The following is a 41,264-nucleotide window of genomic DNA, read 5'->3' as shown; positions in this document are numbered from 1 at the left end:
GGTTGGCATCGTCGGCAGCGTCAGATGTGGAGAAGAGACAGGGCGTGCGCCCGGCCGCGGCCGGTGCCTCAGCCCCCGAGGAGCCCGTCGACGAACTGCTCCGGGTCGAACGGGGCGAGGTCGTCGGGCCCCTCCCCCAGGCCAACGAGCTTGACGGGCACGCCCAGCTCGCGCTGGACCGCGACGACGATGCCGCCGCGCGCGGTGCCGTCGAGCTTCGTCAGCACGATGCCCGTGACGCCGGCGACCTCGCCGAAGACGCGCGCCTGGTTGAGGCCGTTCTGGCCCGTCGTCGCGTCGAGCACGAGGAGCACCTCCGACAGCGGGGCCTCCTTCGTGATGACGCGCCGGATCTTGCCCAGCTCGTCCATGAGGCCCTGCTTGTTCTGCAGGCGCCCGGCGGTGTCGACGAGCACGACGTCCGCGCCCTCGGTGCGGCCGCGCCGCACGGCGTCGAACGCGACCGCCGCCGGGTCCGCGCCGTCGCGGTCGGACCGGACGGTCGGGACCCCGACGCGCGAGCCCCACGTCTCGAGCTGGTCGGCGGCCGCGGCGCGGAACGTGTCCGCCGCGCCCAGCACCACGCTGCGGTCCTCGGCGACGAGCACGCGCGCGAGCTTGCCGACGGTCGTCGTCTTGCCGGTGCCGTTCACGCCGACGACGAGCACCACGGCCGGCACCGTCGACCCGTCCTCGGCGGTGCGCGGGGAGGTCGCGAGCGAGCGGTCGAGCGTCGGGTCGACGAGCGCCACGAGCTCGGTGCGCAGGAGGTCGCGCACGCTCGCGGCGTCGCGCACCCCGAGGACGCGGACCTTCGTGCGCAGCGCGTCGATGAGCTCGCCGGCCGGCCCGGCGCCGACGTCCGCGAGGAGCAGGGTCTCCTCGAGCTCGTCCCAGTCGTCCTCGGTGAGGTGGTCCCGGGAGAGGACGGAGAGCAGGCGCGCCCCGAGCGGCGAGCCGGAGCGCGCGAGGCGCTCGCGCAGGCGGACGAGCCGACCACCGACGGGCTCCGGGCGCTCGAGCGCGGGCGGAGCGGCGACGTCCGGCTCCGGCGGCGCCTCGGTGGTCGCCGTGCCGGGCGGTGCCTCGACGGCGTCGGGGGCCGTCGCGGGAGGCGCGGCGGGGGCCGTGGGCGGGGGCTCGACGAGGTCGCGGCGACCGCGGCGACGGACCGACACGGTCCCGGCGGTGACGAGGCCGACGACCAGGAGGACGCCGAGGACGATCCAGAGCGGGAGGAGGTCGTTCACCCCGGAAGTCTCTCAGACCGGCGCGGTGCTCACGCCTCGGGAGGACGCTCCCCCGGGTGCAGCGGGCGCACGCGCTCGCGCGCGCGGTGCAGGACGTCGGTGAGCTCCTCTGCGTCGACGTACGCGTTGGACGTCACCTGCGTGGCGGTGAAGAAGTCGTCGATGCTCGTGTCCACGGGCCGCGGCATGCGCACGGTCGCGACGTGCTGGCCCGGGTTGTCGCCACGGCGGCGACGCCGCCGCAGCCCCGAGCGGAAGTCGCGCCAGAAGGCGCGCATCCCCTGCTCGCCGTCCCGTCGGTCACCCGTCGCACCGGTCGACTGCGCCTCGGCGCGCGCGACGACGCTCGCGAACAGGAACACGACCGCGGCGACGCCGAGCGTGAGTCCCAGCCACACGAACATCCAGACCATGCCCTCCAGTATCCGGGCGCCGGAACCTGTCGCGACCGCAGCCACGCCGGGGCTCGTCGATCAGCACCACATCTTCACAAGGCCCGGAATTGCAACGATCCTGGAGGTTCCGCCCAGGTCCGGACGAGGCGGACGGACCACCCCGCGACGGTCAGGCGAGGACCCCCTCGCGGGCCTCGGACATGCGCTGGCTGATCACCGTGGTGACGCCGTCGCCGCGCATCGTCACCCCGTAGAGCGCGTCGGCGATCTCCATGGTGCGCTTCTGGTGCGTGATGACGATGAGCTGCGAGTCCTCCTGGAGCTCGCGGAAGATCTCGAGCAGACGGCCGAGGTTCACGTCGTCCAGGGCGGCCTCGACCTCGTCCATGACGTAGAACGGCGAGGGCCGGGCCTTGAAGATCGCGACGAGGAGCGCGACGGCCGTGAGCGAGCGCTCGCCACCCGACAGCAGCGACAGGCGCTTGACCTTCTTCCCCGCGGGGCGGGCCTCGACCTCGATGCCGGTGGTCAGCATGTCGTCCGGGTCGGTGAGCACCAGGCGGCCCTCGCCACCCGGGAACATGCGCGCGAACACGCGCTCGAACTGCTCGGCGGTGTCGCGGTACGCGTCCGAGAACACCCGCTCGACGCGCTCGTCGATCTCCTTGACGATCTCCAGCAGGTCGGCGCGCGACTTCTTGAGGTCGGCCAGCTGGTCGGCGAGGAACTTGTGCCGCTCCTCCAGCGCGGCGAACTCCTCCAGCGCGAGCGGGTTCACCTTGCCGAGCCGGCCGAGGTCGCGCTCCGCGGCGCGCAGCCGCTTCTCCTGCTGGGCCCGGTCGTACGGGACCGTGCGCGGCTCGTCGTCGTCGGAGGGGACGGGGACCTCGCGGTGCGGGCCGAGCTCCTCGACCAGGACGGCCGGGTCGAGCCCCAGCTCGTCGACGCTGCGCGCCTGGAGCTGCTCGATGCGCAGCTGCTGCTGCGCGCGCGCCACCTCGTCGCGGTGCGCGACGTCGGTCAGCTCCCGCAGGCGCGACGCCAGGTCGTCGACCTCCCGACGCGCAGCCGTCACCGCGGTGTCACGCTCGGCCCGTGCCGCCTCCGCGGCGTCCCGCTCCGCGCCCGCCCGGGCCAGGGACCGGTCGATCGCGGCGAGGGCGAGCGTCGCGCCGTCGCGCACCGCGGACGCGCGCCCCGCCTGCCGCACCCGCGCCGCCTCGCGCCGGGCGGCCCGCTCGCGCGCGTCGCGCTCCGCGGCGGCCGCCCGCGCGAGCGACTGCGCCCGGCCGGCCACCGCGCGCGAGCGCTCCTCGCTCGTGCGCAGGGCGAGCCGCGCCTCGGTCTCGGCCGTGCGCGCGGCCGAGGCGCGCGCGAGAAGACGGTCGCGCTCGGCGCTCGCCTCCGCCACCGCGTCCTCGGACTGCTCCGGCGCCGCCTCCGCGACCTCGAGCCGCTCGACGAGCCCTGCGAGCGTCTCGCGCGCGTCGTCGAGGCCCTGGGACGCCCGCTCCAGCGACGCGCGCACGCGCTCCGCCTCCGCGGCGGCCGAGCGCGCCGTCGCCCCGAGGTGCCCGAGCTGCTCCGCGACCGCGGCGAGCTGCGCGTCGGACTCGTTGAGCCGGTCGAGCGTGTCCTCGTACCGGGCGCGCGCCTCCTGCGCCGCCTCGCGCGCGCCCACGAGGGCGAACCGGGCGCGCTCGGCGCGGGCCGTCGCGTCGGCGTGCGCGGTGCGCGCCTCGTCGAGCGCCGACTGCAGGTGCAGCACGCTCGGCGCCGACGCCGACCCGCCCCACGCGCGCGTCGTCGCGAGGAGGTCCCCGCCCCGCGTCACGACGGCGACGTCCGGGTGCCGCGCCACGAGCGCCCGCGCCTGGCCCAGGTCGTCCACGACGGCCACGCCCGCGAGCAGCGACCGCACCGCCTCGCCGACTCCCCCGGCCGCGGTGACGACGTCGACGGCCCAGCGCGCGCCGTCGGGCAGGTCGACGGCGGCGGGGCCGGGTCCGGTCTCCCCGGTCGCCACGACGAGGCCCGCGCGCCCGGCGTCCTCGGTGCGCAGGTACCGCAGCGCGTCGACCGCGGCGTCGACCGACTCGACCGCGACGGCGTCCGCGGCCGGGCCCAGGGCCGCGGCGACCGCGTCCTCGTAGCCCGCCTCGACGCCGAGCAGCGCGGCGAGCGACCCCACGACGCCGACGCCGTCCGCCGCGAGGAGCGCGCCCGCGCCGTCCTTGCGGTCGAGGCTCAGCTCGAGCGCCTCGATGCGCGCGCTCCACGTCGCGCGCTCCTGGTCCGCGGCGGACGCGTCCGCCTCCAGGCCCCTCACGGCGGCGGTCGTGCGCTCGACCGCGTCCGCCGCCGCCTCGTGCTCGGCGTCCAGGCCCTCCTCGCCCTCCTCGGCGCCGACGACCTGGGTCTCGAGCACCGCGAACTCGGTGCGCGCCTGCGTGCCCCGGTGCTCGGCCTCCGCGAGCGACTCGCGCAGCCGCCCGATCTCGGCCTCCGCGGCCTCGACGCGCGTGCGCTGCGCCGCGACCTGCCCCGCGAGCCGCGCGAGACCCTCGCGGCGGTCCGCGGCACCGCGCAGCAGCGTCGCGACGGCTCGCTCGGCCTCGCCCGCAGCCTGCTCGGCGTCCTCCCGGTCCGTGACCGCGGCGGCGAGCGCGTCCCGCGCGCGGGCGACCTCCGCCTCGAGCTCCGCCTCCGTCGCGCGCACGCGCTCCGCCTGCGCCTCGAGCTCGTCCGGGTCCTGCCCGCGGGGCGCCGCCTCGGGGCGCCCGAGGAGGCGCACGCGCTCCTCGGCGAGCGTCCGCGTGCCGCGCAGCCGCTCGCGCAGCGACGACAGCCGGAACCAGACGTCGGTCGCGGCCCCGAGCGCGGGCGCGGCCTCCGCGGCCTCGCGCTCGAGCCGCCCGAGCGTGTCGCGCGCCGTCGCGAGCGCGCGCTCGACCTCCGCCTGCTGCGCACGCAGGGCCGCCTCGTCGGCGATCTCCTGCTCGAGCGTCGCGGTGAGCTGGGCGAGGTCGTCGGCGAGCAGGCGGGCCCGCGCGTCGCGCAGGTCGGCCTGGATCGTGGCGGCCTTGCGCGCGATCTCCGCCTGCCGCCCCAGCGGGCCGAGCTGGCGCCGGATCTCCGTGGTGAGGTCGGCGAGCCGCGTGAGGTTGGCCTGCATCGCGTCGAGCTTGCGGAGCGCCTTCTCCTTGCGCTTGCGGTGCTTGAGGACGCCCGCGGCCTCCTCGACGAAGCCGCGGCGGTCCTCGGGCGTCGCGCGCAGGACGGCGTCGAGCTGCCCCTGCCCGACGATCACGTGCATCTCGCGGCCGAGGCCCGAGTCGGAGAGGAGGTCCTGGATGTCGAGCAGGCGGCACGCGCTGCCGTTGATCGCGTACTCGGACCCGCCGCTGCGGAACAGCGTGCGGGAGATCGTCACCTCGGTGTAGTCGATCGGCAGGGCGCCGTCGGTGTTGTCGATCGTCAGGGACACCTCGGCGCGCCCGAGCGGGGGCCGGCCGGACGTCCCGGCGAAGATGACGTCCTCCATCTTGCCGCCGCGCAGGGTCTTCGCGCCCTGCTCCCCCATCACCCACGCGAGCGCGTCGACCACGTTCGACTTGCCCGACCCGTTCGGCCCGACGACGCACGTCACGCCGGGCTCGAAGCTCAGCGTCGTCGCGGACGCGAACGACTTGAAGCCGCGCAGCGTCAGGGTCTTGAGGTGCACGGACCCGAGCCTAGTGCGGTGCTCCCACGATCCTGCGGACGTCCGGGACCGGTCGTGGCGGACCGCGGTCACCGCTGCCGGGACGCGAACGCCCCGCCCCGGAGGACCGGGACGGGGCGGGAGCGGACGTGCGGGTCAGCCGAGCTCGGGGAACCAGAGCGCGATCTCGCGCGCGGCGGACTCGGGCGAGTCCGACCCGTGCACGAGGTTCTGCTGGACCTTGAGGCCCCAGTCGCGGCCGAGGTCGCCGCGGATCGTGCCGGGCAGCGCCTCGGTCGGGTTGGTCGCGCCGGCGAGCGAGCGGAAGCCGGGGATGACGCCCTGGCCCTCGGCCACGACCGCGAGGACCTTGCCCGAGAGCATGAAGTCGACGAGCGGCTGGAAGAACGGCTTGCCCTCGTGCTCGGCGTAGTGGGCGGCGAGCAGCTCGGGCGTCGCGTCGAGCAGGCGCACGGCGGTGAGCGTGTAGCCCTTGGCCTCGACGCGCCGGAGGATCTCGCCGGACAGGCCGCGGCGGACGCCGTCGGGCTTGACGAGGATGAGGGTGCGCTCGATGGTCTCGGTCAGTGCGGGTGCGACGTCGGTCATGGTCGCCGAGCCTACCGGCCGCCGGGACGTGGGCCGCGCCCGGCGGCCGCCCGTCCGGCCGCGTGCGCGCCGTGCGGGTCAGCCGGCGTTGGGCGCGGTCTCGGGGTGCTCGGCGTCGTAGGCCGCGCGCTCGCGGTCGATGCGCCCGCCGAGGCGGATCGAGACGATCCACAGGACGACGAAGAGGCCGCCCACGAGGAACATCATCGGCACGACCAGCCCGAGCGCGAGCACGGGCACCTGGACCACGGACCCGGCGACGTACCCGCCGGGGGTCCCCACCATGCGCGACAGCACGACGAGCACGACGGCGAGCACCCCGCCCACGATCCAGATCGACGACGCGGAGGGCAGCTCGAGCGGGCCGCGCGAGTACGGGACGTCGCGCAGGCCGTAGGCCACGAGCGTCGCGAACACGACGAGGAACGCCTCGAGCAGGAGCGTGGTCGACGCGAACTGGACCTTCGCGGGCTTCTTGGGCTTGATGCGGTCGCCCGGGGACGGGCGCACCGGGCCCGCCGCGCGGCCGTGGCGGGACGGCTGCGCGGCGGGTTGCGACGGCGAGGTGCTCACCCGGTCAGGATACCGGCGCGTCGTCGCGCTCCCGGCTCCCGGGGCGCTCGTCGTCCGGTCCCCGGCCGCCCGCGGGCACGACGACCGCGGCGCCCTCGGCGTCGCCCGTCGCGGGGGCGTCCTCGCGCAGGTCGCCGTGGTCGGCGACGGCCTCGCCGCGCGCGACCATCCCGGCGACGTCGGAGAGCTTGACCTCGCGCAGGAACAGCGCGAGCACGAACCCGACGAGGACGAGCGGGACCAGGTACCAGAACGCGGGGGCGAGCGCGTCGGTGAACGCGTCGACGACGCCGGTGTGGACCGGCTCGGGGAGCTGCTGGACCATCTCGGGCGTGAGCGACGAACCCTCGGCGCCGGCCGGGGCACCCCCCGGCACGCCCCCGAAGACGCCCTCGAGGTTGTCGGCGAGCCGCGACGTGAAGATGGTGCTGAACAGCGCCGTCCCGACGGCCGCGCCGATCTCGCGGAAGAAGTTGTTCGCGCTCGTGGCGGTCCCGATCTCGTGCGGGTCGACCGAGTTCTGCACGGCGAGCACGATCGTCTGCATGACGAGGCCCATGCCGGCGCCCATGACGAAGATCATCGCGCCGAAGAGCCACATCGACATGTCGCCCGTGATCCGCGTGAGCCAGACCATCCCGGCCGCGGTGATCGCGAGACCGACCACGGGGTAGATCTTGTACCGCCCGGTCTTCGTGATCGCGACACCGGACCCGATCGCCGTGATCATGACGCCGACCATCATCGGGAGCATGAGGAACCCGGACTCGGTGACCCCCGCGCCCGTGGACATCTGGAGGAACGTCGGCAGGAACGCGAGCGCCGAGAACATGCCCATGCCGAGCACGAGGCCGATGAGCGTCGCGATGGTGAAGGTCCGGTTCTTGAACAGGTGCAGCGGGAGCAGCGGCTCCTCGGCGCGGTTCTCGACGAGGACGAACGCGGCGACCGACACCACGACGGCCGCGACGAGGCCGAGCAGCCACGGGTCGGACCAGTCGTAGCCCGACGACGTCGTGAGCGACTCCCAGCTCGTCACCAGGACGATGCCGGACGTCGCCACGACGAGGAAGAAGATGCCCGCGACGTCGATCTTGCGGCCCGAGCGGTGCGACGGGAGCTTGAGCGCGACCCAGGCGACGACGAACGCGGCGACGCCGATGGGGACGTTGATCCAGAAGGCCCAGCGCCAGCCCGGGCCCTCGGTGAACCAGCCGCCCAGGAGCGGGCCGATGACCGCGGCGATGCCGAAGAGCGCGCCCATGGGGCCCATGTACTTGCCGCGGTCCTTGGCGGGCACGATGTCGGCGATGATCGCCTGCGACAGGATCATCAGGCCGCCGCCGCCGAGGCCCTGCACGCCGCGCCAGGCGACGAGCTCGGGGAACGACTGCGCGAACCCGGCACCGGCCGACGCGACCGTGAAGAGGCCGATCGCGACGAGGAACGGCCAGCGGCGGCCCCAGAGGTCGCCGAACTTGCCGTAGAGCGGCATGACGATCGCGATCGCCAGGATGTAGGCCGTGATGACCCAGCCCTGGTGCTCGACGCCGTGGAGCTCGCCGACGATCGTCGGCATCGCCGTGCCGACGATGGACTGGTCGAGCGAGGACAGGAACATCGACGCCATGAGCGCGCCGAAGATCACCCACACGGTGCGCGGGGTGAGCACGACGAGCGGCTTGCCGCCGTCGACGGGTGGTGCTGCGGTGGAGGAGGCCATGAGGATCCGGTTCGGTCGGGACGGACGGGCGCACGCCGACGGGCGCGGCCCGTCGTCGGGTGGGGGCTGGTGAGGTGCGGGAGGTCGGGTGGGAGACCCGAGCGGTGGTGTCCCCGGACGGGGCGAGGGGCTGCGGTCAGGTGCCCGCGGGATCGGGGGCGCGCGTGTCGTGGAGCAGCGCGCGGAGCTGGTCGACGACGCCGGGCAGGTGGTCCACGGGCTCGTCCTCGCAGCCGTGCTGCTGCCACTCGACCGTGCTCGCCCGCAGGAGGCTCATGACGACGAGCGCCAGGAGCTCGGGGTCGGGGACGAACGGGCGGACCGCGCGTCGTGCGACGAACATCTCGACGAGCTCGGCGCGGTGGCCCTCGACCCACGCGACGTGGCGGGCGACGAGGTGCGGCTCGCGCTGCACGAGCTCGAGCGTGCGCGCCATGCGCTGCGGGGTGACGACCTCGTGCGCGAGCACGTCGGCCACGACGACCTCGAGGTCGTCGAGGAGCGCGCCCGTCGGACCGCCCGCGACGAAGGCCGCGACGACCTCCGGGCGGACCGAGAAGTCCTCGAGGCCGAGCACGGCGTCGTCCTTGGCGGGGAAGTAGTTGAAGAACGTGCGCGGCGAGACGCCGACGGCAGCGCAGATGTCCTCGACCGTCACGGCGTCGAGGCCGCGCTCGAGGACGAGGGTCTGCGCGGCGCCGACGAGGGCCTCGCGGCGCGCGCGCTTCTTGCGCTCCCGGAGCCCGCCGGACGACGGCGCGAGGCATGCCGCGGCCCGCTCGGCCACCGAGGGGCGAGCGGGCACGTCAGGCAGGGTCGTCGGCACGAGGACCATTCTTGCATCCTCTGCAATTTTGCATCAACTGCAATGTCGGGTGACGGAGGTCACACCGCACCGGGTCAGACCTCGCCGAACCCGCCCTCCACGGCCTCGACGACCGCGCGCACGGCGTCCGCGGCCTGCGGCCCCGCCCCCGTGACCGTGAGCTCCTGCCCCCCGGTCGCGCCGAGCTTCATGAGCTCGAGGACGCTCGCCCCGTTGACGCCGTCGATCGCGACGCTCGCGTCGAACCCCGCGACCAGGCGGGCGAGCACGGCGGCGGGGCGGGCGTGCAGGCCGAGCGGGTTGCGCAGCGTCACGACGGCGCGGGCCTCCCCCGCCGGTGCGGTGCCGTCCGCCGCGGGCTCCTCCCCGGGCTCCGGCGCGGCGGCGGGGACGGCGAACGTGCCGCCCGCGTGCTCCGCGGACGCGAGGACCTCCGCGACGTCGCCGCCGCCGTGCGCGGTGACGGCCGCCGCGACGGCACCCTCGACGAACGGCGCGTCCGCGAGCAGCACCCGGCCGTCGAAGCCGTCCTCCAGGTCCAGCACGGACTCGACCGTCATCACGGCCGACCCCAGGTCCGCGAGCACGACGACGCCGTCCGCGACGCGCAGCGCCTCCTCGATCGCCCCGGAGACGCGGTCGTAGCTCGTGCCGAGCCCGCCGTCGTCCGTCCCGCCCGCCGCGAGCAGCAGGACCCCGGGGGCCATCTGCGCGGACAGCTCGACGGCTCCCTGCGCGAGGCGCTGCGAGTGCGAGACGAGGACGAGCGCGACCCGGGCCCGGGTGCCGACCGGTCCGGCCACGCCGCTCACGCCGCCGCCGCGTCGCGCGCGGCCTCGAGCAGGATCGCGGTCGACGTCGCGCCCGGGTCCTGGTGGCCCGCGCTGCGCTCGCCGAGATAGCTCGCCCGGCCCTTCGTCGCGACGAGCGGCGCGGTCGCCTCGGCGCCCTCGCGCGCGGCCCGGGCGGCGGCGGCGAGGACGTCGGCCGTCGAGCCGCCGGCGTCGGCCGCGGCCTCCGCCGCGTCGACCGCGGGCTGCCAGGCGTCGACCATCGTCTTCTCGCCGACCTGCGCCTTGCCGCGCGCGGAGATGCCCTCGAGCGCGCCCTCGAGCAGCGCGACGACGCCGTGCGCGTCGAGCTCCGCGAGGCCGGTCACCTTCGCGGCGCGCAGGTACGCGGTCCCGTAGAGCGGACCCGAGGCGCCGCCGACCGACGACATGAGCGTCGTGGCCACGAGCTTGAGCACGTCGCCGATCTGGCCGGGCGGCTGCTCCCCGGCGGCCGCCCCGTCGAGCTTGGCGACCACCGCGCGGAACCCCCGGTCGAGGTTCTCGCCGTGGTCACCGTCACCGATCTGGCGGTCCAGCTCCGTCAGCTCGTCCCGTGCCGCCGCGATCCGCTCCGCGCTCAGCCGGGTCCATCGCTCGGCCCAGGCCACGTCCAGCGTCATGCCCCACCTCTCCTCGCCGTCGAGCCGGCGGTGCGCCGGCTCCCGGAGACTGCACGAAAGGGCACCCGCTCACCAGCGCAGCGCAGCCGTGTGGACGGGAGCGTCCCACAGGGCGGTGAGCTCGTCGTCCAGGCGCAGCACGGTGACCGACGCACCCTGCATCTCCAGCGACGTGACGTAGTTGCCGACGAGCGAGCGCGTCACGCGTACGCCGCGCCCTTCGAGCAGCCTCCTCGCCTGACGATAGACGACGTACAGCTCGGACAGCGGGGTACCGCCCATTCCGTTAACGAACAGCAACACGTCCTCGCCGTCGGCGAGGGCCAGGTCGTCCGCCACGGGGTCGACCAGCCGCTGCGTGATCTCGTCCGCCGACGCGAGCGGGATCCGGTGCCGCCCGGGCTCGCCGTGGATCCCGATGCCGATCTCCACCTCGTCGTCGGCGAGGTCGAAGCTCGGCCTGCCCACGTGCGGCACCGTGCACGCGGTGAGCGCGACGCCCATCGAGCGCACGTTCGCCACGACGCGCCCGGCGATCTCCGTCACGGTGCCGAGGTCGTCGCCGCGCTCGGCCGCCGCGCCCGCGATCTTCTCGACCGCGACCGTCCCGGCGACGCCGCGCCGGCCCGCGGTGTAGAGCGAGTCCTCGACCGCGACGTCGTCGTTGACGAGGATGCTCGTGACCTGCGTGCCCTCCGCCTCGACGAGCTCGACCGCCGTCTCGAAGTTCAGCACGTCGCCCGTGTAGTTCTTGACGATCGCGAGCACGCCGGCGCCCGAGTCGGCGCCGAGGATCGCCGGGACGATCTGGTCGGGCGTCGGCGAGGTGAACACCGCGCCCGGGACCGCGGCGTCGAGCATGCCCGGGCCGACGAAGCCCGCGTGCAGCGGCTCGTGGCCCGAGCCGCCGCCCGAGACCAGCCCGACCTTGCCGGCCACCGGACCGCCGACGCGCGACACGTACGGCGGCGCGAGGTGCACCTGCACGAGGTCGGCGTGCGCCTGGCCGAAGCCCTCGAGGGACTCCGTCACCGCGTCCTGGGGATCGTTGAGCAGCTTCTTCACCGGTCATCCCTCCATCGGTCCGTGCGCCCGGTGCTCCGGGCGCCGACAGCCCCCGCGACGCCGTCGGTCCCCGCCCGGCGTGCCGCCGCCGTCGCCGCCTCCATCAAACACCCGGCCGCCGCGCGCCGCGCGGCGTCCGGGCGTCAGCCGCGACCGAGCAGGACGCGCGCGTCGGCGACGGTCACGACGGAGCCCGTGACCAGGACGCCCGTGCCCGTGCCGACCCCCACGGCGTCGTCGCGCTCCACCAGGTCGACCGCCACCTGGAGCGCCTCGTCGAGACGCTCGGTGCTGTGCACGCGGTCCTCGCCGAAGACGTCGGCGGCGAGCTCGGCGAGCTCCGTCGGGTCGGCCGAGCGCTCCGAGCTGTTGCGCGTCACGACGATCTCCGCGAGCACCGGCTCGAGCGCCGCGAGCAGCGGCTCGGCGTCCTTGTCGGCCATGATCGCGACGACGCCGACGAGGTGGCGCAGGTCGAACGCCTCGCCGAGCGCGGTCGCGAGCGCCTCGGCCCCCGCGGCGTTGTGCGCCGCGTCGACGAGGACGGTCGGGCTCGACCGCACGACCTCGAGCCGGCCGGGCGACGTGACGTCCGCGAAGGCCGCCTCGACGAGCGGGCCGTCGAGCGCCCGGCCGCCGAGGAACGCCTCCACCGCGCCGAGCGCGAGCAGCGCGTTGTGCGCCTGGTGCTCGCCGTGCAGCGGGAGGAACACCTCGGTGTAGAGCGCCGCGGGCGTGCGCAGGTCGAGGAGCTGGCCGCCGACCGCGACCTGGCGCGCGGCCACGTCGAGGTCGACGCCCTCGCGCAGCAGGCGCGCGCCGACGCGCTCCGCCCGGGCGCGGAGCACCTCCTCGACCTCGGGGCGCTGCGCCGCGGAGACGACGGTCGCGCCCTCCTTGACGATGCCCGACTTGACCGTCGCGATCTCCTCGAGCGTGCTCCCGAGCCACCGCTCGTGGTCGAGCGCGACGGGCGTCACGACGGCGACCTCCGCGTCGACCACGTTGGTCGAGTCCCACTCGCCGCCCATGCCGACCTCGACGATCGCGACGTCGACGGGCGTGTCCGCGAACGCGGCGAACGCCACGGCCGTGAGGACCTCGAAGAAGCTGAGCTGCGACTGCCCGGTCTCCGCGAGCTCCGCGTCGACGACCTGCACGTACGGGTAGACGTCCTCCCACACCTCGACGAACCGTCGTGCCGAGAGGGGCTCGCCGTCGACGACGATCCGCTCGGTGACGCTCGTCAGGTGCGGGCTCGTGAACAGGCCGGTGCGCAGGCCGTGCTCGCGCACGAGGCGCTCCGCGACGCGCGCGGTGCTCGTCTTGCCGTTGGTGCCGGTGAGGTGGATCGTCCGGAACGCGTGCTGCGGGTCCCCCAGCAGCTCGAACAGACGCCGGACCCGGTCGATCGTCGGGTCGAAGTCGTGCTCGGGAGCACGCGACACGATGTGCTGGTAGACGCGTTCCAGGTCCGCCTGGGCGGCGGCGTCCTCCGCCGCCGCGCGGGCGTCCTTCGCGCTCTGCCGGCGCGCGGCGCCCGGGTCCTTGCGCGCGGCGCTCACAGGACCACCGCCGTGTCCGGAACGGTGTCGTCGGCCTTCTGGACGCGCACGGAGCGGACGTCGGTCGGCGACGTCTCGACGACGACCTCGACCGCGAGCGTCTCGCGCGCGACGAGGTCACGGTGCCCCTCGACCGCCGCGAGCCACTCGCCCGGCACGTCGAGCCAGAGCCGGATGCGGTCCGCGACGTCGAGCCCGGCGGCCTTGCGTGCGTCCTGCACGTCACGGATCACGTCGCGCGCGTAGCCCTCGGCGAGCAGCGCGTCGTCGAGCGCGAGGTCGAGGACGGCGAACCCGCCGCTCGCGAGCACCGCGGCGGCGACGCTCGGCGCCTCGCCCGCAGCGACGCCGCGGTCGGCGACCACCGTCGTCAGCTCGTACTCCGCGGGCAGGAGCGCGACGTCGCCGTCGTCCGTCGTCACGACGACCTCCCCGGCGTCGTCCACGCGCCACGCGCCGGCCTTCGCGGCCTTGATGACGGCCTGGACGCCGCGGCCCAGGCGCGGGCCCGCGGCGCGCGCGTTGACCGCGAGGCGCTGCGTGATGCCGAAGCGTTCCGCGGCGTCCGAGTCGGTCGACTCGAGCTCGACGGCTTTGACGTTGAGCTCGCGCGCCAGCAGGTCCGTGTACGGCGCGAGCGCCTCCGGGTCGTCCACGACGACCGTGAGCCGCGCGAGCGGCTGGCGCACCCGGAGCTGGTGCGCCTTGCGCAGGCCGAGCGCGGCCGACGCGACGGCGCGGACCTCGTCCATCGCGGCGACGAGCGCCGGGTCGGCGACGAGGGACGCGTCCGGGACGTGCCGCACGGCCCCGGCGGACGAGCCGTCCTCGCCGACGAACCGCTCCCCGACCTCCTCGGTGGACGCCGGCCAGTCGGTGAGGTGGACCGAGCGCCCGCCGGTCAGGCCGCGCCACACCTCTTCCGCGAGCAGCGGGGCGAGCGGCGCCATGACGCGCGTGAGCGTCTCGAGCGCCGTGTACAGCGTGTCGAACGCGTCCGCGTCCTCGGACCAGAACCGGTCGCGCTGGGTGCGCACGTACCAGTTCGTCAGGACGTCGAGGTGCTCGCGCACGGTCTCGCACGCGCCCGCGATGTCGTACGCGTCGAGCTGCCCGGTCACGCGCACCACGAGGTCGTGGGTGCGCGCGAGCAGGTAGCGGTCGAGCGCCGGGAGCCCGGCCACGCGCTCGGGCGCCACGCGCTGCGCGACGTACCCGCCGCCGTCGGGCACCGCGCCGCCGCTCCGGGCCTGCGCCTTCGACGTGTTGGCGTACAGCGTGAAGAAGTAGTAGGTGCTCCACAGCGGCAGCAGCACCTGGCGCACCGCGTCGCGGATCCCGTCCTCGGTGACGACGAGGTTGCCGCCGCGCAGGATCGGCGAGCTCATGAGGAACCAGCGCATCGCGTCGGAGCCGTCGCGGTCGAAGACCTCGTTGACGTCCGGGTAGTTGCGCAGCGACTTGCTCATCTTGCGGCCGTCGGAGCCCAGCACGATGCCGTGCGAGACGGCCGAGCGGAACGCCGGGCGGTCGAACAGCGCGGTCGCGAGGACGTGCAGCGTGTAGAACCAGCCGCGCGTCTGGCCGATGTACTCGACGATGAAGTCGCCGGGGTTGTGGTGCTCGAACCAGTCGGTGTTCTCGAACGGGTAGTGCACCTGCGCGTAGGGCATCGACCCCGAGTCGAACCAGACGTCCATGACGTCCTCGACGCGGCGCATGGTCGAGCGGCCCGTCGGGTCGTCCGGGTTCGGCCGCGTGAGACGGTCGACGAACGGGCGGTGCAGGTCCGGCTCGCCCTTCTCGTTGCGCGGGAGCGTGCCGAAGTCGCGCTCGAGCTCGGCGAACGAGCCGTACACGTCGACGCGCGGGTGCTGCGGGTCGTCCGAGCGCCACACCGGCACCGGGCTGCCCCAGAACCGGTTGCGCGTGATCGACCAGTCGCGCGCGTTCTCGAGCCACTTGCCGAACTGGCCGTGCTGGATGTGCTCGGGCGTCCAGGAGATCTGCTCGTTGAGCTCGACCATGCGGTCCTTGAACTTCGACACCGCGACGAACCACGACGACACGCCCATGTAGATGAGCGGCTGCCGGCAGCGCCAGCAGTGCGGGTAGGAGTGCGCGTACGACTCGCGGCGCAGCAGCACCGTGCCCGGGCTCGTGGCACCGAGCGCGAGGTCCGGGGTCTGCTCGCCCGCGGCGACCGCGGCGTCGTGCCGCGTCCGACCCTTGAGGTGGTCGATGATGAGCGCGTTCGCGTCGAAGACCTGGAGGCTCTCGTAGTCGACGACGGGGAACACGAACTTGCCGTCGGACGCGACCGGCAGCACCGGCTCGACGCCCTCGCGGTCCGAGACGACCTTGTCCTCCTCGCCGAACGCGCCGGCGTTGTGCACGAGCCCGGTGCCGTCCGTGGTCGTGACGAAGTCCGCCTCGACGACGCGGTGCGCGCCGGCGTGCCCGGCGAAGTAGGAGAACGGCGGCGTGTACGACCGCCCGACGAGGTCGGCGCCCGTGAGCCGCTCCACGACCTGCGTCGTCACGTCCTCGACGCCCTCGTCGGCGAGCTCGCGCGCGTACGCGCCGAGGCGCTCCGCCGCGATGACGTAGCGCTCCTTCACGCCCGTGAACGACGACTCCACGACGACGTACTCGACGTCGGGCCCGACCATGACGAACAGGTTGGACGGCAGCGTCCAGGGCGTCGTGGTCCAGATGAGCGCGAGCTCGCCCGTCTCGAGCCGGAAGCCGACGGTCACCGCGGGGTCCTGGCGGACCTGGTACACGTCCTCGTCCATGCGCAGCTCGTGGTTGGACAGCGGCGTCTGGTCGTTCCAGCAGTACGGCAGGACGCGGAAGCCCTCGTAGACCAGGCCCTTGTCGTAGAGCTGCTTGAACGCCCACAGGACCGACTCCATGAACGTCGGGTCGAGCGTCTTGTAGTCGTGCTCGAAGTCGACCCAGCGCGCCTGGCGGGTCACGTAGTCCTGCCACTCGCTCGTGTACTTGAGCACCGACGCGCGGCACGCGTCGTTGAACCGCTCGATCCCCAGCTCGAGGATCTCCTCCTTGGTCTTGATCCCGAGCTGGTCCATCGCCTCGAGCTCGGCGGGCAGGCCGTGCGTGTCCCAGCCGAAGCGGCGCTCGACGTGCTTGCCGCGCATCGTCTGGTAGCGCGGCACGACGTCCTTCGCGTAGCCCGTGAGCAGGTGCCCGTAGTGGGGCAGGCCGTTCGCGAAGGGCGGGCCGTCGTAGAAGACGAACTCGTTGCTGCCGTTCTCCCCGGCGGGGTTGCGCTCGACCGAGGCGCGGAACGTGTCGTCCGCCTCCCAGTAGGCGAGGACCTCGCGCTCGATCGCGGGCAGGTCCGGGGACGCGGGGACGCCGAACGCGGCCCCGGGGTGCGAGTCGGCGGCGGACGAGGGTGCGCGGTGCAGCGGATAGGCCATGGTCTCGAGGACTCCGGTGAGGTAGCGGCCGGCGGGGTGTCCGCCGTGGTGGTACGGGTCGGTCGTGCTCTCCTGCGAGGACGACTCCCCCACCAGGGGCGGGCTCGCCGCGGTACCACCTCGCTTGCCGGCGCCGTGCCCGCAGGTGCCCGACGTCGTCGGGCACCACGGGCGGTCGCCGACCGCTCGTCGCAGGCTGTGACGGGCCCACCCGTCCGGGTCTAGTGAGGACCTGCCGCGGGCCGTCAGGCCTGCCCCGCGGCGGGGTTCCCGTTCTTCCGGAGGCTCACCGGTGATGGCCGGGTCGACGCCTGTGCCTCCATGGTAGCCGCCGCCCGGCGGCGCGCGGTGTAGGCGTCGATGTCGCGCGCGACGAGCCACTCGAGCGTGAGCGGCGGCCCGGCGGCGGCCGACGGGGCGAGGGCGGGAGCGGCGGGGAGGGCGGGCGCCGACGACGGCACCGTGGTCGGGCGGTAGCGGGGGAAGTGCGGGGGAACGTACATGGTGGTCTCGCGTCCTGTGCTCGGCTGGCGTCCGTGGGTGCAGACCCGGTCGTGGCGTCGGACTCATCGCTGAGCCGTGGCGCGGGACCGGCGACCGTCACGCCCCGTCGCAGGGAGGGAGGGGCGGGAGGCTGCTCGCGGACACCAGGTCGAGGCTGCGCAGGGCGCCGCGAGCCCTCAACAACAGGTGGCGGAGACGACCCGCGGGCGCGCGAGGACGAGCGTGCTGCTCGTGGGGCGCGCGGGGGTCACGAGCACATGGTGCCAGCACGTCCGCGGCGGGACAACCTCCGGTCCACCACCCGGACCCGGAGGCGCTCCGTCGTGCCGCGCGCCCGGCCCTTCGCCCGGGCCGCTCACCGCACGCGGACGGCGACCTCGTGCCAGCCCGACGCGCCGTCGGGCGCGGGCGGGGCGACGTCGGCCGTCTGAGTGCGCCCGTCGGCGTCCGTGGCGCGGACCGTCAGCCGGTGCTCCCCCGGCGTCGCGTCCCACGCGTACGACCACTGCCGCCACGTGTCGGGGCCGACCGTGGCGGCGAGCGTCGCGGCGCGCCACGGGCCGTCGTCCACGCGCACCTCGACGCCCTCGACGCCCGTGTGCTGGGCCCAGGCCACGCCCGCGACGACGACGTCCCCCGCGTCCACGGCCGCCCCGTCGCGCGGGGTGTCGACGCGCGACGCGAGCTTGATCGGTCCGCGCTCCGACCACCCGCGCGTGGACCAGTAGGCGACGTCGTCGGCGAACGTCGTGACCGTGAGCTCGGTGACCCACTTCGTCGCGGACACGTAGCCGTACAGCCCGGGCACGACGAGCCGGGCGGGGAACCCATGCTCGGCCGGCAGCGCCTCGCCGTTCATCCCGACGGCGAGCAGGCTCGCCCGGTCGGGGTCGGTGAGGGCGTCGAGCGGCGTGCTCGCCGTCCACCCGTCGGCGCTCGTGGACAGCACCATGTCCGCGCCGTCCTGCACGCCCGCGCGCGCGAGCAGCTCGCGCACCGGGTACCCGAGCCACCGCGCGTTGCCCACGAGGTCCCCGCCGACCTCGTTGGACACGCACGTGAGCGTGAGGTGGTGCTCGACGAGCGGGAGCGCGAGCAGCTCGTCGAGCGTGATCTCGAACGGGTCGTCGACGAGCCCGGAGACGCGCAGCGTCCACGACGCCGGGTCGACCTGGGGCACGCGCAGCGCCGTGTCGATGCGGTAGAAGTCCGCGTTCGGGGTGACGTACGGCGCGAGCCCGGGGACGCGCAGGTCCGCCCCGGCAGGGACGGCGGGGGCCGGGGTCGCGGGGGCGGGCAGCCGCAGCGCGTCGCGCGCCGCCGTCACCGCGCGCGAGCCGGCGGACACCGCGCGCGACGTCGCCAGCGCCACGACGCCGGCGGCCGCCGCCAGGCCCGTGACGAGGAGGAACCGGCGGCGGTCGAGGCCGCCGGGCGCGGCCGTCGGGTCGACGCCGGAGGGCGCGGCCGGGCCGCGCAGCGTCCTGAGCGTCGCGCGCAGCAGCAGCACGGCGACCCCCACGCCGACCAGGCTGGGCAGCGCCCAGGCCACGTCCCCGCCGGGCCGGGTGGTGGCGGCGACCGCCCCGACCACCCCGACGGCGGCAAGGAGCAGCGTGCCGGACGGCGGGCGGCGGAGCTCGAGCCAGCCGCTCAGGGCGGCACCCGCGGCGAGCACGACGCCCATGACCCCGAGCAGCACCGCCTTGTCCGCGGTGCCGAAGGTCGCCACGGCCCAGTCCTTGAGGGGCCCCGGCACCGCGTCGACGACGCCCGCCCCGGCGGCGAACAGCGGGCTCGACCCGGGTGCGATGACGGCCGCGACGAGCTCGGCGACGGCGAACCCGACGGCCGCCGCGACGACGCCCGCGAGCGCCGCCCGTCCGCCCGCGTGCCCGGCTGCCTGCCGCTGCCCCGTCATGCGCGTCCTCCCGTGGTCCAGTAGACGCCGGGCCGGCCCCGGGCGCCATCGTCGGTTCGGAGCGGCGCCGCTCCCGGACGGGTCGGGGTCAGCGGGCGGGCGCGTCGGCGTCGGGCGCGGGCTCGACGCCCTTCGGGACGAGCGGCGCGCGCCACAGGGAGTACGTGGAGGCCTGCGCGACGGGCCGCAGGATCAGCGAGTCGATGTTCACGTGGTGCGGGCGCGTGACGGCGAACGTCACGACGTCGGCGACGTCGTCCGCGGTGAGCGGGTCCACGACGCCCGCGTAGACGGCGTCGGCCCCGGCCTGGTCGCCGTGGTAGCGGTTGAGCGAGAACTCGGGCGTGTGCACGAGGCCGGGCGCGATCTCGATGACCCGGATCGGCTCGCCCACGAGCTCGAGGCGGAGCGTCTTCGCGACGCCGAGCAGCGCGTGCTTGGACGCGACGTAGCCGGAGCCGCCGACGTACGTGTCGTGGCCCGCGGTCGACGTCATGAGCACGATGTCGCCCCGGCGCGACGCGCGCAGGAGCGGGAGGAACGCCTGGGTCACGCGCACGGTGCCGAGCACGTTCGTCTCGTACATCGCGCGCCACTCGTCGATCTTCGCCTCGTCGACGGGGTCGACGCCTAGGCCGAAGCCCGCGATGTTGAGCAGCGCGTGCACGGGTCCGCGAGCACCGGCCTCGGCGACGAGGCTCGCGACGTCGTCGTCGGAGGTCACGTCGCCCACCACGGGGTGGGCGCCCGTGCGCTCCGCGACCTCGGCGAGCCGGTCCGCGCGGCGCGCGAACGCGACGACGTCCCAGCCGCGGGCCCGCAGGAACCGCACGCACGCCTCCCCGATGCCCGACGACGCGCCGGTCACCACGGCGCGCAGGGGCGAGGTCGCAGGGGCGGGGGCGGGCGGGTTCGACGGCTCGGTCACGACGCACACTCTGTCACGGTCGCGTGTGTAGGCTGGACGACGGACCGCGAACCCCTCGATCGTTCGCCGGAGCGACCTCGTCCTTGGGTCGCGGGTCCGCCCGACGCGAGATGGCGCGTCCGACCTGGAGAGCCCGCGTCCCCGCCCGGGGACCGCCGTCCGGCTCTCTCCCCGCCTCGCCCCCGGAGCAGCTCCGTGCCCTCGCGCCTCACGCCGTCCCCTGCCCCTCGCCGACCCGTCCGCGCCGCCGTCGGCGCGGCGGCCCTCGCCCTCGCGCTCGCCGCCTGCTCGTCGGGCACGACGCCCGGCAGCGACCCGACCGGGGAGGGCGGCGCGACGTCGTCGGGCACGCCCGGGAGCACCGCGTACCCGCTCACGCTCGACGACTGCGGGTTCGAGGTGACGTTCGACGCCGCGCCCGAGCGCGTCGTGACGATCAAGTCGAGCACCACGGAGATGCTCCTGGCGCTCGGGCTCGGCGACCGGATCGTCGCGAGCGCGTTCGCCGACGGACCCGTGCCCGAGTCGCTGGCCGACGCCGCCGCGGACGTCCCCGCGGTCGCGGAGCCGCTCTCGGACCAGGTCCCGGGCGCGGAGGCGGTCCTGGAGACCGAGCCCGACCTCGTCTACGCCGGCTGGGAGTCCAACCTCACGGCCGACGGCGCGGGCGACCGCGAGACGCTCGCGCAGCTCGGCGTCGCGACCTACGTGTCCCCCGCCGCGTGCAAGGCGCCGGAGTACATGCCGGACCCGCTGACGTTCGACGACGTGTTCGCCGAGATCACCGAGGTCGGCACGATCTTCGACGCGCAGGACGCCGCGGCGGAGCTCGTCGCGGAGCAGCGCGCGACGCTCGACGGCGTCGTCCGCGACGACCGCGGCCTGACCGCCCTGTGGTACTCGTCGGGCGACGACATCCCGTACGTCGGGGCGGGCATCGGCGCGCCGCAGATGATCCTCGACGCGGTCGGGCTCGAGAACGTCGCGGGCGACGTGCGCGACACCTGGACGTCGTACGCGTGGGAGGAGGCGGTCGCCGCCGACCCGGACGTGCTCGTCCTCGTCGACGCCGCCTGGAACACCGCCGAGGCGAAGATCGAGCGGCTCGAGTCCAACCCGGCCACGGCCGAGATGACGGCCGTGCGCGAGGGCCGCTACCTGACGATCCCGTTCCCGGCGACCGAGGCGGGCGTGCGCAACGTCGACGCCGTCGTCGACCTCGCCGCGCAGCTGGAGGCGCTCGACCTGTGACGACCCTGCGCACCCGGCCCGCACCCGCCGCGGCCGACCGTCGCCCGGACCGCACCGGCCCGGCCGGTCGCGCGCGGCGCGGCGCGGCCTGGTGGGTGCCGGCCGGCGTCGTCGCGCTCGTCGCGACGGTGCTCGTCACGGTGACGATCGGGCCCGCCGACCTCGCCGTCGGCGAGGTGTGGCGCTCGGTCGCGACGCACCTCGGGCTCGGCGGGCTGCTGGGCCTGGAGCCGCTCGGCGCCCTGCAGGACGGCATGGTGTGGCAGCTGCGGCTCCCCCGCGTGCTCACCGCCGCGGCCGTGGGGGCCGGGCTCGCCGTGTGCGGCGTCGTCATGCAGTCGCTCACGCGCAACCCGCTCGCCGACCCCTACCTGCTCGGGCTGTCGTCCGGCGCGTCGCTCGGCGCGGTGCTCGTGCTCGTCGCGGGCTGGACGGTCCTGCTCCCGGTCGCGGCGTTCGGCGGCGCGGTGCTCGCGCTCGTCGCCGCGCTCGGGCTCGCGGGCGCGCTCGGGGCGCTCACGCCCACGCGGACCGTGCTCGCCGGGCTCGCGGTGAGCCAGCTCGCGGCGGCCGCGACGAGCTTCGTCATCTTCTGGTCGGCCACCGGCGACTCGTACCGCGAGATCCTGTCGTGGCTCATGGGTTCGGTCGCGGGCGCGACGTGGACCTCGGTCGCGGTCGCGGGCGGCGCGACGCTCGTGCTCGGGACGCTGCTCGCGTCGACCGGCTCGGTGCTCGACGCCTTCACGTTCGGCGACACCGCGGCCTCCGCGCTCGGGGTCGACGTCGCGCGCGTGCGCTGGACGCTCCTCGTGGGCGTCGCGCTGCTCACCGGCGCGCTCGTGTCCCAGTCGGGGTCCATCGGGTTCGTCGGCCTGATCCTGCCGCACGCGGTGCGGCTCCTCACCGGCGCCCGGCACCGGCTGCTCCTGCCGCTCTCGGCGCTCTTCGGCGCGACGTTCCTCGTCTGGGCCGACACGCTCGCGCGCACGGTCTTCGCGCCGCGCGAGCTGCCCGTCGGCATCGTCACCGCCGCGATCGGCGCCCCGGTGTTCGCGCTCCTGCTGTGGCGTGGCCGGAGGGTCGCGTGAGCGCCCCCGCGGTCGTGAGGACGGCCGGGCTCGACGCGGAGCGCGTGTCGTGGTCGGTCGACGGTCGCCTCATCCTCGACGGCGTCGACTGCACCGCGCCCGCGGGGGCGGTGAGCGGGCTGCTCGGCCCGAACGGCTCCGGGAAGTCCACGCTCCTGCGCGTGCTCGCGGGCGTCCGGCCACCGTCGACGGACCCGGGCCGGGACGGCGCCCGCGTGCGGTTCGACGACGCCGACCTGCTCGCGCTGCCGCGCCGGCAGCGGGCCCGGGTGCTCGCGCTCGTCGAGCAGGACGCGACGACGGACCTCCCGCTCTCCGTGCTCGACGCGGTGCTGCTCGGCCGCATCCCGCACCGCTCGCTCCTCGCGGGCGACTCCGCGACCGACCGCGAGCTCGCCCGGGCGGCGCTCGCGCGCGTCGGGATGGCGGGGTTCGCGGACCGCGAGGTCGCGACGCTCTCCGGCGGCGAGCGCCAGCGCGTGCACCTCGCGCGCGCCCTCGCGCAGGAGCCCGCGCTCCTGCTGCTCGACGAGCCGACCAACCACCTCGACATCGCCGCGCAGCTCGACACGATGCGCGTGCTGCGCGACCTCGCGGACGACGGCGTCACCGTGCTCGCCGCGCTCCACGACCTCAACCTCGCGGCCCAGACGTGCGACCACGTCGTCGTGCTGGCGGACGGCCGCGTCGTCGCGGCGGGCGACGTGCGCGACGTGCTCGTGCCGGACGTGCTGGACCCGGTCTACGGCGTGCGGTGCGAGGCGCTCACGCACCCGCGCACCGGCAGGCCGGTGCTGACGTTCGACTCCCCGGCCTGAGGAATCCTCAGAAGCCGCGCAGCCGTTCGAGGTGCACGCGCAACGTCACGGCGTAGTCGTCGTGGAAGCCGTCGGGCGTCGTGCCGAGGCCGCGGATGCCGTCGTCGTACTTCGCGTCGTACGCCGCGCGCTCCGCGGCCGTGAGCCCGTCGTCGTCGACCGACGCCGTGCCGGTGAGCACCACGACGTCGCCGCCCGACGCGGTGCTGTTGAGGTGCACCGCGACGCGGGGGTTCGCGCGGACGTTGCGCAGCTTGGCCGTGCGCGGCTGGGACTTCACGACGATCTCGTCGGCACCGTCCCAGCGGAACCAGACCGGCGTCGGCTGCGGCGTGCCGTGCGGGTCCACGGTGACGAGCCACACGACCTGCTCGTCGGCGAGCCGCGCCGCGGCGCGTGCGCCGAGGCGCGTCGCGGTATCGACCGCCGGCACCGTCAGGCCTCCTCGGACGCGGCGAGGCGGGGCAGCTCGATCGCGGGGCAGCGGTCCATGACCATGTCGAGGCCGGCGTCGCGCACGCGCCGCGCGGCGTCCTCGTCGATCACGTCGAGCTGGAACCACACCGCCTTCGCGCCGATCGCGATCGCCTGGTCGGCGACGTCGCCCGCGAGCTCGGAGCGCACGAACACGTCGACGACGTCGACGGGGAACGGGACGTCCGCGAGGCTCGCGTACCCCTGCTCGCCGTGGACGGTCTCGGCCGACGGGTGCACGGGCACGACGCGCTTGCCGTGCTGCTGCAGCACGCGCGCGACCCCGTAGGCCGCGCGCGCGGTGTTGTTGGACAGGCCGACGACGGCCCAGGTCTCGGTGCCCTCCAGGACCCGACGGACGGTGTCCTGCTCGTCGGCCGGCGCGGCCGCTGTGACGTCGCTCATGTCGTGCGCAACCGGGTCCCGCCCGCGGCTATTCCGCGGGCGGGACCCGAGGCCCGCATGCGGACGCTCAGACCAGCGCGAGGGCGAGCAGCGCGGTGGACGCCGCGCCGGCCACCGTCCGGACGTGGTTCCACGCGAGCCAGCGGGGCAGGAACGCCGCCCACGCCGCCGCCAGGTCGCCCTCGCGTGCCGCGGCGTCCAGGCGCTCGTTGAGCGGGACGTTGCCCACGGCCGTCACTCCGAGGATCCCGGCGAGCGGTACGACCGCGCCCGCGAGCGCCCACCCCGCCCCGGCCGCGCCGGTGACGAGCCCGACGACGGCCGCCGCCGCCGGGAGCAGGACGCTCGCCGCGAGCAGCAGCATCAGCGGCGCCCGGAGCGCGTCGCGGTTGATCGCGACCATCGCGCCGCCGCCCTCGCCCGGCGGGAGGCGGCGCAGCCCGCCCATCACGAACGTCGAGAACGCGAAGAGCACGCCGCCCGCGAGCCCCGTCGCGACGACGGCCGCGACGACGAGCGCCGCGAACGCGGTCACGGCGTGGTCTCCACCGTGCGGGTGCCGGCGCCGGCGGCCCACGCGCCCGCCTCGCGGGCCGCGTACTCGCGGAAGTCCCGCGGCTCGCGGCCGAGCGCGGCGCGGACGCCGTCGGTCACGGGGGTACCGCGCCCGTCGAGGACCTCGGTGAAGAGGTACCGCATGAGGTCGACGACGTCGTCGGGCAGCCCGGCCGCGGCGAGGCCCGCGACGAACGCCTCCATGGCGACGGGCTCGTAGCGGACGTCGCGCCCGCTCGCGGCGGCGATCTCCGCGACCGCCTCGCGGAACGTCAGCGCGCGCGGCCCGGTGAGCTCGAGGACGCGGCCCGCGAGGGCGTCGCCCCTGAGGGCCGCGACCGCGACGTCAGCGACGTCCTCGAGGTCGACGAACGGTTCCGCGACCTGGTCGACCGGGAGGGCGAGGACGCCGTCGAGCACGGGCTCGAGGAGAAAGCTCTCGCTGAAGTTCTGGTCGAAGAACGCGCACCGCACGACCGTGCGCGCCGGGAACGCCGCGCCGACGAGCTCCTCCGCGCGCTGCGCCTCCTCCTCGCCGCGCCCGGAGAGCAGCACGAGGCGGTGCACGCCGGCGTCGTGCGCGCGCGCCGCGAGCCGGGCCACGGTCTCCGGAGCGCCGGGCACCGCGAGGTCGGGCGCGTACGCGACGTACACAGCCGCGACGCCCGCGAGCGCGGGACCCCACGTCGCGTCGTCGTCCCAGTCGAAGCGCACGTCGCCGGAGCGTGACGCCCGACGCACGGGGACGCCGGCCGCGTCGAGCCGGTCGGCGACCCGGCGGCCGGTCTTGCCGGTCGCGCCGAGCACGAGCACGGTCCCGGACGCGGGTGCCGGTGCGGCGGAGGGCGCGGCCGCGCGGGCGGGCGCCACGGTCGGGGTGGTGGCGGTGGGCGGGGTCGAGGCAGTCATGGTGTCTCCCGAGGTGCGGCGGCTGGAGCGGTACGGGTCCCACCCAACCCGCGCACTGCGAGACGTTCCATGGCCGTCCGGCTCGTCCGCATACGCGATCGTCTCGCCGTGCGGGGTGAGCGGCGTACGCTGGCGCGATGGACGTCGTCGCCGGGCTGCTCGACGGGCCGCGCGCCCGCGGGGCCTTCCTCCTGCGGAGCCACCTGCGCGCGCCGTGGGGCATGCGCATCGAGGACGAGGCGCCGCTGACGATCGTGCCCGTCCTGCGAGGCTCCGGCTGGGTCGGGCCCGGGGCCGGGGGCACGTCGTCCGACCCGGGCGAGCACGTCAGCGCGGGCGACGTCGTGCTCCTGCGCGGCCCGGACCACTACGTCGTCGCCGACGCGCCGACCACCGCGCCCCAGGTCGTCGTCGGCCCGGCGTCCGACGTGTGCCGCGCGGTCGACGGCGGCCCCTCCCCCATGACCGTGCTCGGCGTGCGGTCGTGGGGCAACGACCCGGACGGCGAGACCGTCATCGTCACGGGCACGTACCCGCTCGACGGCGAGGTCGGGCGCCGGGTGCTGCGCGTGCTGCCCCAGCGCGTGGTCCTGCGCCGCGGGGACGTGGACGGGACGCTCGTGGAGATGCTCGCGCGGGAGGTCGTGCAGGACCTCCCCGGCCAGGAGGCGGTGCTCGACAGGCTCCTCGACCTCCTCCTCATCTCGTGCCTGCGCACGTGGCTCTCGCGCGACGACGCGCCGGGCTGGTACCGGGCCGACGCCGACCCCGTCGTCGGTGCCGCGCTCCGGCTCGTCCACCACGACCCGGCGCGCGCCTGGACCGTCGACACGCTCGCGCGGGAGGTCGGGCTGTCGCGCGCCGCGTTCTCGCGCCGCTTCACGGCGCTCGTCGGCGAGCCGCCGATGGGCTACCTCACCGGCTGGCGCCTGGACCTGGCCGCCGACCTCCTCCTCGAGCCGGACGCGACGCTCGCCTCGGTCGCGCGCGCCGTCGGGTACGCGACGCCGTTCGCGCTGAGCGCCGCGTTCAAGCGCGTGCGCGGCGTGAGCCCGGCGGCGCACCGGGCGCGCGCCGGCGCGGCGTGAAGTCGTTCAGCGCGCGCCGGCGCGGCGTGAGGTCGTTCAGCGCGCGACGGGCACGAGCTCGACGTCCCGCAGCGCACCGTCGTCGACGACGGCCGTGAGGAACGTCCCGACCGGCTGCCGACGGCGGTCCGTCGGCGAGCCGGGGTTGAGCAGGCGCAGGCCGCCCGGCGACGTCGTGTCCCACGGGATGTGGCTGTGCCCGAACACGAGCACGTCCACGTCGGGGAACGCGGCGTCGGCGCGACGCTCGCGCCCGTCCTTCCCGCCCGTCTCGTGCACGACGGCGAGCCGCAGCCCCTCGACCGTGGTGCGCGCCACCTCGGGCAGGCGTGCGTGCAGGTCGGGGCCGTCGTTGTTCCCCGCGACCCCGACGAGGCGCGCCGCGCGCGCCTCCAGCGCGTCGAGCAGGTCGGCGCTCACCCAGTCGCCCGCGTGCACGACGACGTCCGCGTCGTCGACCGCGCGCCACACCTGGTCCGGGAGCGCCCGGGCGCGGACCGGGACGTGCGTGTCGCTGAGCAGCAGGAGTCGGGTGGGCACGCCGCCACGATAGGTCGCGGTCCCGGGGCGCGCCGGGTGACGATGGGCCCATGCCGATCCCGCGCTGGGTGACCCGCAGCAACAAGCGCTTCCTCAACCCCGTCATGCTCCGCGTCGCGACGGGCGTCGGGCCGATGGCCGTCGTCCGCCACGTCGGCCGGTGCAGCGGTCGCGAGTACCGCACGCCCGTCTTCGCCTTCGCCTACCGCGACGACCCGACGGGTCCGGTGCGCGTCGCGTTCGCCCTCACCTACGGCCCCGACGTGGACTGGGTCCGCAACGTCGAGGCGGCCGGGGAGTTCGTCCTCGAGCGCCGCGGCGTGGAGTACGCCGTCGACGACGTGCGTCGCGTGACCGGCCCGGACGGCCTGCGGCTCCTGCCCGGCTGGACGAGCGCGATCCTGCGGCGCGCGGGCGTCGACGAGCTCCGGACCGGACGCCTGCGCCGGGCACAGGGCAGCCGGCTGCCATGATGGGGGCATGACCGACCAGCTCTGGATCACCGGCGACCCCGACGCGGACGCGCTGCTCAGCGACGACGCGTTCGCGCTCCTCGTGGGGATGCTGCTCGACCAGCAGTACCCGATGGAGCACGCGTTCGCCGGGCCGCGCAAGATCCGCGACCGCCTCGGCTCGATCGACCCGCGCACCGTCGCGGACACCGACCCCGACGCGTTCGTCACGCTCGCCACGACGCCGCCCGCGATCCACCGCTACGGGCGCTCGATGGCGGGCCGGGTGCAGGAGCTCGCCCGCGTCGTCGTCGACGAGTACGACGGCGACGCGACCCGGATCTGGACCGCGCCGGGCGCGGACGGCGAGCCGACGGGCGCGGAGGTGCTCGCGCGCCTGCAGGCGCTGCCCGGGTTCGGCGACCAGAAGGCGCGCATCTTCCTCGCGCTCCTCGGCAAGCAGCGCGGCGTGCGGCCTGCGGGGTGGCGGGAGGCCGCCGGCCACTACGGCGACGAGGGCTCCCGTCGGTCCATCGCCGACGTCACGAGCCCCGAGTCGCTCGCCGAGGTGCGCACGTTCAAGAAGGCCCAGAAGGCGGCGGCCAAGGCCGCGAAGGGCTGACCTGCCGCGCCGCGCACGGACGCCCGGGTGCGCGACGCACCCCGGCGGCTATCGTCGGCGCGTGACCACGACGACGCCTCCCGCCCCGGGGCTCCCTCCCGCCACGCGCACGCTCCTGGCCCTCGCCGCCGGCGTCGTGGTCCTCGCCGGGGTCCACGCGGCCCGCGAGGTCCTCGCCCCGATGTTCCTCGCGGCGGTCATCGTCATCATCTGCCACCCGGTGCGCCTCCCCCTGGAGCGCCGAGGCTGGCCGCGGTGGGCCGCGACGACGGTCGTCGTCACGGTCGCGTACCTCATCCTCGCGGCGCTCGTCGCGATGCTCGCGTTCGCGGGCGTCCGGTTCGTGGACCTCGTCCGCGAGTACCTCCCGGCCCTCGTGCGCGCGGTCGACGACGTCGTGGACCAGCTCGCCGCGGTCGGCATCGACACGGACATCGCCGAGGCGGCCACGTCGTGGCTCGACCCGGGACGCGTCGTCAGCCTCGCGGGCAACGTGTCCGGCATGGCCCTCGGCATCGCGACCGCGTTCTTCTTCGTGCTCGCCTACGCGATCTTCATGGCCGCCGACGCCGCGCGGTACTCGACGGCGGGCTCCGTCTTCGGGCCCGAGCGCGCCGCGACGGTCGACCGGGCGACCCGGTTCAGCGGCGGGGTGCGTCGCTACTTCGTGGTCAACGCGTCGTTCGGCGCCGTCGTCGCCGTGATCGACGGCGTCGCGCTGTGGCTCCTGTCCGTCCCCGCGCCGACGGTGTGGGCGATCCTCGCGTTCGTCACGAACTTCATCCCGAACATCGGATTCGTCCTGGGGCTCGTGCCACCCGTCGTCATGGCGTTCGTGGTCGGGGGCTGGCAGCTCGCGCTCGCCGTCGTCGCGGTCTACTGCGTGGTGAACGTCGTGCTCCAGGTGCTGGTCCAGCCAAAGTTCGTCGCCGACGCGGTGAACCTCAGCCTCACGTTGAGCTTCGTCTCCGTCGTCTTCTGGACGTTCGTCATCGGGCCGCTCGGCGCGATCCTCGCCATCCCCCTCACGCTGCTCGTCCGGGCCCTCGTGCTGGAGCCCGACCCGGGCTCGGGCTGGCTGCGCTGGCTCTCCGGGGACGACGCGCCGCGGCCCGCGGAGGACCCGCGGAGCACGGACTCCCCTCCCGCCGCCGACGCCGTGCCGGGCGGCGACGCCGCGCCGGGCGCGGACGACGCGCCGGGCGCGGACGACGCCGCCGCGTCGGAGCGCAGGGACCCCGGGCTCGACCCTCAGGTGGAGCCTGAGGGTTCCGCCACCGACCGCTCCCCCGCGCCGGACGAGCGCTGACCCCCGCCGCACGGTCCGGCCCGGGCCCTGGTGCGCGCGGCACCGCCGTCCCTAGGCTGGTGCTCGGCGGGTGTCCGCCCGTCACCGGCACGGGGAGGAACCATGGCGCACGGAGACATCACGCACATCGACATCCCGGTGAGCGACAACGGCAGGGCCACGCAGTTCTACGGCGAGCTCTTCGGCTGGCAGATCGCGGAGGTGCCCGGCTTCGAGGGCTACCCCATGTGGCAGGCCCCGAACAAGATCAGCGGCGGCGGCCTCGCCCCGCGCTCCGAGGGGTTCACGAGCCCGCGCAGCTACGTCGAGGTGGATTCCATCGAGGAGACGCTCGCCAAGGTCCGTGAGCTCGGCGGACGCGTGGTCCTGGAGAAGTCGGAGATCAGCCCCACCTCGTGGTGGGCCGCGTTCGAGGACGCCGACGGGAACCAGATCGGTCTCTACGAGGGCACGACGGACGCGGGCTGACCGCTCGCGGCGCGCAGCCGCACGGCCGTCAGGGTCGGAACGACAGCACGCGTCCGTCCGGGTCGTCGGGCCGCCGCGGCCGCAGCGTCGGCGGGGGCGGCCACGGGAGGTCGTAGCGCTCGACGGGGACGTCGATCGCCCCGAAGTCGTCCGTCTGCACGACGACGCCGTCCGGCGTGACCTCGACGAGCCGGACCCGCAGCGGCGGCGCGTCGTCCTGCTCGAGCACCCAGACGTCGGCGAGCCACGCGAGGCTGCTCGCGTCGAGGGCCTCCTCGGCCTCGAGCCAGTCGACCGGCCCGGTGAGCTCGCGCCCGAGCAGCGACACGGCCACCCAGGCGTCGCCCTCGGGGCGGATCCAGCCCACGTGCTCGCGGTCGTCGGGGCGGCGGTGCGCGATCCAGTCGGAGGGGAGCATCCGGGCAGGCTAGCGGCGACGGCGGGGCGCACGCCAGGCGTTTCGCCGCCGCAGGCGCACGGCCTCCTCAGTCCGTGACCGGCTCGTTCCCGGAGCCCTCGCGGTACCCCTCGGCGAACCCGGCGCGGTAGCCGTCGGCGTACGCGGCCTCCCGCGCGGCGTCGTCCCTCTGCTCGCGGCGCGCGTCGGCGCGGCCGCGGGCGTACGCCTCCGCGCTGCCCTCGCGGAACAGGTCGTCGGCCGAGCCGCGCACGAGCACGCGGGCGCCCGGACCGTCCTCGCTCCCGACGTACCGGCCGAGCCCGCGCACCACGGCGACGGGCCGGCCCGCCGCCTTGCCGCGCACGAGCTCGCTCGCGGCCGCCACCTCGTCGACGACGGCGGTCACGGTCACGGTCAGCGGCCGCCCGTGGGAGTCCACGCCGCCGCGCAGGTCCTCCGCGACGACGACCCCCGCGGCCCCGATGCCGATGTCGACGAGGCCGTCGCGCCACGCCCGGCCGGAGGTGTCCGTCACGACGACGCCCAGCCGGTCGAGGCCGAACCGCTCGCGGAGCGCGCCGCGCAGCGCCCGCGCGGAGGCGTCGGGGTCGAGCGGGAGCAGCAGGACCGTGCCCTCCGGGGTGTTCGACGCGTCGACGCCCGCCGCGGCCATGACGAGGCCGAGCCGGTTCTCGACGATGCGCAGCGGCGGCTGGCCGGGACGCTCGCGCGTCGCGACGACGCGCACCGTCTCGTCCGTGATCGCCTGCTCGCGGTCGGCCGCGGCGACGACGCGACCCTCGGCCTTCGAGACGACCTTGCTCGTCACGACGACGACGTCGCCCTCCGCGAGCGCCTCGCCCGCGAGCAGGTCGCCCACGAGCGCGGCGAGGTCGTCGCCCGGACGGACCTCGCCGAGGCCCTCGGGCGCCCACACCGTGAGGTGCGCGGACCGGTCGGGGCTCGCGGCGTCGTCGGGCCCGCCGGCGGCGGCGTCGTGCTCGCTCATCGCGCGAGCTTCGGGAGCACCTCGCGGCCGAAGACCTCGATCCACTCGCGCTGGTTGCGGCCCACGTTGTGCAGGTAGATGCGGTCGAAGCCGAGGTCGACGAACTTCTGGATGTACGCGCGGTGCTCGTCCGGGTCGGCGGAGATGACCATGCGGCCCTCGAAGTCCTCGGGACGGACGAGCTTCGCCATCTGCTCGAAGTCGTGCGGCGAGCGGATGTCCGCCTTGGGGAACTTCATGCCGCCGTTGGGCCACTCGGTCATCGCGTTCGCGAGCGCCTCCTCGTCGGTCGCGGCCCAGGAGAGGTGGAGCTGGAGCACCTTGGGCATCGCCTCGGGGTCGCGGCCGGACTCGCGCACGCCGTCGTCGAACTTGCCGAACAGCATGGAGATCTTCTCGAGCGGCGCCCCCACGGTGATGAGGCCGTCCGCGTGGCGGCCGGCGCGCTTCGCGGTCACGGGGCCGGCGGTCGCGACGAGGATCTCCGGCGCGACGTCGGGCATGGTCCACAGCCGCGTGGACTCCATCTTGTAGAACTGCCCGGAGTGCTTGACGTCCTTGTTGTCGAGCCCGGACTGGAACAGCTTCTTGATGACGTCGATCGCCTCGAACATGCGGTTGATGCGCTCGGGCGCCTCGGGCCAGTAGCCCGCGACGACGTGCTCGTTGAGCGCCTCGCCGGAGCCGAGCCCGAGCCAGTGCCGCCCGGGGTACATCGCGGCGAGCGTCGCCGACGCCTGGGCGACCATCGCGGGGTGCCAGCGGAACGTCGGCGCGGTGACGCCCGGACCCAGGTCGCCCCGCGTCCGCTCGCCGAGCGCCGTGAGCACGTTCCACACGAACGACGACTCGCCCTGCGCCGGGACCCACGGCTGGAAGTGGTCGGCCGCCATGGTCCCGGAGAAGCCGTGCTCCTCCGCGTAGGCCGAGAGCGCGACGGCCTCGGTCGGGTGGAACTGCTCGAGCATGGCGGCGTAGCCGATCGTCAGACCCATGGGCCGACCTTAACCCTCCGCGGACGGTCCTGGGCGAGCGGGTCCCGGCACCCCGTCCGGCACCGGTCCGGCCCTCGCCGCGAGGACCGGACCGGGTGCGTCAGACGAACAGCGGCGTCAGCGCCGCGTACTCCTCGACGGAGCCGCCGCGCAGGCAGACCTCGATGATCTGCCGCCCCAGCGGGTCGAGGTCGTCGGTGAGGAACTGCCGGAGCTCGCTCGCGAAGAACTCCGTGATGATCCGCGCCCCGGCGTCGTAGGCCTCGACCCCCACCTGGGACTGCAGCTCGGGCCGCAGGAAGGTGGGCCGCACGAGCTGGCCGTCGATCTTCATCTCCGTGAGCGTGTAGCCGAACAGCGGGCAGCGGGCGGGCGTGAGCTCGTCCGGCCGCAGCCGGCCCCCGCCGCGGCGCGCGAGGTACTCGCGCGTGAGCCACTCGGCCGCGAAGTCCACCCGGTAGGCACCGATGTGCTGGTTGGGCGTGAGGACGTAGCGCGTCCGGTCCGTCTCCACGAGCTGGCGCAGCAGGAGGTTCGCCGCCGCGACCTTCGTCCCCGTCGCGAACGGCCAGTACGACCCGACGCCCTCCGCGACCATGCCCCCGTGGGCGAGCGCCTCCGTCGCCGTGCGCGACTCGCCGATCGACGGGTTCTTGTCGCCGCGCGGCGCGACGAGCCGCCAGATCCAGGCGAGCGACGCGGGCACGACGTGGGTCATGCCCATGATCCCGTAGGTCGGGTGGTCGCGCGTGCAGGCGGGCATGCGGGCGCCGAACGTGCGCACGTCGACCTCGGCCGGCCCGGCGACGTCGGTGAGCAGGTGCCGCGGCACGACGACGCGCGGGTTGGGGCAGCGTCGGCCGTCGGCGTCGAGCGAGTGCTCCCAGGGCAGCACGGTCGCGTCGGGGACGCCGTCGATGTTGAAGAACACGAGCGGCACGTCGGGGTGGATGCACGCGCGCTCGAGGTGCGCGTCCTGCCCGTACCCGGTGAGGTTGTCGACGCGCACGAACCAGCCCTCCTCGGCGTCGGTCACCACGAGGCGGCCGTCACCGGTCTGGAGCGCGGCGTGGCACAGGGTCATGTCGTCGGTGACCGGGGCGAGCGCGCTCGTCTCCCCCAGCGTGATGACGTACGGCTCGCGCGTGACGACGTTCGTACCGAGCAGGATCCGGCCGTCCTCCTGACGCCGCAGGTCCTGGCACATCTCCGACTTGCCGCCGCCCGAGGCGCCCTCGTGCATGATCACGGTCTCGTTCTCGTACGGCGTGGTGACACGGACCGACGACGCGTGCGCCGTGACCCAGCCCTCCCGCTCGCCCACGTCGAGCAGGACCGAGAACACGCCCTTCTTGGCGCTCGGCCCCGGGTAGAGGTTGTAGGCGAACACCTCGTGGAGCGTCTCGGAGCGGTCGTGCACGACGACCTGGCGCCCGTCGAACCGGGTGTGGCGCAGCGGCGGCGCGACGTAGAGGATCGAGCGCGGCGCGAAGGGGCCGAGCTCGTCGAACGTGGTCCAGCCCTGGAGGTCGACGAGGGCGAGGGCGAAGAACGCCGCGTTGACGGGGCAGACGGCGAGCGACGGGTACCCGTGGGTGCGCCCGCCGGCGCGGAACGGCACGACGACGAGCTCCTGCTCGGCGAGCCACGCGAGGGTCTCGTCCTTGACCGGGCCGAACTCCGCACCGAAGACGTCGCGGTAGCGCGGCTTGTCGGTCGGTAGGTCGTCGGCGATCCGCATGCAGTCCGGGTCCCGGCGACGCATGTAGTCCTCGGGGTAGTTCACGGCGATCCCGTTGCGGCACCGCACGACCTCCGCCTCGACGACGCGCTCGCCGCCGGCGTCGTACTCGACGGCGAACCGTGGGCCGCCGTCGGGGCCGAGCGCGAGGCGGTACAGCTCCTCGCGCGAGGCCGGGACGACGAGGCGCGGGCACGCCGCGAGGGCGGCGGCGAGGGCGGGCGGCAGGACGACGCCGGGCGGGAGCGCCCCGGCGGCGCGCGTGCGGTCGGTGGTCGTGACGGTCATGGGTGCTCCAGGGGTCGGCGCGGGGATCGGGTCGAGGTGCGCCCACGAGCACCTGTCGCTTTGCGTGCAGATTACGACTCGATGACCATTCGACCCAGGGACCTTCGACCCGTCTCGGTCCGCACGGTGGGGACGGCCCGCGAGGACGCCTGCCGGACGCCGAGACGGCGTCCGGCACGGCCCCGGGATCTGGGAGAATGGACGACCATGAGCGACTTCCCGACGAACGCGCCGACGGGCGCGGCCGAACCCGCTGCAGCAACGACCTCCTCCGCCGGGCACGTAGCCGGTGACGTCGTCCGCGCGGTGGTCGCGGGAGTACCCGACCGGGTGAGCCTCGACGGGCTCGAGGACACGTACGACGCGCGCTGGGCCGAGCAGGGGACGTACGCGTTCGACCGCTCGAAGACCCGCGAGCAGGTCTTCTCCATCGACACCCCGCCGCCGACCGTCTCGGGCTCGCTGCACGTGGGCCACGTGTTCTCCTACACGCACACCGACGTCGTCGCGCGGTTCCAGCGCATGCGCGGCCTCGAGGTGTTCTACCCGATGGGCTGGGACGACAACGGCCTGCCCACCGAGCGGCGCGTCCAGAACTACTACGGCGTGCGCTGCGACCCGACGCTCCCCTACGTCGAGGGCTTCGAGCCCCCGCACGAGGGCGGCGAGGGCAAGTCCGTCAAGGCCGCCGACCAGGTGCCGGTGAGCCGCCGCAACTTCATCGAGCTGTGCGAGCGGCTCACGGCCGAGGACGAGAAGCAGTTCGAGGCGCTGTGGCGCCGGCTCGGGCTCTCGGTCGACTGGGCGCAGCACTACCAGACGATCGACGCGCGGTCCCGCACCGCGGCGCAGCGCGCGTTCCTGCGCAACCTCGCGCGCGGCGAGGCCTACCAGGCCGAGGCGCCCGGGCTGTGGGACGTGACGTTCCAGACCGCCGTCGCGCAGGCCGAGCTCGAGGCGCGCGACTACCCGGGCCACTTCCACAAGGTCGCGTTCCACCGCGTCGCGCCGGGCACCCCGGACGACGGCGCGCCCGTCCACATCGAGACCACGCGCCCCGAGCTGCTCGCGGCGTGCGTGGCGCTCGTCGCGCACCCCGACGACGAGCGGTACCAGCACCTGTTCGGCACCTCGGTGCGCTCGCCGCTGTTCGATGTCGAGCTGCCCGTCCTCGCCCACCCCGCCGCCGAGCGCGACAAGGGCGCGGGCATCGCGATGTGCTGCACGTTCGGCGACCTCACCGACGTGCAGTGGTGGCGCGAGCTGCAGCTCCCGACGCGCTCGATCATCACGCGCGACGGCCGGATCACGCGCGACACCCCGGACTGGATCACGTCCCACGCCGGGCAGGGCGTGTTCGCCGAGCTCGCCGGCAAGACGACGTTCTCCGCGCGCCAGGTCGTCGTCGACGCGCTGCGCGACGCGGGCGACCTCGAGGGCGAGCCCGTGCCGACCCAGCGCAAGGCGAACTTCTTCGAGAAGGGCGACAAGCCGCTCGAGATCGTCACGTCGCGCCAGTGGTACATCCGCAACGGCGGTCGCGACTGGACGACGGCCGACGGCACGACGCGCGACCTGCGCCAGGAGCTGCTGAACCGCGGCAAGGAGCTCGCGTTCCACCCCGACTTCATGCGCGTGCGCTACGAGAACTGGGTCGGGGGCCTCAACGGCGACTGGCTCATCTCGCGCCAGCGCTTCTTCGGCGTCGCGATCCCGCTGTGGTACCCCGTGCTCGAGTCGGGCGAGATCGACCACGACCACCCGATCGTGCCGTCCGAGGACACGCTGCCCGTCGACCCGTCGTCCGACGTGCCGGCCGGGTACACCGAGGACCAGCGCGGCGTGCCGGGCGGGTTCGTCGGCGAGAACGACATCATGGACACGTGGGCGACGTCGTCGCTCACGCCGCAGATCGCGGGCGGCTGGGAGGTCGACCCCGACCTGTTCGAGCGCGTCTTCCCCATGGACCTGCGCCCGCAGGGCCAGGACATCATCCGCACGTGGCTCTTCTCCACGGTCGTGCGCTCGCACCTCGAGTTCGACTCGCTGCCGTGGAAGAACGCGGCGATCTCGGGCTGGATCCTCGACCCCGACCGCAAGAAGATGTCGAAGTCCAAGGGCAACGTCGTCACGCCCATGGGCCTGCTCGAGGAGCACGGGTCGGACGCCGTCCGGTACTGGGCGGCGTCGGCCCGCCTCGGCACGGACGCGGCGTTCGAGGTCGGGCAGATGAAGATCGGCCGTCGCCTCGCGATCAAGATCCTCAACGCGTCGAAGTTCGCGCTGTCCTTCGGGGTCGACGCCGAGACCGGGACGGGCGAGATCGTCCTCGACCCGGCGCTCGTCACCGAGACGCTCGACCGCGCGATGCTCGCGGGCCTCGCGACCGTCGTCGAGAAGGCGACCGAGGCGTTCGAGGCGTACGACCACACGCGCGCCCTCGAGGTCACCGAGACGTTCTTCTGGGCGTTCTGCGACGACTACCTCGAGCTCGTCAAGGACCGCGCGTACGGCGCCGGGGCCGCTGCCTCCGACGTCTCCGCCGAGACCCGGTCCGCGCGCGTCGCGCTCGCGATCGCGCTCGACACGCTCCTGCGCCTGTTCGCGCCGTTCGTGCCGTTCGCGACGGAAGAGGTGTGGTCGTGGTGGCGCGCGTCGGAGGGCTCCGTCCACCGCGCGCCGTGGCCCACGCCCGACGTCGCGCGCGCGGCCGCCGGCGACGCCGACCCGGCCGTCCTCACCGCCGCGGGCCACGCGCTCGCGGCGCTGCGCAAGATCAAGTCCGAGGCGAAGGTGTCGATGCGCACCCCGATCCTCGCGGCGCAGGTCGCGGTGCCGGCGGCGTCGCTCGCCGGCGTCGAGGCGTCGGTCGTCGACGTCCGGAACGGCGGGCGCGTCACCGGCACGCTCGACCTCGTCGCGGCGGCCGAGGGCCAGGGCGACCCGGCCGTCCAGGGCGGGATCGTCGTCGTCTCCTCCGAGCTCGGCGAGCCCGAGGCCCGCAAGAAGGGCTGACCCGGCACGACGACAGCACGACGACGCCCTCCCCGGCCGCGGCCCGGGAGGGCGTCGTCGTGGGTGCCGGAGGTCCTAGATGATCTCGCCGCGCAGCCGCGAGTCGTCACCGGACATCGTCGCCGCGACCTCGCGCGGCGTCCCCTCGTCCGCCCAGCGCAGCGTGGCGCCCACGCCCTCGATGAGCTCGACGCTGCCCTCCGGCGCGAACGTCAGCCCCGCGTCCTGCCCGACGGCGGCCCGCACGAGCGCGACCGTGGCGGGCAGCTTCTCCAGGCCGTCGGTCACGCCGAGGGACTCGATGTCCTCGCGGGTCGCCGCGATGTGCAGCGGGCTGGGCCCGATCCACAGCGAGCGGTCGTCGAGCGCGCCGTCCTGCCCGTACTCGTCCGCCAGCACGAGCTCCTTGACCTGGCCGCGCGCGAGCACCGCGACGACGTCCTCCACGGACGTCACCGCGCCGGACTCACGACCCTGCTCCTGGCGGAACTCCGCCAGGACCTTCTCGCGGCGGCGCTCCCGGTAGCTGTCGAGCGCATCGGCCACGTTCGCCTCGAACGACGCCTCGTTGATCCCTGCGCCCCGGCCGCCACCCGGGACCTCGACCACGAGCTCGGAGATCGCGTGCCCGAGCGCGCCGCGCACGAGCGGCACGGCACGCACGTCACCGGTGAGCAGCACGAGCTCGGGCCGGTACTCGGCCGCCTGGCGCTCCAGCTCCGCGGCGACCGCCTCGGCGTTGCGCTCCCACGAGTCCTCCGCGCGCGACTCGATGCGCTTGTGCGAGAGCCCGCCGGTGCGGACCTTGTTGATGACGTCGTGACCGCCCTCGACCGTCTCCGGCTCGCTGTAGGGCAGGTGGCCGCCCGCGACGGACCACGTGAGGTCGGCGCCCTGCCGGTCGACGACGACGCGCACGTAGTCGACCGACTCGTCCGCCGCGCGCGCCGCCTGGAGCAGCGCGGGCACGGGGCCCCAGGAGCCCTTCGTGAGCGCCGGCGGGTCCTTGACGACCCGGTCGACGAGCACGCCCGTGTCGTCGGCGATCAGCACGCGCCCGTGGGTGCCGCCCACCCGCGTCGGCCGCAGCACCACCTCCTCGAGGTCGTCGAGGACCGCGTCCGGCGCGCCCTCCTGGTGCAGCTGTCGCCGCACTCCCTTCCAGCGGTTCTCGACCTCGCGGTCCCCGGCCTCGTTGGCGCGCGTCGCGTCGATGTACACCGTCGCGAAGGGGCCAGGATGGCCGAGGAGGGGCTTGAGCCAATCGATCTTCATGCGAACACCTCATGACGTCCGTCGGCGTGGCGGGAGGGCCGCCCGACGCGGCGGTGCCGACGCCGGGGGCCCGCCCTGGGTCCCCACCAGGGTCCGTCAGATCGACGGGGGTCGCCACCGCGCGTCGGGCACGGGAGGCGCCTCGCGCCGTCCTCCGGACCCCCGCCCGGCCCGCTCCCGGGCCGTCAGGAGTACGTGTCGAGGACCGGGGTCCCCTCGCCCGAGGCCGCGTGCTCGGCGGCGATGCGCTCGTGGTGGCGGATGACCTCGTGGACGATGAACGCGCGGAACTGCTCGGCGAACTCCGGGTCGAGGCCGGCGGAGCTCGCGATGCCCGTGAGCCGGGCGATCTGCTGGCGGTCCCGGTCCGGGTCCGCGGGCGGCAACCCGCCCTGCGCCTTGAGCTCGCCCACGCGGCGCGTGAACTTGAACCGCTCCGCGAGCAGGTGCATGAGCGCCGCGTCGATGTTGTCGATGCTGTCGCGCAGGCGGAGGATCTCGTCGGGGACGGCGGGCTGCCCGGGGTCGTTCGTCACCCACCGATCCTAGGGGTGCCCGCCGGGCGTCGAGGAACTCGATACTCGGAGTACGGAGTAAAGTGGCTCGCCGTCCCTCCCTACCGTCCCACTCAGCGGAGAGTTTCATGACGGAACACACGTCGCCGAACCTCGTCGAGGTCTCCCCCACGGCGACCATCAGCACCCTCCTCACCGACCGCGTCGCGCGCTCCCCCCGCGCGACGCTCGTCGAGCGCCGCACCACCGCCGACGGTCCGTGGGAGCGCGTCACCGCGCAGGAATTCGAGGACGACGTCGTCGCGGTCGCCCGCGGCCTCCTCGCGCGCGGTATCGAGCCGGGTGACCACGTCGCCATCATGTCGCGCACCCGCTACGAGTGGACGCTCCTCGACTTCGCCGCCTGGGCCGTGGGCGCCGTCCCCGTGCCCGTCTACGAGACGTCGTCCGCCGAGCAGGTGCACTGGATCCTGTCGGACGCCGGCGTCCGGCTCGCCGTCGTCGAGACGGCCGCGCACGCCGCCGAGGTCGCGACCGTGCGCGACCGTCTGCCCGGCCTGGAGGACGTCCTCGTCGTCGAGGACGGTGCCGTGGACGCCCTGCGCGCCGCCGGGGCCGACGTCCCGGCCGCGGAGGTGGAGCGCCGCCGGGCCGCGCAGCGCGTCGACGACCTCGCGACGGTCATCTACACGTCCGGGTCGACCGGGCGTCCCAAGGGCGTCGAGCTCACGCACCGCAACTTCGTGCACCTCGCGCTCAACGGCCGGGCCGGCCTCGCCGAGATCCTCGACGCCGACGGCGCACGCACCCTGCTGTTCCTGCCGCTCGCGCACGTGTTCGCCCGGTTCATCCAGGTCGTCGTCGTCGCGTCGAACGCGGTTCTCGCGCACTCCTGGGACACGAAGAACCTCGTCACGGACCTCGGCTCGTTCCACCCGACGTTCCTGCTCGCCGTGCCGCGCGTGTTCGAAAAGGTCTACAACACCGCCGAGCAGAAGACCGGGACCGGCGCCAAGCGCAAGATCTTCCACTGGGCGGCCAAGGTCGCCATCACCTGGTCCCGGGCGCTCGACGCCCCGGGCGGCCCCGCGCTCGGGCTGCGCGTCCAGCACGCCGTCGCGGACCGGCTCGTCTACTCGACGCTGCGCGCCGCGATGGGCGGGCGGCTCACGTACTCGATCTCCGGCGGAGCGCCGCTCGGCGAGCGGCTGGGCCACTTCTACCGCGGGGTCGGCCTGCGCATCCTCGAGGGCTACGGCCTCACCGAGACCACGGCGCCCACGGCCGTGAACCTGCCCGGCCTGACGAAGATCGGGACGGTCGGGCCCGCGTTCCCCGGCACGTCGCTGCGCATCGACGCGGACGGCGAGCTCCTCGTCAAGGGCGACCACATCTTCCGCGGCTACCGCAACCAGCCCGACCTCACCGCCGAGGCGCTCCAGGACGGCTGGTTCCGCACCGGCGACCTCGGTGCGTTCGACGACGACGGCTACCTGCGCATCACCGGCCGCAAGAAGGAGATCATCGTGACCGCGGGCGGCAAGAACGTCGCGCCGGCCGTGCTCGAGGACCGGCTGCGCGCGCACCCGCTCGTGAGCCAGGTCGTCGTCGTGGGCGACCAGCGCCCCTTCATCGGCGCCCTCGTCACGCTCGACGCCGAGATGCTGCCGGGCTGGCTCGCCACGCACGGCCTGCGTCCGATGGACGTCGAGACGGCCGCGCACGACGCCGACGTGCTCGCCGCGCTCGACCGCGCCGTCGCGCACGCCAACGAGGCCGTCTCCCGGGCCGAGTCGATCCGCAAGATCACCGTGCTCACGACGGACTTCACCGAGCAGAACGGCTACCTCACGCCGTCGCTCAAGGTGAAGCGCCGCCTGGTCATCGACGACTTCGCCGACACGATCGACACGCTCTACGGCTCGAAGGTCGGCGCCGACGCCTGAAGCCCCACCGCCGGCCCCCGGCCCCGGCCCCCGGCACGGGCCGAGCAGGTGGTCCTGGTGCGTCCGGGTCACCGGACGGACCAGGACCTGGATCTTATACACATCTCCGAGCCCACGAGACAGGAGGTATCATC

The 41,264-nt window shown here is 74.8% G+C and carries 36 protein-coding genes; 10 read left to right on the top strand and 26 right to left on the bottom strand.

Annotated elements, in window-relative coordinates:
- Positions 1–68: 68 nt before the first annotated feature.
- From ftsY to AC3WT4_RS09475, 15 genes are all read right to left on the bottom strand, one after another.
- Positions 69–1,250 carry a signal recognition particle-docking protein FtsY gene (gene ftsY, locus AC3WT4_RS09545; RefSeq protein ID WP_400109767.1) on the bottom strand — a complete coding sequence of 394 codons (1,182 nt, stop codon included), beginning with the start codon at positions 1,248–1,250 and terminating at the stop codon, positions 69–71.
- Positions 1,251–1,279: 29 nt separating this feature from the next.
- Positions 1,280–1,708, bottom strand: coding sequence for a hypothetical protein (locus AC3WT4_RS09540; protein WP_492315329.1), 429 nt, complete (start codon positions 1,706–1,708; stop codon positions 1,280–1,282).
- Positions 1,709–1,814: 106 nt separating this feature from the next.
- Positions 1,815–5,369 (bottom strand): chromosome segregation protein SMC, encoded by a 3,555-nt coding sequence (gene smc / locus AC3WT4_RS09535; RefSeq protein WP_492315328.1) that lies wholly within the window; start codon positions 5,367–5,369, stop codon positions 1,815–1,817.
- A 135-nt stretch (positions 5,370–5,504) separates the two neighbouring features.
- Positions 5,505–5,957 (bottom strand): nucleoside-diphosphate kinase, encoded by a 453-nt coding sequence (gene ndk, locus AC3WT4_RS09530; protein ID WP_074809971.1) that lies wholly within the window; start codon positions 5,955–5,957, stop codon positions 5,505–5,507.
- Positions 5,958–6,035: 78 nt separating this feature from the next.
- A complete protein-coding gene (locus AC3WT4_RS09525; protein ID WP_492315327.1) occupies positions 6,036–6,530 on the bottom strand; it encodes a DUF4233 domain-containing protein in 495 nt (164 codons plus the stop codon).
- Positions 6,531–6,534: 4 nt separating this feature from the next.
- The gene (locus AC3WT4_RS09520; protein ID WP_083385392.1) at positions 6,535–8,253 is read right to left on the bottom strand and encodes an MDR family MFS transporter; all 1,719 of its coding nucleotides are present in this window, start codon (positions 8,251–8,253) and stop codon (positions 6,535–6,537) included.
- 136 nt (positions 8,254–8,389) lie between these two features.
- A complete protein-coding gene (locus tag AC3WT4_RS09515) occupies positions 8,390–9,088 on the bottom strand; it encodes a TetR/AcrR family transcriptional regulator (RefSeq protein WP_492315326.1) in 699 nt (232 codons plus the stop codon).
- A 65-nt stretch (positions 9,089–9,153) separates the two neighbouring features.
- Positions 9,154–9,891, bottom strand: coding sequence for a dihydroxyacetone kinase phosphoryl donor subunit DhaM (dhaM, locus tag AC3WT4_RS09510; protein ID WP_492315325.1), 738 nt, complete (start codon positions 9,889–9,891; stop codon positions 9,154–9,156).
- On the bottom strand, positions 9,888–10,532 hold the full coding sequence (gene dhaL, locus AC3WT4_RS09505) for a dihydroxyacetone kinase subunit DhaL (protein ID WP_108047651.1): 645 nt from the start codon (positions 10,530–10,532) through the stop codon (positions 9,888–9,890). The genes dhaM and dhaL overlap by 4 nt, the downstream gene beginning before the upstream one ends.
- A gap of 69 nt (positions 10,533–10,601) precedes the next feature.
- Positions 10,602–11,597 (bottom strand): dihydroxyacetone kinase subunit DhaK, encoded by a 996-nt coding sequence (gene dhaK / locus AC3WT4_RS09500; protein ID WP_492315324.1) that lies wholly within the window; start codon positions 11,595–11,597, stop codon positions 10,602–10,604.
- Between the two features lie 143 nt (positions 11,598–11,740).
- Positions 11,741–13,162: a bifunctional folylpolyglutamate synthase/dihydrofolate synthase gene (locus tag AC3WT4_RS09495; RefSeq protein ID WP_074809967.1), complete on the bottom strand. Its 1,422-nt coding sequence runs from the start codon at positions 13,160–13,162 to the stop codon at positions 11,741–11,743.
- Positions 13,159–16,611, bottom strand: a complete 3,453-nt coding sequence (ileS, locus tag AC3WT4_RS09490; protein ID WP_492315330.1) for an isoleucine--tRNA ligase — start codon at positions 16,609–16,611, stop codon at positions 13,159–13,161. The genes AC3WT4_RS09495 and ileS overlap by 4 nt, the downstream gene beginning before the upstream one ends.
- Positions 16,612–16,856: 245 nt before the next feature.
- Positions 16,857–17,114 (bottom strand): hypothetical protein, encoded by a 258-nt coding sequence (locus AC3WT4_RS09485; RefSeq protein ID WP_257418470.1) that lies wholly within the window; start codon positions 17,112–17,114, stop codon positions 16,857–16,859.
- A 356-nt stretch (positions 17,115–17,470) separates the two neighbouring features.
- Complete coding sequence (locus AC3WT4_RS09480; RefSeq protein ID WP_492315323.1) at positions 17,471–19,036, bottom strand: molybdopterin-dependent oxidoreductase; 1,566 nt, start codon at positions 19,034–19,036, stop codon at positions 17,471–17,473.
- An 88-nt stretch (positions 19,037–19,124) separates the two neighbouring features.
- A complete protein-coding gene (locus tag AC3WT4_RS09475; protein WP_492315322.1) occupies positions 19,125–19,964 on the bottom strand; it encodes an SDR family oxidoreductase in 840 nt (279 codons plus the stop codon).
- Positions 19,965–20,159: 195 nt separating this feature from the next.
- Between AC3WT4_RS09475 and AC3WT4_RS09470 the strand changes: the two genes are divergently transcribed.
- From AC3WT4_RS09470 to AC3WT4_RS09460, 3 genes are read left to right on the top strand one after another with little or no spacing between them, the layout of a single operon-like run.
- Positions 20,160–21,215, top strand: a complete 1,056-nt coding sequence (locus AC3WT4_RS09470; protein ID WP_492315321.1) for a putative F420-0 ABC transporter substrate-binding protein — start codon at positions 20,160–20,162, stop codon at positions 21,213–21,215.
- Positions 21,212–22,306 carry a putative F420-0 ABC transporter permease subunit gene (locus tag AC3WT4_RS09465; protein WP_186810471.1) on the top strand — a complete coding sequence of 365 codons (1,095 nt, stop codon included), beginning with the start codon at positions 21,212–21,214 and terminating at the stop codon, positions 22,304–22,306. Before AC3WT4_RS09470 ends, AC3WT4_RS09465 begins: the two co-directional genes overlap by 4 nt.
- The gene (locus tag AC3WT4_RS09460) at positions 22,282–23,124 is read left to right on the top strand and encodes a putative F420-0 ABC transporter ATP-binding protein (protein ID WP_492315320.1); all 843 of its coding nucleotides are present in this window, start codon (positions 22,282–22,284) and stop codon (positions 23,122–23,124) included. Before AC3WT4_RS09465 ends, AC3WT4_RS09460 begins: the two co-directional genes overlap by 25 nt.
- 7 nt (positions 23,125–23,131) lie before the next feature.
- Here the strand turns inward: AC3WT4_RS09460 and AC3WT4_RS09455 are convergent, their stop codons facing one another.
- The 4 genes from AC3WT4_RS09455 to AC3WT4_RS09440 form a co-directional block, all read right to left on the bottom strand.
- Positions 23,132–23,557, bottom strand: a complete 426-nt coding sequence (locus tag AC3WT4_RS09455; protein WP_492315319.1) for a TIGR03667 family PPOX class F420-dependent oxidoreductase — start codon at positions 23,555–23,557, stop codon at positions 23,132–23,134.
- A 2-nt stretch (positions 23,558–23,559) separates the two neighbouring features.
- Positions 23,560–24,003 (bottom strand): CoA-binding protein, encoded by a 444-nt coding sequence (locus tag AC3WT4_RS09450; protein WP_074809962.1) that lies wholly within the window; start codon positions 24,001–24,003, stop codon positions 23,560–23,562.
- A gap of 67 nt (positions 24,004–24,070) precedes the next feature.
- On the bottom strand, positions 24,071–24,538 hold the full coding sequence (locus tag AC3WT4_RS09445) for an anthrone oxygenase family protein (RefSeq protein ID WP_492315318.1): 468 nt from the start codon (positions 24,536–24,538) through the stop codon (positions 24,071–24,073).
- Positions 24,535–25,467 carry a Rossmann-fold NAD(P)-binding domain-containing protein gene (locus tag AC3WT4_RS09440; RefSeq protein ID WP_492315317.1) on the bottom strand — a complete coding sequence of 311 codons (933 nt, stop codon included), beginning with the start codon at positions 25,465–25,467 and terminating at the stop codon, positions 24,535–24,537. Before AC3WT4_RS09440 ends, AC3WT4_RS09445 begins: the two co-directional genes overlap by 4 nt.
- Positions 25,468–25,604: 137 nt before the next feature.
- On the opposite strand from AC3WT4_RS09440, the gene AC3WT4_RS09435 reads away from it, so the two are divergent.
- Positions 25,605–26,555, top strand: coding sequence for an AraC family transcriptional regulator (locus AC3WT4_RS09435; RefSeq protein ID WP_492315316.1), 951 nt, complete (start codon positions 25,605–25,607; stop codon positions 26,553–26,555).
- Between the two features lie 36 nt (positions 26,556–26,591).
- On the opposite strand, the gene AC3WT4_RS09430 is transcribed toward AC3WT4_RS09435, so the two are convergent.
- Positions 26,592–27,095, bottom strand: coding sequence for a metallophosphoesterase family protein (locus AC3WT4_RS09430; protein WP_144722798.1), 504 nt, complete (start codon positions 27,093–27,095; stop codon positions 26,592–26,594).
- A 50-nt stretch (positions 27,096–27,145) separates the two neighbouring features.
- On the opposite strand from AC3WT4_RS09430, the gene AC3WT4_RS09425 reads away from it, so the two are divergent.
- From AC3WT4_RS09425 to AC3WT4_RS09410, 4 genes are all read left to right on the top strand, one after another.
- Positions 27,146–27,568: a PNPOx family protein gene (locus AC3WT4_RS09425; RefSeq protein WP_492315315.1), complete on the top strand. Its 423-nt coding sequence runs from the start codon at positions 27,146–27,148 to the stop codon at positions 27,566–27,568.
- Between the two features lie 7 nt (positions 27,569–27,575).
- A complete protein-coding gene (locus AC3WT4_RS09420) occupies positions 27,576–28,169 on the top strand; it encodes an HhH-GPD-type base excision DNA repair protein (protein WP_400109795.1) in 594 nt (197 codons plus the stop codon).
- Between the two features lie 61 nt (positions 28,170–28,230).
- Positions 28,231–29,478 carry an AI-2E family transporter gene (locus tag AC3WT4_RS09415; protein WP_492315314.1) on the top strand — a complete coding sequence of 416 codons (1,248 nt, stop codon included), beginning with the start codon at positions 28,231–28,233 and terminating at the stop codon, positions 29,476–29,478.
- Positions 29,479–29,580: 102 nt separating this feature from the next.
- The gene (locus tag AC3WT4_RS09410) at positions 29,581–29,946 is read left to right on the top strand and encodes a VOC family protein (RefSeq protein WP_074809954.1); all 366 of its coding nucleotides are present in this window, start codon (positions 29,581–29,583) and stop codon (positions 29,944–29,946) included.
- A gap of 28 nt (positions 29,947–29,974) precedes the next feature.
- Here AC3WT4_RS09410 and AC3WT4_RS09405 read toward each other — a convergent pair whose 3' ends face one another.
- The 4 genes from AC3WT4_RS09405 to AC3WT4_RS09390 form a co-directional block, all read right to left on the bottom strand.
- Positions 29,975–30,364 (bottom strand): hypothetical protein, encoded by a 390-nt coding sequence (locus AC3WT4_RS09405; protein ID WP_492315313.1) that lies wholly within the window; start codon positions 30,362–30,364, stop codon positions 29,975–29,977.
- 67 nt (positions 30,365–30,431) lie between these two features.
- Positions 30,432–31,355, bottom strand: coding sequence for a coenzyme F420-0:L-glutamate ligase (cofE, locus tag AC3WT4_RS09400; RefSeq protein WP_492315312.1), 924 nt, complete (start codon positions 31,353–31,355; stop codon positions 30,432–30,434).
- A complete protein-coding gene (locus AC3WT4_RS09395) occupies positions 31,352–32,350 on the bottom strand; it encodes a TIGR03557 family F420-dependent LLM class oxidoreductase (protein WP_074809951.1) in 999 nt (332 codons plus the stop codon). Before AC3WT4_RS09395 ends, cofE begins: the two co-directional genes overlap by 4 nt.
- A gap of 100 nt (positions 32,351–32,450) precedes the next feature.
- Positions 32,451–34,379: a DUF4914 family protein gene (locus AC3WT4_RS09390; protein ID WP_108048548.1), complete on the bottom strand. Its 1,929-nt coding sequence runs from the start codon at positions 34,377–34,379 to the stop codon at positions 32,451–32,453.
- 207 nt (positions 34,380–34,586) lie between these two features.
- Between AC3WT4_RS09390 and valS the strand changes: the two genes are divergently transcribed.
- Positions 34,587–37,394, top strand: a complete 2,808-nt coding sequence (gene valS, locus AC3WT4_RS09385; protein ID WP_492315311.1) for a valine--tRNA ligase — start codon at positions 34,587–34,589, stop codon at positions 37,392–37,394.
- Between the two features lie 75 nt (positions 37,395–37,469).
- On the opposite strand, the gene AC3WT4_RS09380 is transcribed toward valS, so the two are convergent.
- Both AC3WT4_RS09380 and AC3WT4_RS09375 read right to left on the bottom strand, forming a co-directional pair.
- On the bottom strand, positions 37,470–38,669 hold the full coding sequence (locus AC3WT4_RS09380; RefSeq protein ID WP_257419446.1) for a baeRF2 domain-containing protein: 1,200 nt from the start codon (positions 38,667–38,669) through the stop codon (positions 37,470–37,472).
- A 185-nt stretch (positions 38,670–38,854) separates the two neighbouring features.
- Positions 38,855–39,205 carry a chorismate mutase gene (locus tag AC3WT4_RS09375; protein WP_021482739.1) on the bottom strand — a complete coding sequence of 117 codons (351 nt, stop codon included), beginning with the start codon at positions 39,203–39,205 and terminating at the stop codon, positions 38,855–38,857.
- A gap of 107 nt (positions 39,206–39,312) precedes the next feature.
- On the opposite strand from AC3WT4_RS09375, the gene AC3WT4_RS09370 reads away from it, so the two are divergent.
- Entirely contained in the window at positions 39,313–41,130 is a 1,818-nt protein-coding gene (locus AC3WT4_RS09370) for an AMP-dependent synthetase/ligase (RefSeq protein WP_492315310.1), read from the top strand.
- Positions 41,131–41,264 lie beyond the last annotated feature (134 nt).

This window comes from Cellulosimicrobium sp. EB106-03-01-XG111, from assembly GCF_058792115.1.
The sequence above is the reverse complement of the archived record's forward strand: the minus strand, read 5'-3'. Positions and strand labels throughout refer to the sequence as shown.

Coding starts and splice junctions, on each gene's coding strand:
- valS (WP_492315311.1), top strand. CDS start 34,587: ATGAGCGACTTCCCGACGAACGCGCCGACGGGCGCGGCCGAACCCGCT.
- AC3WT4_RS09440 (WP_492315317.1), bottom strand. CDS start 25,467: ATGACTGCCTCGACCCCGCCCACCGCCACCACCCCGACCGTGGCGCCC.
- AC3WT4_RS09380 (WP_257419446.1), bottom strand. CDS start 38,669: ATGAAGATCGATTGGCTCAAGCCCCTCCTCGGCCATCCTGGCCCCTTC.
- ndk (WP_074809971.1), bottom strand. CDS start 5,957: ATGACCGACGTCGCACCCGCACTGACCGAGACCATCGAGCGCACCCTC.
- AC3WT4_RS09395 (WP_074809951.1), bottom strand. CDS start 32,350: ATGGGTCTGACGATCGGCTACGCCGCCATGCTCGAGCAGTTCCACCCG.
- AC3WT4_RS09450 (WP_074809962.1), bottom strand. CDS start 24,003: ATGAGCGACGTCACAGCGGCCGCGCCGGCCGACGAGCAGGACACCGTC.
- AC3WT4_RS09425 (WP_492315315.1), top strand. CDS start 27,146: ATGCCGATCCCGCGCTGGGTGACCCGCAGCAACAAGCGCTTCCTCAAC.
- AC3WT4_RS09515 (WP_492315326.1), bottom strand. CDS start 9,088: ATGGTCCTCGTGCCGACGACCCTGCCTGACGTGCCCGCTCGCCCCTCG.
- AC3WT4_RS09520 (WP_083385392.1), bottom strand. CDS start 8,253: ATGGCCTCCTCCACCGCAGCACCACCCGTCGACGGCGGCAAGCCGCTC.
- AC3WT4_RS09480 (WP_492315323.1), bottom strand. CDS start 19,036: ATGACGGGGCAGCGGCAGGCAGCCGGGCACGCGGGCGGACGGGCGGCG.
- dhaL (WP_108047651.1), bottom strand. CDS start 10,532: ATGACGCTGGACGTGGCCTGGGCCGAGCGATGGACCCGGCTGAGCGCG.
- AC3WT4_RS09405 (WP_492315313.1), bottom strand. CDS start 30,364: ATGCTCCCCTCCGACTGGATCGCGCACCGCCGCCCCGACGACCGCGAG.
- AC3WT4_RS09390 (WP_108048548.1), bottom strand. CDS start 34,379: ATGACCGTCACGACCACCGACCGCACGCGCGCCGCCGGGGCGCTCCCG.
- AC3WT4_RS09370 (WP_492315310.1), top strand. CDS start 39,313: ATGACGGAACACACGTCGCCGAACCTCGTCGAGGTCTCCCCCACGGCG.
- cofE (WP_492315312.1), bottom strand. CDS start 31,355: ATGAGCGAGCACGACGCCGCCGCCGGCGGGCCCGACGACGCCGCGAGC.
- ileS (WP_492315330.1), bottom strand. CDS start 16,611: ATGGCCTATCCGCTGCACCGCGCACCCTCGTCCGCCGCCGACTCGCAC.
- AC3WT4_RS09420 (WP_400109795.1), top strand. CDS start 27,576: ATGACCGACCAGCTCTGGATCACCGGCGACCCCGACGCGGACGCGCTG.
- AC3WT4_RS09485 (WP_257418470.1), bottom strand. CDS start 17,114: ATGTACGTTCCCCCGCACTTCCCCCGCTACCGCCCGACCACGGTGCCG.
- AC3WT4_RS09435 (WP_492315316.1), top strand. CDS start 25,605: ATGGACGTCGTCGCCGGGCTGCTCGACGGGCCGCGCGCCCGCGGGGCC.
- AC3WT4_RS09410 (WP_074809954.1), top strand. CDS start 29,581: ATGGCGCACGGAGACATCACGCACATCGACATCCCGGTGAGCGACAAC.